We start from the raw sequence: 55227 nt of genomic DNA on the forward strand, positions 1-55227 counted from the left end.
CGCGTCCCATCAGCGTCAGCACGCGCCGGAACGCCGTCTGATCCAGGGCGGTGGTGGCCGTGTTCTCCAGCGGGTGGAAGTTGACTACAGCGGCGTCCCACAGGCGGCGGTCCAGGATGAAGCCGACGCGGCGGTTCGTGTCGTTGATCAGGCCCAGGGCCGTGACCGAGCCGGGGCGCACGCCCAGCGCCTCCCACATCAGTTGTTCATTACCGAACGACAGCCGGTCAGAGCCGATCAGCTTGGGCGCGGCCTTGAGGTCGATCACCGTGTCCTGGCGCGCCGAGATCAGCCACAGGGCGCCCTTCTTGTCCTTGAGGAACAGATTCTTGGTGTGTGCGCCGGGCAGGGCGGCCTTGAGGTCCAGCCCCTCCTCGACGCGGAAGACGGCGGGGTGGTCGTGGGTCACATGGGCCACGCCGTGCTCGGCCAGCCAGGCCATGAGGCCGGCGCGGTCGAAAGCGGGTTGTTGAGGCGAGGCCTCGGGCTGGGCTAGGGAGGTCACCTGCCCTGATTAGCCGCCGGAGCCGCGCCTTGGAACTGGAATGCTACCCGATGTCGTCGCGGCCGCCGGACCTGGTGCCCGGCCGCCAGTCGCGCAACTGGATGGACGCCTTCGCCAGCCGGCATCCCTATCGCTGCCTGCCGCTGAACATGGCCAACACCACCGGCTGGGAGATCCTGTGCCCGTTCGGCTTCCAGGCCGAGTGGAACGGCGGGCCGCGCCAAGAAGACATCGTCATCACGCCGGACCGGCCCAATCACGAGCTGGATCATTTCGTCACCTCGCACTTCTCGCGCGGGGTGCTGACCATGCATCCGCAGTATCTGTTCCGCACGCCGCCGGGCTGGGGGATGATGGCGTCCGGCTCGCCTAATCACGTCAAGGACGGGATCCAGCCGCTGGTCGGCCTGATCGAGACGGACTGGTTGCCGTTCCCCTTCACCATGAACTGGATCTTCACCCGGCCGGGGCGGGTGCGCTTCGACAAGGGCGAGCCCTTCTGCTTCATCAATCTGATCGAGCACAAGAAGGTCGAGCAGTTCGAGCCGGTGATCCGCAGCCTGGCGTCCAACCCCACGATGAAGTGCCAGTTCGAGGCCTGGAACCGCGCGCGCACCGACTTCAACGAACGCCTGGCCAGCCGCGACCCCGACGCGGTCAAGGAGGCGTGGCAACGTTACTATTTCAAGGGTGAAATCCCCGAGGAACTGGGCGCCGCGCCCCAGACCCACGCCAACAAGCGCCGGCTGAAGACCCCGCGGGTGGGACGGTAGGCGAAAAGGGCGGCGTCCGCGTGGACGCCGCCCTTGGTCGTTGTTGCGCCGGGCGCCCTTACATCGGGCGGGCGAGGCGCGGTCCCAGGTTGTTGATCACGTCACGCGCGTCGAAGGCGTTGGGATCGCCGGCGGGCTTGGGTCCGCGGCCCATGATGATCTCGGCGCTGGCCTCGAAGCGATCGACCTGGCGGATGTCGATGTCGCGGCCGAAGCCGGGACGCCCCCAAGGGCCCCACGGATCCCAGCGGCTCCAGTAACCGCGGTGTGAATAGCGCCAGCGCGGACCCCAGAAGGGCGAATACCGATCATAATAGAAGGGGTCGGGGGTCGCGTAGAACCGCGTGTCGCGATCGGTCGCCCGGTCAGCCGTGGCGAACCAGTCGAAGCCGTTTTGGACGGTTAGCTCGGCCGAGCGCAGCAGAAGGCCCATCTCGACCTGATCGCGCGAAGTGACCGAGTTGCCGGAGAAGGCGACACGGAAGCGGTTGGCTTCAAGCCGCTGTTCGGCATAGCCGCCATAGCCGCTGGGGCCGGCGGGTTGATAAGGGGTCGCTGTGGCGCAGGCTCCGAGCGTCAGCGCCGCCGCCGCCGCGATCATCACGGACTTTGCGGGAAATCGGGTCATGATAGGGCTCCTTCGGCGCCATATGACGCTGTTCCTGCTGAACGAGGCATGAACGGCTGCGGTTCCGGCCGACTCAAGTGCCTATAATCGCGCGATAATCAAAATCGCCGCCGCCATCAGCAGGCCGCCGACAATCAGGCCGAAGACTCGCCGGAAACCCGGCCGCGCCATGCGCCGCGACAGGGCCGCGCCAGCCAGACCGTAGGCGCTCATGGACAAGGCGTCCAGGCCGACCACAGCGGCGGCGAACAGGGCCAGCTGCGCCGCCACCGGCCGGTTCACGTCCAGGAACGGCGGCAGAACGGCGGTGAAGAACAGGATGGCCTTGGGGTTGGCGATCTGGACCATGAAGCCGTCGACGATGGCGCTGCGGCCGCGCCGGATGGCGGGCGTCTCGGGCTCCTGCGCCGTCCGGAAGGCGCCGCGCCAAGCCTTGAGACCCAGCCAGGCGACATACAGCGCGCCGCCGATGGCGATGAGGCGAAACGCCTCGGGAAAGCCCTTCACCAGAGCGCCCAGGCCCAGCGCCGCCGCGACGAACCAGACCAGGGTCGCCGCATTCATGCCGACCATGCCCGACAGCGCCGCAGCACGCCCCTTGGCCACGCCCGTCGCCACAGCGAAAAGATTGGCCGGCCCCGGCGTGATCGCCATCACCGCCATCACGCCCAGGAAGGTGAAATACAGGTGCGGATCGACGGGCCAGTGCATGCGGCGCCGTATCGCGAGCCGCGCGCTGACGCCAGCGGGATTTCGCCGCGCCCACGCCCTGATCGGCGCCCTTGCCGCGCGCCGCCATCGGCGCGACAAGCGGCCATGGCCCAGATCGAACGACATGACGTGGTGGTCGCCGGCGCCGGCATGGCGGGCGCGACCTTTGCGCTGGCCGCGGCGAAAGGCGGACTGAAGGTCGCCCTGATCGATCCGCAGCCCTTTCAGGCGCAGCTGGCGCCGACTTTCGACGGGCGTTCGACGGCGGTGGCCTTCTCTACCTTCCGCATGCTGGATGTGCTGGGCTTGGGCGAGGGTTTGCGGCCGCACGCCTGCCGCATGGACCGCATCCTGGTGACCGACGGGCGCCGGCCCGGCGCCGCCAGCCGCGCCGCCTCGCCCGCCTTCCTGCGCTTTGACGCCGACGAGATCGGGGATCGGACGGGCGGCGAGCCCCTGGGCTACATGGTCGAGAACCGCCGCATTCGCGCAGCCCTGGCGCAGGCCGTCGAGGCCTCGGACATCACCGTGCTGGCGCCGGCCGCGGTGGCCGGGGTCGAAGCCGGCGTGGGCGGGGCGATCGTGACGCTGCAGGACAGTCGACACCTCCACGCCGCGCTGGTCGTCGGGGCCGAAGGGCGCGGCTCGACCGTGCGCCAGGCCGCCGGCATCGACACCCTGGGCTGGGGCTACAAGCAATCGGGCGTGGTCGCCACAGTTCGTCTGGGCCGCGACCACGGCAATGTCGCGCACGAATATTTCCTGCCGGCCGGCCCCTTCGCCATCCTGCCTTTGACCGACCAGCGCGCCAGCCTGGTCTGGACCGAGACGACGCGCCGGGCCGAGGCGCTGAAGACCTGCTCGGACGCCGCCTTCCACGCGCATCTGATGCGGCGGTTCGGCGATTTCCTGGACGGCGCTACGGTCGAGGGGCCGCGCTTCATCTATCCGCTGTCGCTGAGCCTGGCCGAGCGGCTGACCGCGCCCCGCACAGCCCTGATCGGCGACGCCGCCCATGCGGTGCACCCGGTCGCGGGCCAGGGGCTGAACATGGGGCTGAAGGACGCCGCCGCCCTGGCCGAGGTGCTGATCGAGGCCGCGCGCATCGGCGAGGACATCGGCTCGGAGATCGTGCTGGACCGCTACGCCCGCTGGCGGCGGTTCGACAATGCGGCGCTGGCCGCCGGCTTCGACGGCTTCGTACGCCTGTTCTCCAACGATCTGGCGCCGGTTCGGCTGGCGCGGGATCTCGGCATGGCGGCGGTCAACCGCATCGCTCCCTTGCGTCGCGCCTTCATGAACGAGGCGGGCGGCGCGACCGGCGACCTGCCGCGTCTGCTGCGCGGCGAGCCCGTCTAGGCCCTATTGGGCGGTCATGCCGCCGTCGATCTTGAACTCCGAGCCGGTCACGAACTTGGACTCGTCGGACGCCAGATAGAGGACGCAATAGGCCACGTCGTCCGGCTCGCCGATCCGCTTCAGCGGAATGCCGCGCGACAGGCGCTCGTGCGCCTTGCCCTCGTCGCCGCCGGCCATGGCCACGAACGGGTCCAGGATGGCGGTCTTGATGAAGACCGGATGCACCGAGTTGCAGCGCACGTTCCACCCCGCCTTGGCCGCCTCGAGCGCCAGGGTCTTGGTGTACATCCAGACGCCCGCCTTGGTGGCGTTGTAGGCGCCCATGCCTGGCGCCGCCGCCAGGCCCGCGATCGACGAGATGTTGATGATGGAGGCCGGGGCCGCCGCGCGCAGGTGGGGCATGGCGTGTTTGGCGCCCAGCATGACCGAGCGCAGGTTGATCTCGTACTGACGCTGCCAGTTCTCGACCGTGTCGTCCTCGACAAAGGCGAGCGGGCCGCCGACGCCGGCGTTGTTCACCAGCACCGACAGACCGCCCAGGTCGGCGACGGCCGAGGCCACCACATCGCGCCATTGATCCTCGCTGGCGACGTCGTGGGCATAGGCGAAGGCGGCGTCGGGATGTTCGCCATTGATCGCCTGGGCCAGGGCCTGGGCGCGCTCGCCGTCGATGTCGCTGAGGGCCAGCCGGGCGCCCTCTCTCGCCATCATCCAGGCCATGGATTCGCCCAGGCCGCCGGCCGCGCCGGTGATCAGGACGGTCTTGCCCGAGACGCGGCCGCTCATTTCGCGCCCGCCTGTTCAGCGGCATGATCGATGAAGCGGGCCAGGGTCGCGTCCTTGTCGGTCACGCCGCCGGCGTCGTGGGTCGTCAGCACGATCTCGACGCGGTCGTAGACATTGAACCACTCGGGATGGTGATCCATGGCGTCGGCCTTGATCGCCACGCGCGTCATGAAGCCGAAGGCGGTGTTGAAATCCGCGAAGCGCACCGTCCGGGCGATGGCCGGGCGATCCCCAGGATGGTCTGACCAGCGGGGCAGATCCTTCAGCACGGTCTGGACGTCGAGGGCGGTCATGGGCGTCTCCTTTATCCACGGACTAACGTACGGTCCCGGCGGCGCCAAGCGGAACGCGGGCCAAGCTTCAGCGTTCATGTCCGGCAAGCGGAGCTGTAAGCCATGGACAATCTCTGGATCGCCTCGCTGAGCGCTGCCGACCGCCGGCGCATCGAGCCGCACCTAAACGAGCGCCCCTTCGAACAGGGCCAGATGCTTTACGACGCTGGCGAGGCCGTGGCGGAGGTCTGGTTCCCGCTGTCGGGCGTGGTCTCGCTTATGACGGTTCTGGATGAAGACCGCATGGTCGAGACCGCCGCGATAGGCCGCGAAGGCCTGGTCGGCGTCACCTGCGGACCGCTGAACGCGCGCGCCGCCAGCCGCGCGATCGCCCAGATCGAGGGCGTCGCGGCCTGCTGTCCCGCTGATGTCTTCGCCGAGGCCCTGGCCAAAAGCGAGCCCATGCGCACGTCTCTCGCCAAGTTCACCGAGGGTCTGTTCGCCCAGGTGCAGCAGGTCGCCGCCTGCAACGCCCAGCATGCCCTGGATCAGCGACTGGCGCGCTGGCTGCTGACGCTGCACGACCGGGCCGAGGGCGACCGGTTCGACCTGACCCAGGCCGACATCGCCCGCATGCTGGGCGTACGTCGCGCGACCGTCAGCGAGGTCGGTTCCGAACTCGAGGGCAAACGGCTGATCCAGCGCGGGCGTGGATGGGTCGAGGTGACCGACCGCAAGGCCTTGGAGGGCGCGGCGTGCGATTGCTACGGCCTGTTGCAAGGCGTGATGAAGGACCTGGGCCTGCCGCGCCCCAATCCGGCGTAAGCGGCGCCGCGGCAGGTGACGACCGGACGGGGAAGGGCTAGAGCACGGCCATGAGCCAGTCCGCCGATCCCCTATCGGGCAAGACCTCCACCTTCGGCTTCCGCGACGTCGATGCGCGCGAGAAGGTGCGCATGGTGCGCGGCGTCTTCGACAGCGTCGCTGGCAAGTACGACCTGATGAACGATCTGATGAGCGCGGGCGTGCATCGGCTCTGGAAGGATGCGGCGGCGGCCAAGCTGAATCCGCGACCGGGCGAGGTCATCCTGGACGTGGCCGGCGGCACCGGCGACATGGCGCGCCGCTATTCCAAGATGGCGCGCGCCGCCCAGCAGCGGCGCGGCGGCGAGGACGCCTCGGTCATCGTGCTGGACTACAACGCCGAGATGATCCTGGCTGGGGTCGAAAAGGGCGGCGAGCCCGAGATGCAGTGGACCGTCGGCGACGCCATGGCCCTGCCCCTGCCCGACGCCTCGGTCGACGCCTATTCTATCAGCTTCGGCATCCGCAACGTGGCCGAAGTGGCCGTCGCACTCAGCGAGGCCCGACGGGTGCTCAAGCCCGGCGGGCGCTTTCTGTGTCTGGAGTTCTCGCGCCCGACCACGGGGCCCGTCCGGGCGGCCTATGACGCCTGGTCGTTCAACGCCATTCCTCGCATCGGCGGCTGGGTCGCGGGCGATCGCGACAGCTATCAGTATCTGGTCGAGAGCATCCGCCGCTTCCCCGACCAGACCACCTTCAAGGCCATGATCGAGGCCGCGGGCTTCAGCCGCGTCTCGGTGACCAATCTGTCGGGCGGCGTGGCCGCCATCCATCACGGGTGGGCGATCTGACCAGCCGGATGGTCATCGGCACGCCGCCGCCCGCGCCCCTGGCCGAACCGGTGCGCGACCCCTGGGGCGCGTCCTGGCGGCTGATCGGCTGGGGCTGGGTTTTGGCGCGGCACGATGCGCTGATCCCGCGCGAGGTTACCCCCCTGCTGCCCGCCTGGGCGCGGCCCATCGCCGGCTTCGTGCAGATGTTCTCGGGCCGCGAGGGCCGGTCCGGTCGGCCCGGCCAGCGGGTCGGGCAGGCTTTCGAACATCTGGGCCCGGTGGCGATCAAGCTGGGTCAGGTGCTGGCCACCCGCGCCGACATTTTCGGCGTCGAGTTCGCCTCGGACCTGGGCCGGCTCAAGGACCGGCTGCCGCCGTTCCCGATCGAGGAGGCGCGCCGCGAGGTCGAGCGCTCGCTGGGCCGCTCGGTCGAAAGCCTGTTCATCGACTTCGGCGAGCCCGTCGCCGCCGCCTCCCTGGCCCAGGCCCATCCGGCCTGGCTGGCCGACGGCCGCAAGGTGGCGGTCAAGATTCTGCGGCCCGGCGTCGAGCGCAAGGTCTCGCGCGGCCTGGACGCCATGCGGCTGGCGGCGCGTGTCGTCTACCGGCTGGTTCCGGCGGCGCGACGCCTCGAGCCCTCGGCCTTCGTCGAGACCATCGCCCGCGCGCTTCAGCTGGAGCTGGACATGCGGCTGGAGGCGGCGGCGGCCTCCGAGCTGGGCGACGTCATGCGCAAGGCGGCCGAGGAGGGCGGCGGCCACATGACGGCTCCGGCGGTCGTCTGGGATGGCGTGGGCCGGCGCGTGCTGACGCTGGAATGGGCCACCGGCCTGCCGATGACGGACCCTGCTGCGGCCGAGCAGCCGGGGCTGGACAGGAACGCCCTGGCCGACAACGTCGTGCGCGCCTTTCTGGTGCAGGCGCTGGACCACGGCGCCTTCCACGCCGATCTGCACGAGGGCAATCTGTTCGCCTCCGCCCCGGCCGAAGTCATGGCGGTGGATTTCGGCATCGTGGGCCGGCTGGGCCCGGCCGAGCGGCGCTATCTGGCCGAAATCTTGTGGGGCTTCCTCAGCCGCGACTACGACCGGATCGCACGGGTCCATTTCGAGGCGGGCTACGTGCCCCCGCAGCATTCGGTCCAGGCCTTCGCTCAGGCCCTGCGCGCCGTCGGCGAGCCCGTGATCGGCAAGCAAGCTTCACAAGTTTCGATGGGCCGGCTTCTGGGCCAGCTGTTTGAGATCACCGCACTGTTCGACATGCACCTGCGGCCGGAACTGATCCTGCTGCAGAAGACCATGGTGTCCGTCGAGGGCGTGGCCCGGCGGCTGAACCCCGACCACGACCTGTGGGCCGCCGCTCGGCCTGTCGTCGAGCGCTGGATCCGGCGCGAACTGGGGCCGCAGGCGCAGATCAAGGAGACGCTGGAAGAGCTGGTCGGCGCCCTGCGCGCCGTGGCCCGCAAGGTTCAGGAAGAGCCTGGCACGCCGACCACCGTGATCGTGGAGCGCGCCCGCGCCCCGGCCTGGATGGTGGCAGCGGTGACGACTGCGGTGCTGGCCTCCGGCGCCGCCTTGCTTCTGTCGCTTTGGCCCGCGATCCTCGGCTGATCGTTTTCGGAGACCGCTGAATGAAGTCGCTCGCCCTGGCCCTGATGCTGGCCGCCGCGCCTGTCGCCGTCCTGGCGCAGACCGTCCCTTCGGCGCAGGGGCGTCCGGTTGCGGCCGCCGGCGCCGCGCCCAACACCTTCGACGATCCCTCCGCCCGCGCTGCTGCGCCGCAAGCCGCCGCCCAGGCGGCTCAGGCTCAGCCCGCAGACCAGGCCCAAGCCCCCGACGTGGCCCGCGCTGAGCGCACCCTGCGCGAGGTGATCGCCGCCGCCCAGAGCGGCGAGTTCGACTATTCGGTGTTCAGCGACAGCCTGGCGGTCCAGATCCGCGCGCAATCGGCCCAGGTCACGCCTCTGGTTCAGGGCTTCGGCGCGCTGCGCAGCGTCACCTACGCCGGCGAGCAACAGGGCGCGGACCTCTTCGAGGTGGTGTTCGCCAATGCGGAAACCCAATGGATCATAGGCTTCGATGAGGACGACAAGGTCGGCGCCCTGCTGTTCCGTCCCAAGCCGGAAGAGTGATCGGCCGAGGTTGATTTCCGTCTCCCCGGCGAAGACCGGGGTCTAGATGATAAAGCGGCGCGCATCTGGTCCTGGGCCCCGGCCTTCGCCGGGGAGTCGGGTTCAGACCGGCCTGCTAGCCCCTAATCCATCGCCGGCTTGCCGCGGCCGCTCTTGATGGCGGCGCGGCCGGACTTGGCCTTCAGCCGCCGCTCCTTCGACGCCTTGGTGGGGCGGGTGGGGACTCGATAGGCGGGCGCACGCCAGGTTTCCTCGACCAGGGCTTCCAGCCGTTCGATGGCGTCGGCGCGGTTCCGCTCCTGGGTGCGAAAGCGGGTGGCGGTGAAGACGATCACCCCGTCCTGGGTCAGCTTTGAGCCGGCCGCCTTCATCAGCCGTGTCCGCGCACCCTCGGTCAGAGAGGGCGAGTTCAGCGCGTCGAAGCGCATCTGGACCGCGGTCGAGACCTTGTTGACGTTCTGCCCGCCCGGGCCGCCGGCGCGGAAGAAGCGGAACTCGAGCTCATCTTCAGGAATGCGGCCCATCAGATGGCCTTTCGCGCCCGCACCACGGCGGCGTCGAGCGCCTGCAGGAAGCGTGAGCGGTCGGCCGCTGAGAACGGCGGGGGACCGGATGTCGCCACGCCCATGGAGCGTAGGTGCTCGCCCACCATGCGGCCGGCCAGGGCCGAACCGATGCTGTCGGGCGTGAAGGGTTGGCCGTTGGACTTGAGCGCCTGAGCCCCGGCCTTCAGGCAGCGGTCGGCCAGAGGAATGTCGGCGGTGATCACCACGTCGCCCGGCCCGGCGCGCTCAGCGATCCAGTCGTCGGCGATGTCAGGCCCGGCGTCGACCACCACCTGCTCGATCAGCGCCTCGCGCGGCGTGTTGATCCAGGCGTTGGACACGACGAAGGTCTTGAGGCCATAGCGTCGTGCGACGCGATAGACCTCTTCCTTCACCGGGCAGGCGTCGGCGTCGATGTAGAGGCTGGTTGGCATCGGGCCATCATGGCCCGATGCGCGTGTCTCGAACAGATCGGATCAGAACACCCGGCCGCCGACGCCGCCGTCCAGAACCATGCTGGCGCCGGCCACGGCCACGCCTTGGGTCTCGACGATTTCCTCGCGGTACTCGGTGTAGGTTTCCTCGCGATACAGGGTCAGCACCTTCAGACCCGCGCCATAGCGGCGCAGCAGCGAGCGCTCGTTGCAGTCACGTTCGGGCTTTTCGGGGCGGCATTCGATGCGGCCGCCGCCGCCATGCCACAGGGCCTCGCGCTTGCGGCACATCAGGGTTTCGCCGCCGTCGAAATCGGCCTGGCCGTTCCAGTCGGCGATGGACATCTGCAGGCGCGAACCGGCGATGCAGCGATACAGTTCGCCCTCATAGTCCTCGCGCACGTCGCGACCGGGACGGACCTGCGAAGCGGGGTGCGGCACGTTGCGGTCGTCGATGCAGACGGCGCGGATCACGACCTGTTTGCGGATCGAGCGGGTGGCGGTGAAGGGCACGCGGATCAGCTGGGCGACGCGGGCGCCTTCGACGTTCAGCCCTTGGATGGCGGTGGGGTAGGGCTGATCGACGTGGACATAGGCCGAGCCGCCGCCGCCGACATAGACGGTCGAACCGGCGCGGGCGTTGATGGCGGCGCGCGCCGAGGCGCTGGCGCTGGCCGCCGCATTGACGTTGACGTTCACATTGACGTTGCCGCCGCCGCAGCAGGGCGTGGGCGGAGGCGGCGGGGTGCAGCAGGGCACGGGCGGCGGCGGCGGCGGCGGCGGCGGCGCGCAGCACGGCGGCGGGGGGGGCTCGCAGCCCGAACCGCATTGCGCGGCGGCCGTGTCGGCCACGGCCATCACGGCGAAGAAACCGAACAGCGCCGGCAGCCAGGTCTTGATCCGCACCCGCATGGGCTGGAACTCCCGAATTGAAACGTCGCGGCCGCGTTGCAAGTCACGGGCCGCCATCCGGGCATTGAAGGGCAAAAGCCTTGCGTTTTCGTTGCGCGCCGCGATTCAGGCGGGTTTCAGACCCGCGGCGTAGCGTTTCCAGTTCTGCACATAGTGTTCCGCCGAGACACGAAGCGCCTCGATCTGGCCCGGCTCCAAGGTCTTCACCACCTTGCCCGGCTGGCCCATGACCAGCGAGCCGTCCGGGATGACCTTGCCTTCGGTGATCAGGGCGTTGGCCCCAATGATGCAGTCCCGGCCGATCACCGCGCGGCCCAGGATCACCGCCCCGATGCCGATCAGGCTGTTGTCGCCGATGGTACAGCTGTGGAGCATGGCCTTGTGGCCCACTGTCACCCCGTCGCCGATGATCAGCGGCTGGCCGGGATCGGAGTGAAGGACGCTGCCGTCCTGAATGTTGGTGTCGCGCCCGATGACGATCGGATCGTTGTCGCCGCGGACCACCGCGCCGAACCAGACGCTGGCGCCAGGCTTCATCGTCACGTCGCCCAGAACGGTCGCGCCGGGCGCAATCCAGTATTCGCCAGCGGCCGGCAGAGTGGGTTTCTTGTCGTCCAGAGCGAAGACCGTCATGAATTCATCACCTTATCTTTTTGACGACAGGGCCTTTCAGCCTTTGGAAACCACGATAGCATCAGTGTGTTGAAGCGATTCGAGGCCTCTCGTTTCTGGCCTCCAATCCGAAGCCGGATCAAGCCCGGTCCGGTCAGGCCCAGGAGAATGCGCGTGGCGTGTTCGGATCGGCGGCTGCGGCCGCTGGAGGCTGGCTCTCCATCCGATCCAGGCGGCGCGCGGCCTTCTGTCGATCCCCTCCCCACCCCCTGTCTCAGGCGGAACCCGATCGGGTCCGCCTTTTTTATTGCCTGGAGGCGTCCATGACCAAACGTGCGGCCCTGAAGCGTCAAATGCGCGAAGGCGTGCTGGATTCACGGCAGTTCACGGAGGAGTCCAAGGTTCGGCGATTGCCGACCCACTCCGGCTGGTCGCCTCACCCCTCCAACGACGACCGCGACCAGGCCTATCTCAAGACGCTGAAGCCCAAGTCCGACGGCCAGGCCGAACTGATGGAGGCGATCGACCACCATAACCTGGTCATGGCCCTGGGCCCGGCCGGCACCGGCAAGACCTATCTGGCGGTGGCCAAGGCGGTCGAGGCGCTGGAAGCCGGCAAGGTCGGGCGCATCGTGCTGAGCCGCCCGGCGGTCGAGGCCGGCGAATCCATCGGATTCCTGCCCGGCGACATGGAGGACAAGCTGGCCCCCTATCTGCGGCCGCTCTACGACGCCCTGTCGGACCGGCTGTCGATGAAGCGGGTCAAGGCGCTGATGGCCGAAGGGCTGATCGAGATCGCCCCGGTCGGCTACATGCGGGGCCGCACGCTGAACAACGCCTTCATCGTCGTCGACGAGGCGCAGAACTGCACCTACGTCCAGCTCAAGATGCTGCTGACGCGCCTGGGCTGGCACTCGACCATGGTGGTGACGGGCGACCCGCAGCAGTCAGATCTGCTGCCCGGCATCTCCGGGCTCTCGGACATCTCCGCGCGGCTGGAGGCGGTGCCGGACATCGCCGTCGTGCGTCTGGCCGAACGGGACATCGTGCGCCACCCCCTGGTGGCCAGCATGATCGGGGTGCTTTGATCTGGCCTATCGCGCTTCGCGCTGCTTGAGGCCTTTGTTCCGGCCTACCGCGCCTCGCGCTGCTTGAGGCTTTTGATCTGGCCTGCCGCGCTTCGCGCGACTTGAGGCCGGTCCAGGTTCGCCGCGTCCAGCGGTAGATCTAGACCGGCTTCGGCTCGGGGCTGGGGCTGGTCGGATCGGGGATGGCCTTGATCTGGTCGGCCGCCAGCTTTTCGGGGGGATCGCCGGGCTTGCGCGGCGGCGCGGGCGGCGCGCCCAGGCGGTCGATCAGCTTGAACACGAACGGATTGACCGAGATCGAGATCAGGGCCGCGGCCAGGATCAGATCGTGAGTCTCGCGGCTCATGGCGCCCAGGCTCATGGAAAGCGCCGCCAGAATGAAGGAGAACTCCCCGATCTGGGCCAGGCTGGCGGCGACGGTCAGTCCGGTCTTGCGGTCCAGGCCGAACTGCTTGGCAATCGCCAGCGCGGCCAGCGACTTGCCGACGATGACAATGGCCACCACGCCGAACACGGCCCAGGGCTGGCGCAGGATGATGTGCCAGTCGAACAGCATGCCCACCGACACGAAGAACAGCACGGCGAAGGCGTCGCGCAGCGGCAGCGACCGCTCCGCCGCATTGTGACCCAGCGGCGAACCGTTCAGCACCAGGCCGGCGACGAAGGCGCCCAGAGCGAACGAAGCGCCGAAGACCTCATAGGCCAGCCAGGCGATGCCCAGGGCGATCGACAGGACGCCCAGGGTGAACAGCTCGCGCGACTTGGTGTGGGCGATGCGCACCAGAAGCCAAGGCAGCACCCGGCCGCCGACCACGAACATCAGGCCCACGAAGGCGGCGACCTTGACCAGGGTCCAGGCGACGTCGCCCGCCAGAGCCGCGGCCTGGATCGGCTGGCCCGCCGGGGTCACCAGCAGGGGCAGCATGACCAGGGCGATGACGATCACCAGATCCTCGACGATCAGCCAGCCGACGGCGATGCGGCCGATCTCGCCCTTCTGCTGCTTGCGCTCCTCCAGCGCCCGGATCAGCACCACCGTCGAGGCGACCGACAGCGAGAAGCCCAGCAGGATGGCCTCGACATCCGAGAGACCGAGCACGAACCGGCCCAGCAGCCAGCCCAGGCCGGTCGCGGCCGCGATCTGAACCACAGCGCCCGGCACGGCGACCTTGCGCACCCGCATCAGGTCTTGCGGCGAGAAGTGCAGGCCAACGCCGAACATCAGCAGAATGACGCCGATCTCGGCCAGCTGGGGCGCCAGCTCCATGTCGGCGACATAGCCGGGCGTATAGGGGCCGACGATCACGCCCGCGACCAGATAGCCGACGAGGGGCGAAAGCTTCAGCCGATTGGCCGCCATCCCGAACACAAAGGCCAGCACGAAGCCGCCGACCAGAGTGAGAATCAGGCTGTCGGCGTGCGGCATCGGCGCTCCTGGCGGCGGATCGGATTTTCGGGCTCAGCTCCGCAACTTGGGCACGAACCGCCCTAACGGCAAGGCTTGGCCGAAGCCGTTTTCGCCGTCAGTCGACGCAGATAGTCGGCTCGGCCTTGCCGTCCTTGATCGTGGTGTAGCAGCCGAAGCGGTCGCTGTCGGCCTGACAGACACCGGCGACCGCCTGGCCCTCGGCCGGTCGGGCGTTGTCGCCCTGAACGCGGCAGTCGCCCTGGCACTGGGCGCCGTCGGTGCACCGCTTGCCGGCGTCGGCGTATTTGACGATGCACTGCCAGCTCTGCATGCGGCCCACCTGGCGCATCTCTCCGCCGCGACGGGCGCAGGCCTGGGCGTCGGCGCTCTGGACCGGAGCGGCGGCTTCGGGGCCGGTCGTCTCGGCCCCGGGCATTGGCGCGCAGGCGGCGAGCAGCAGCCCGAAGGCGGCGGCGATGGCGGAGAGTTTCATTGGACCTGTGCCTTGTCGAAGCCCGACCAGCAGTCATCGTAGTCAAGCTGCATCTGCGGCGACTGCTCCGCCCATTTCGTTACCCGGATCGGCATGCGAGTCTCGAACATGAAGGCCAGGGTGTTCTCGATCTTGTGCGGCTTCAGCTCGGCCCTGGTGGCGCCGGTCCAGCTGGCCTGATCCGGGCCATGGCCGCTCATGCGGTTGTGCAGCGAGGCGCCGCCGGGTGCGAAGCCGCCCTCCTTGGCATCATAGGCGCCGTGAATCAGGCCCATGAACTCGCTCATGACGTTTCTGTGGAACCACGGCGGACGGAAGGTGTCCTCGGCCACCATCCAGCGCGGCGGGAAGATGACGAAGTCGCAGTTGGCCGTGCCCGGCGTGTCCGACGGGCTGGTCAGGACTGTGAAGATCGACGGGTCCGGGTGGTCGAAGCTGACCGTGCCGATGGTGTTGAACCGCGCCGTGTCATAGCGGCAGGGCGCGTAGTTGCCGTGCCAGGCCACCACGTCCAGCGGCGAATGATCGAAGGTCGTGGCCCACAGCCGGCCGCCGTATTTCTGGACGCACTGGGTCGCACGATCCACGTCCTCGAAGGCGGCGACCGGCGTCTCGAAATCGCGCGGATTGGCCAGGCCGTTCGAGCCGATGGGGCCCAGGTCCGGCAGCTGGAAAGCCGCGCCGTAGTTCTCGCAGACATAGCCCCGCGACGGACCGTCCAGCTCGACGCGGAAACGCACGCCGCGCGGGATCAGGACGATGTGGCCCGGTTGAGCCTCGATCACGCCCAGCTCGGTGACGAAACGGTGCGCGCCGTCCTGCGGCACGATCAGCAACTCGCCGTCGGCGTCGTAGAAGACGCGGTCGATCATCGATCGGTTGGCGGCGTACAGGTGGATGCCGACGCCCAGGCCCGCGTCCGCGTCGCCGTTGCCGCCATAGGTGACCAGTCCCTCGACCCAGTCGGTCGGCTGGTCCGGCATGGGCAGCGGGTCCCAGCGCATGCGGTTCGGGTTCGGCGGCGTCTCGTCGAAGGGGGTGGAGCGCACCCGTCCCTGATCAAAGGGGACGTAGGGGCCGTGCTGGGCCGACGGTCGCAGACGATACAGCCAGCTGCGCAGATTGTGGTCGCGCGGCGCGGTGAAGGCCGTGCCCGACAACTGTTCGGCATACAGGCCCATGGCCGGGCGCTGGGGCGAGTTGCGGCCCTGCGGCAGGGCGCCGGGCGCGGCCTCGGTCGCGAAATGATTGGCGAAGCCGGTCATATAGGCGGGCGCGTTGGATCGCGTCGTCATCAGCGTGTCTCCCTTGGCTCCGGTTTAGCCGCGCGGGCCGAACGGGACCACCTTGTTCATGCGGTCGTGGCCGATGTCGGCGGTTCCCAAGTAGGCGATGCCCGAGCGGTCGCACCAGTAGCGCACGATTTCCTCGGCCGTCAGACCGAACTCCGGGTCGTTGGGCGTGACGTCCGACACGCGGCCCAGGCGCAGACCGGCGATGCGCCGCATCGACGCCTGGCCGGTCAGATGGAACATCATCCGGTCGACCCGATACAGCGCCTCCGACACCTCTTCGATCATGACGACATGGCCCGACAGGTCAGGCTCCAGCGCCGTGCCGACCAGCTGGTCCAGGATGGTCAGGTTGAAGGCCACGGCCGGCCGGGGGTCGGCCGCCAGCGACGGCTCCCACTCCAGCGCCTCGCCGCGCGTCAGCCAGGCCAGGGCCCGCTCAGCGGCGGCCGGATCACGCACCGCGTCCGACGCCATCGGCCCGTGCGCCAGGCCGTTGAAGCCGGCCTTGTACATCAGCGCCATCAGACTGCCGGCGTCGGAATAGCCGAGGTAGCGCTTCTTGCGCGCCACGTCGTCCAGGCGCGGCACCACGGCCTCGGCGATGCGGCACGAGCCGTAGCCGCCGCGCGCGAACCAGATCGCGTCCAGGCGCGGGTCGTTGGCGAACTCGATGAAGGCCCGAGCACGCGCGGCGTCGTCGCCGCCGAAATGGCCGTGCTTGGAGTAGAGCGACGGGTGCAGCACCACCGACACCGAGCGGTCGGGAAACCGCTGGGCCATGAACGCCTCGATCGCCTCGCCCCGGCCGGGGTCGAAGCGCGAGCTGGCGTTGACGATGCCGATCTTCATCTAGTCTCTCGTTCTTTCGCTACCGCCATCCGCGCGGCGGATGGCTGCTTGAGCGATGCGGCCTCCATGCTATCGAGGCCGCCGGACATTCCCCGGTTTCGCGGACTGAAATCAAGCCGATGAGCGACGACTACTTCTTCTGCGGGATCGGCGGGTCCGGCATGCTGCCCCTGGCCATGATCGTCCAGGCGCGCGGCGGGCGCATCGCGGGCTCGGACCGGGCGCTGGACCAGGGCCGGACGCCGGACAAGTTCGCCTGGCTGCGTGACCATGGCGTCGCCCTGCACCCCCAGGACGGTTCGGGCGTGCGCGCCGGCCAGATCCTGGTCGCCACCGGCGCGGTCGAAGACACAGTGCCCGACATCGCGGCGGCCCGGCGCGTCGCCGCGACGATCAAGACGCGGCCCGAACTGCTCAGCGAACTGTTCAACGCGGCGCAGACCTCGGTCGGCGTGGCGGGCACCAGCGGCAAGTCCACCATTACCGGCATGATCGCCTGGATCCTGGACCAGGCCGGGCGCAGGCCCACCGTGATGAACGGCGCGGTGATGAAGAACTTCGTCTCGGCCGAAAACCCCTTCGCCTCGGCGGTCGTGGGCGACGCCGTCCTGTTCGCCGCCGAGGTGGACGAGAGCGACGGCTCCATCGCCCGCTACCGACCGACGGTGGCGGTGGTGTCGAACATTTCGCTGGACCACAAGTCGATGGAGGAACTGCGCGACCTGTTCGGCGGCTTCGTGGAGCGGTCAGAGACGGCGGTGCTGAATCTCGACAATCCCGAGACGGCGGCGTTGGCCCAGGAGCGGGCGGCGCGCGGTCCGGTCGTGACCTTTGCGATGGGCGCCGCCGAGGCGGACCTTTCAGCGCACGATCTGGAGCCGCTGGCTGGCGGGATGCGCTTCGTGCTGGACGATCGTGCGGGCGCGCGCCGCATTCCGGTGGAGCTGGCCGCGCCGGGCGCGCACAACGTCGCCAACGCCCTGGCCGCCCTGGGCGCCGTGCAGGCGCTGGGGGTCGATCTGGACCAAGGCGTCGCGGCGTTGAAAACCTTCCAGGGCATCCGACGTCGGCTGGAGGTGGTGGGCGCGGCGAACGGGGTGACCGTCATCGACGACTTCGCCCACAACCCCGACAAGATCGCCGCCACCTTGAAGACCCTGCACGCCTTCGACGGGCGGCTTCTGATCCTGTTCCAGCCGCACGGCTTCGGCCCGCTGAAGCTGATGAAGTCGGAATTCATCGAGGGCTTCGCCGGCCTCATGCGCCCCGACGACGTGCTGCTGATGCCCGAGCCGGTCTATTACGGCGGCACGACGGACCGCAGCGTCGGCAGCGTGGACATCGCCGAGGGCGTGCGCGCGGCGGGCCGTCAGGCGCAGGCGCTGGGCGACCGCGCGGCCTGCGGCGACCGCCTGATCGAACTGGCCCGGCCAGGCGACCGCATCGTCGTCATGGGCGCGCGCGACGACACCCTGTCGGACTTCGCCAGAGGTCTGCTGACTCGACTGTGATGGACTCCCTTGCCGCGCGGTCGCTCCCCGTTAGGAAATGCCCAGCGGCCCGTAGAGCCAGGTCAGCCAGAGTCCGATCGCCAGGAAGACACCGAACGGCAGGCGGTCGTCGCCCCGCACGGTCCGCCTGAGCAACAGCCGCGCCGTCACCAGGCTGAAGGCGGCCGCGCAGGCCCACAGCAGCACGCTGGGCAGGCCCATCCAGCCGACCCAGGCCCCCGCCGCCCCGAACAGGAAGGGGTCGCCGCCGCCCAGCCCGTCGCGCCCGCGCACCCGGCGATAGGCGAAGGCCAAGAGCCACAGCAGGCCGAAGCCCGCGACGACGCCGACGCCGCCCGCAATCAGGCCCTGCGTTCCGCTCAGCAGCCAGGCGGCGACCAGCCCCGTGACCGCCAGCGGCCAGGTCAGGACGTCAGGCAGCCAGAAATGCTCGCCGTCCACCAGGGCGATCAGCAACAGTTGCCAGCCCAGCACGACGGTCGCCGCCACGGTCATCCAGCCTTGGCCGTTCAGCGCCGCCCAGACGCCGATCAGGGCGGCGGCGGTTTCGATCAGCGGATAGCGCCGTGAAACGGCCGCGCCGCACGCCGTGCAGCGTCCGCGCAGGGCCAGCCAGCTGAACACCGGGATCAGGTTCCAGGGCTTGATCGGCGTCTCGCACGACCGGCACCGCGACGGGGCGAAGACAACGTCCTCCTCGGCCGGCAGGCGCACGCTGACGGCGGCGATGAAGCTGCCGAACACCAGGCCGAGCAAAGCCAGGATCAGGACGACGGCGAGGGTTTCGGCCATGGGCGCTCCGACGGGCTCTCGTCGGGTTTAGCCGCCCCCGAGCGCTACGGCCACGCGATAGGTCACGAAGGACGCCAGATAGGCCAGGCCGAACATGTAGCCCACCATGACCCAGGTCCACTTCAGCGAGTTGGTCTCGCGCCGCACCACGCCTAGAGTCGCCACGCACTGGGGCGCAAAGACATACCAGGCCAGGAAGGACAGGGCCGTGGCCAGCGACCAGTGAGCCGCCAAGGTCGAGGCCAGGGCGCTGACGCCCGCACCCTCGGCGTCGGCGATGGCGTATGTGGCGCCCAGCGCCGCCACCGCGACCTCGCGCGCCGCCATGCCGGGGATCAGCGCCACCACCATCTGCCAGTTGAAGCCGATGGGGGCGAAGATCGGCTCCAGCGCCCGGCCGATCATGCCCGCGAAGGAATAGTCGATGGCCGGCAGGGTCGCGCCCTCGGGCGGATAGGGGAAGGTGGCCAGCACCCACAGCAGGATGACCAGCGGCAGGATGATGCGGCCGGCCCGGACCAGGAATATTCGTGCGCGGAGCCAAAGATTGAAGGCCACGCTGCGCAGGTGGGGCGTTTTGTAAGCCGGGAGCTCCATCATGAAGGGCTCCACCGCGCCTCGCCAGAACACCTTGCGGATCAGCCACGACACGGTCAGGGCGCTGACAATGCCCGCAGCGTAAAGACCGAACATCACCAGCCCCTGCAGATTGGCGAAGCCCCAGACCGTCTCACTGGGAATGAAGGCGGCGATGATCAGGGTGTAGACAGGAATCCGCGCCGAACAGGTCATCAGCGGCGCGACCAGGATGGTGGTCAGCCGATCGCGTTTGGAATCGATCACCCGCGCCGCCATGACGCCGGGAATGGCGCAGGCGAAGCTGGACAGGAGCGGGATGAAGGCGCGGCCGTGCAGGCCCGCCCCGCCCATGATCTTGTCCATCAGGAAGGCGGCCCGGGCCATGTAGCCGAAGTCCTCCAGCGCGATGATGAACAGGAACAGGATCAGGATCTGCGGCAGGAAGACCAGCACGCTGCCGACACCGGCGATGATCCCGTCGACCACCAGGCTCTCAAGGAGTCCGTCGGGTAGAATCGCTGCGGCTCCGACGCCGAGCGCGCCGATCCCAGCCTCGATTCCGTCCATCAGCGGCGCGGCCCAGGCGAAGACGGCCTGAAACATGACGAACAGCAGGGTCAGCAGGATCAGCAGGCCGCCGACGGGGTGCAGCAGCACGGCGTCGATCCGGCCTGTCAGGGTGTCGGGCCGTTCGGGCGGACGCACGCAGGCCTTCATGATGCGCTCGGCCTCGCGGTGGGCGCCGCGCAGCTGGGCGGCGTCCGGCGCCTGCCAGAGATTTTCGCCCGGCGCCCGCGCCGTGTTCTCGATCGTGGCGACCAGATCAGCGATTCCGCGCCGGCGCGTCGCCGTGGTCGTGACGACCGGCAGGCCCAGCTCGGCCGACAACCGCTCCAGGTCGATACGCAGGCCCTGGCGTTCGGCGATGTCGTACATGTTCAGGGCCAGCACGGCCGCACGGCCGACCGTCTTGATCTCGAGCGCCAAGCGCAGGGCGAGGCGCATATTGGTGGCGTCGGCGACGCAGACGATCAGGTCGGGTTCGGGCTCGCCCGCCAGCCGACCCAGCACGGCGTCGCGCGTGACCTCTTCGTCAGGACTGCGCGCGCGCAGCGAATAGGTGCCGGGCAGATCCAGCACCGACAGGGTGCGGCCCGAGGGCGCGTGGATGCGCCCCTCCTTCCGCTCGACTGTCACCCCGGCGTAGTTGGCGACTTTCTGGTGGGCGCCGGTCAGGGCGTTGAACAGGGCGGTCTTGCCGCTGTTGGGCGCGCCGACCAGAGCGATGCGGGCGGAGCGGACGACCATATCCATCAGGCGGGGTCTCCGACTCGCACGGTCAGGCTGGCCGCCTCGTGGCGACGCAGGGCCACGCGCATGTCGTCGACCTTGAGCGCCAGGGGATCGCCGCCAAACAGGCCCTGATGCAGCACCTCGACCGTCGCGCCTTCGACAAAGCCCAGCTCCAGCAGGCGGCGCTCAAGCTCCAGCGCATGATCCATATGGTGACAGTGGTCGCCGACCTGGACGATCACGCCGCGGTCGCCGGGTCGGGCCTGGCTGAGTTTGATGGTGTCGCTCATTGGGAGTCCGTCGCATGCGGCGCCTGGCCGCAGTTACTCCGCCGGTGATTATCAGTCGCAACGGGCGCGCGTCCAGCGTTGGAACCGCTTGCGAGGGTTTGCGGGTGGTTTATTCAGGCCGCCACCCGGAGGTTCGCCCATGCGCTCGATCAGACCGTTCGCCCCGCTGCTCGCCGTTGTCGCCCTGGCGGGTTGCGGCCAGGGCGGAGAGCCCGCCGCGCCCAAGGCGCCGGCGCGTCCGGCGCTGACCGACGCCCAGCGCGAGGCCTTGCTGGCCTCCTTGCCGGCTCCGTACAACGCCGGCGACATGGAGAACGGACGGCGCGCCTTCGCGCGATGCCGCTCGTGTCACACGATCACCGACGGCGGCCCCAACATGACCGGGCCCAATCTATGGGGCGTGTTTGGTCGCGGCGCGGGGTCGCACCCCGGCTACAACTATTCGAACGCGCTCAGGGAGGCGGACTTCGCTTGGGACGCCCAGCGTCTGGACGACTGGCTGGCCAATCCGCGCACCTTCCTGCCGGGCAACAAGATGACCTTCCCCGGCCTGCCGGACGCCTCGGACCGCCGCGACGTCATCGCCTGGCTGAAGGTCGAGACGGGCTATGGGCAGGCGGCGCCGACGGCGCACGCCGCCCCCTGACCTATTCCGCCGCCGCCGGCAGCTTGTCGTTGGCGGTGGCTTCCTGGGCTTCCCATTCCTCGATCTTGCGGGCGGTCCATTCCGGCGACTTGGTGAAGCGCGCCAGCACTCCGTAGATCACCGGGACGACAAACAGGGTCAGCATGGTGGCGAAGATGGCGCCCCAGAAGATGACCACGCCGATGGTCTGGCGGCTGCCTGCGCCCGCACCCTGCCACAGCACCAGGGGCAGGGCCCCGAACGAGGTGGCGATTGCGGTCATGACGATGGGCCGCAGGCGCAGCGAGGAAGACTCGATGATCGCCTCGCGGATGCTTCGGCCCTGGTCGCGCAGCTGATTGGCGAACTCCACGATCAGAATGCCGTTCTTGGCCGCCACGCCGATCAGGATGATCAGGCCGATCTGCGAATAGATGTTCAGGCTGGACCCCGCCATGACCAAGCCGAACAGCCCGCCGGCGGCCGCCAGCGGCACGGTCAGCATGATGACCGCTGGCGTGATCCAGCTCTCGAACTGGGCCGCCAGCACCAGGAAGACGAGCAGCAGCGCCAGGGCGAAGGCCCAGGCCACGGCGCTGCCGGCCTCCTGCTGGTCGCGCGCTGCGCCGCCCCATCGGATGGTGGCCACGCCCTGCGGCTGCTGGGCGGCCTGATCCTCGAGGAAGGCCATGGCGTCGGCGATGGTGGTGCCGGGGTTCAGGTCGGCCTGCAGGCTGATCGAACGCTGGCGGTCCAGGCGGCGGCGGTCGGGCGTGTCGCCCGAGGTCTGAGTCGTGACCACAGACGACAGCGGCACCAGCTGGCCCGCACCAGTCGAAACATAGAGCGCCTGCAGGTCCGAGACCTCTCGGCGGTTGTCGCGGTCGGTCTGCAGGATGACGTCGTATTCCTGACCACCCTTGATGTAGGTGGTCGCCCGGCGCGAACCGAACATGGTCTCGAGCGTGCGCCCGATCTGCTGTGACGACACGCCCAGGGCGGCCGCCTGCTGAGGGTCGACGTCGACCAGCAGGCGCGGCGCGTTGGGCTCATAATTCAGACGCGGGCGCGAGAAGCCCGGATTCTCCAGCGAGGCGGCCAGGATCGGCTGCAGCCAGCGATAGATGTCTTCGTACTCGGACCCCGTCGCGATCAGCTCGATCGAGTTGGAGTTGCCGCCGCCGCGCTGGAAGGCGCCCGGGGTCGAGGCGTTGACCTGGGCGTCGGTCTGGGTGCGCAGCTTGCCGTTCAGCTCCTGGGCGATCTCGTCGGCCGAGCGGTCGCGCTCGGACCAGTCCTTGAGCGTCAGGCTGGCGTTGCCCGAATTGAAGCTGCCGCCGCCGAAGCCGGGGGCCGAGACCAGATAGCTGTCGACCTCGCCGTTCTGCGCGTATTCGGCCAGGATCGGCTCCAGGCCCAGCATGATCCTGCGCGTATAGTCGAAGCCCGCGCCCTCGGGCCCCTGGACCCTGATGCCGACGCGGCCCCTGTCTTCGGACGGCACCAGTTCGTTGGGCAGGGTGAAGAACATGCCCGCCGCCCCGGCCATGACCAGAAGCACCATGCCGGCCACGCCGGCGATGGCGATGCGACGGCCCAGGAGAGCGCCCAGCGATCGCTGATACGACGTCTTGACGCTGTCCATGATCCGATCCACCCGACCCGCGAAGCCGCTGGACCCGCGGGCGGGCTTGAGGATCTTGGACGCCAGCATGGGCGACAGGCTGAGCGCCAGGAAGGCGGAGAAGGCCACCGCCGCCGCGATCGCCGCCGCCAGTTCGACGAACAGGCGGCCGACGTAGCCCGGCAGGAACAGCAACGGCGCGAAAACGGCCAGAAGCACGACGGTGGTGGCCACGACGGCGAAGAAGACCTGCCGGGCGCCGCGCTCGGCGGCGACCAGCGGCGGCTCGCCGTGATCCAGGCGGCGCTGGATGTTTTCGGTCACGACGATGGCGTCGTCCACCACCAGGCCGATGGCGAGCACCAGGGCCAGAAGCGTCAGCAGGTTCAGCGAGAAGCCCAGCGGAGCCAAGATGATGAAGGTCGCCAGAAGACAGATGGGCGCCACCACCGACGGGATCAGCGCTGCGCGCCAGCTGCCCAGGAAGACGAAGTTCACCAGGGCCACCAGGGCTAGGGCTATGCCCATGGTGATCCAGACCTCGTCGATGGCGTGCGAGGTGAACACCGAGTTGTCCGAACCCATCACCAGTTCCGTGCCCTCGGGCAGGGTCGGCTGGATTTCCTCCATCAGAGCGCGGACGCCGTCGGAGATGGCCAGGTCATTGGACTGCGCCTGGCGGGTCACCGCCAGGCCGATCTGGTCCAGACCGTTGCCGCGGAACAGGCGACGGTCTTCGGCGGCCGCCTCTTCGACGCGCGCCACGTCGCCGAGGCGCGTGACATAGGTCGGCTGGCCCTGAATGACGCCCGAAGCGCCACTGCCCGGCTGGGACGCTGCGCCGCCCGTGCCGATCGGCAGCTGGGCGAACTCGGCGGCGGTGGCGTAGTTGCGCGCCACACGCACCGTATAGTCCTTGTCGGTCGACTCCAGCGCGCCGGCCGGCAGCTCGACGTTCTGGGTGCTGAGCGCGTTCTCGACGTCGGTGACCGTCAGACCCCGCGCGCCCAGCGCCGCGGCGTCCAACCATATGCGCATGGCGTAGCGCTGCTCGCCGTAGATCTGAACCTGGGCCACGCCGTCCACGGTCGCCAGGCGGTCGACCAGATAGCGGTCAGCGTAGTCAGTCAGCTCCAGCCGGTTCATGGTCTCGGAGCGCAGGAACAGGATGATGATCGGCTGGCTGTCTGAGTCGGCCTTGGCGACAGTCGGCGGGTCCGCCTGCTGCGGCAGGCGGCCCAGAACGCGGCTGACCCGATCGCGCACGTCGTTGGCCGCATCGTCGATGTCGCGGTCCAGGCTGAACTCGATATTGACGTTGGACCGGCCGTCGCGGCTGGTGGAGTTGATGCGCTGGATGCCCTGGATGCCTGCGATCTGCTGTTCGATCGGCTCGGTGATCCGGCTTTCGATGACCTCGGCCGAGGCGCCGGCGTAGCTGGTGCTGATCGAGACGATCGGCGGATCGACGTCGGGCAGTTCGCGCACAGGCAAGAAGAAGAAGGCGGCCGCGCCGATGACGCACAGCACGATGGCGGCGACGGCGGCGAAGACCGGGCGCCGTACCGAAAGGTCGGACAGCATCATGACGCGGGACGCCCGGCGGCTTGGGGTGCAGCGGCGCGCGCTGCGGGCTGGGCGGCCGCCTGACCGTCCTCGACGCGGATGGGCGCGCCGGGCTGGATGCGGTTCAGGCCGGTCCCGACGATCCGTTCGCCGGCGTCCACGCCCGAGGTGATCTCCACAAAGCCGTTCTCGACCGAGCCGGTGACGACCTCGACGCGTTGGGCGGTCGAGCCGCGCTCGCCGCGCGCGATCCGATAGACGAAGGCGCCCTCGCCCTCGTACTGCACTGCCGATTCAGGCGCGGCCGGCGCTGTGCGGCGGCCCTGCTGGACCGAGACTCGCATTAGGGTGCCCGGACGGATGCGGTTGCCGGGATTGGCGAACTCGGCCCGAGCGGTGATGGCGCGCGTCGTCTCGTCCACCCGCGTGTCGAGCAGGGCGATGCGCCCCGAGAAGGTTTCGCCCGGATAGGCGTCGGCGGTCGCGGTGATGGGCGTGCCCGAGGTCAGAGTGCCCGCGAAACGCTCCGGCACGGGGAAGTCGACCCGGATCACCGAAACGTCGTCCAGGGTGGTGATGACGGCGCCCGGATTGATCAGCGTGCCAGCCGTCACCGTGGTCAGGCCCAGGCGGCCCGCGAAGGGGGCGCGGATCACGCGCTCGCCCTGCTGGACCTCGGCCGCCTGCAGGTTGGCGCGGGCGCGCGCCAGGGCGGTTTCGGCCTGTTCGGCCATCATGCGCGGCGCGAAGCCCCGCTCGGCGAGGGTCGAATAGCGTTCGTAGTCGCGCTCCGCCTCGACGACAGCCGCACGCGCCTCGGCGACGCCGGCGGCCTCCTGCTGAGCCCGCAGTTCCACGAGGGGGGTGCCCGCCGCCACGACCTGGCCGTCTCGGAAAAGCACGCGCGTGATCAACTGCGACGTGTTGGAGGTGATGTTCACGGAACGTCGTCCGCGCGCCACACCCAGCACCTGCAGGCTGTCGGAGAACTCGCGCGGCTGCACCGCCACCTGCGACACCAACTGACCGCCGCCTCGCCCGCCTGGCCCGCCAGGACCCCCCGGTCGGCCGCCCGCATCGTCCGCCAGGGCGATGCGGAGAATCGCCGCGAGGGCCATCAGCCCCACCAAGACGGCGGCGGCGATGATGAAGAAATGTCGCTTGATCACGCGGCGGCGGCTCCGAAACTCATGTCGGCTCGCCATACAGGAGGCCCCTCCCACTGGCGAGATTAAGTCTGTGTAACGATTGGGTGTTCGCGTTCCGTCGCCGCGCCCGTCAGAATCTGCGCCACAAGCCGATCACTGGGCCGGCCGACCGGGGCGTCGAGCGGCCGCCCAGCGCCTGACGCCAGCCCAGCTGGAGGCTCCATGCGCCTTGTCGTCTCACCAGCGACGTCTCGAGCGACAGCCAGCGGGAGCCGGGAACCTCGCCCATATCGTCCCCCTGACCTGCGAAGACCTGGTTCAGCATCATCCAGTCTGCATTCAGATGCGCGCCCATGGTGACGTCCAGCCGCGTCTCGTCCGGCAGATCGTCGCGCAGCCGCCGGGCCGCCTGCAGGTCGAGGAAGCTGCCCTGGGCCGGCCCGATCGGCAGTCCCAGAAGGCCGTCGAACGACCATCCTAACGCCGCCCGACCCTCCCAGTCGCGCCGGCCTAGGCCGGGAGGCGCATAACCTGCGTTGCGCCCGTCGCCGGCATCGGCATAGCCCCCATAGAGGCTGAACGCGCCGCGATCGCTCCGCCAGGCCTGCCAGGTCACTCCGATTTCGGCTGGACCGCGACCGGCGTAGTCGAAGACCGCGTCCTCGCCCCACTGCCAATCGCCCTTGAACTGGAGGGTCAGTCGATCGGCGACGCCGTATTCTGCGAAGATGCCGATCAACTGGTCTTGGCGCGCGCCCAGCAGAGCGACTCGCCCGCCGTCGTTGTCGAAGCCGTCTTGAGCTCGCAGACTTTCGATCTTGACGATGATCTGGCCTTCGCCCTTCGGCTGGGTCCACGGCCCGGCGGCGGCAGGACCGGCGGCGATCACTGTCAGCCAGAGCGCCAGCGGCGCACCGGCGACCCTCAGACGTCGTAGCCCGGCGACTTGCGGTCCAGCTGGCGCAGCGCGCCCGGCCAGGCCAGGGACGAGATGAATCCGATGCCCCGGCCTTGTTCCTTGGTCTCGGCCTGCGCCGCCTCCGGCGCTGTCAACACATGATCGCGGCCGCCCGACAGCGCCGCCACCTGCTGTGCGCAGGCCCGCTCCAAGAAAAAGATGCCGATCCACGCCTGCGCCGCCGTCTCCCCCACCGCCAGGGTACCGTGATTTCTCAGCAGCATCAGCGGCTTGTCCCCAAGATCGGCGACCAGACGCTCTCGTTCGTCATGGTTCAGGGCCAACCCTTCGTAACCATGATACGCAACCTGATGCTGTAGTAAACACGCGTTCTGGCTGATCGGCAGCAGCCCGTGCTGCTGGGCGGCCACGCCCACCCCGTTCACCGTGTGCAGATGGATGACGAACTTGGCGTCTTCGCGCGCGGCATGCACTGCGGAGTGGATGGTGAAGCCGGCTGGATTGATGAAGTTCGTCGTCTCCTGGACGATGGCTCCGTCCAGATCGACCTTCACCAGGGACGAAGCTGTGATCTCATCGAAGTAGAAGCCGTAGGGGTTGATCAGAAAGTGGTGCTCCGGCCCCGGCACGCGCGCCGAGATGTGGGTGAAGATCATGTCGTCCCAGCCGTGCAGGGCGACCAGACGGTACAGGGCCGCCAACTCGACGCGGGTCTTCCACTCTTCTTCGGAGACGTGGGAGGCGAGAGAGAGGGGCGCTCCGTCGGCCATGATGTTCGCTCCTTTGCGAGGCGGTTCGAGGCTCAAGGGTCGCCCTTGGACCGGCCGAAGGTCAAGAGCGCGGCTGGGGCCCCTTGAGCAGGTTTTCGTTAGTGACGTTTTCATCGGTGCGGTTCAAACTGACCTCTCGCTCGGAGCTGTTCTTGACCGCCGCCCCGCCCTTCGAAACGCCCGAGATGTCGGATCTGGAGCCGCTTTTGGCGCTGGCGCGCAGCCGCTCCTGCGACGATCGCCGCGCGCTGATCGACGCCGTATCAACCCTGTGCGAGAGTCAGCGCCCGGACAGGCCCATCCACCCGGCGCTCGCCCAGATATTCCTGGCGCTGGCAGGACAGGCCGAACGGGAGATCCGCCGCGCCCTCGCTGAGCGGCTGGCTCATGTCCATTGGGCCCCGCCCAGCCTCATCAACATGCTGGCCCTGGACGAGATCGAGATCGCGCGCCCGGTCATCGCCGCCAGTCCGCTCCTGGGCGACGCGGATTTGCTGCGCATATTGATCGAGGCGTCGCTGGATCATCAGATCGAGGTTGCGCGGCGGCCAGGTCTCGGCGGAGCAGTGGCCGACGCCATCATCGATCAAGGCGATCCGGCTGTGATGATCGCCCTTTCGGGCAACCGCACGGCTGAGATCGGGGCCGAAGGACTTCGTCGACTGGTTGAGCAGTCGCGCCGCGTCGCCGGGCTGCGGGCCCCGCTGGTCCGCCACCCGCGCCTGACCGAAAGCCTGGCGCGTGAGATGCACCGCTGGATCGGCCAGGCCCTCCAGCAGGCCATCAGCGATCGTTTTCGCATCGACCCCGACGCGCTTTCGAGCGAGATCGACGAGGCGGTCAACAAGGTCATGACCGGCTGGAGCGCTGCGCCTATCGCCTCGCGACGACCCGACGAAGCCGAGCAGGACGAGATGGAGCGTCGGCTGGTGGCCAAGCTGAAGGCGGCGGGACAGCTTCGGCCGGGTTTCGTCGTCCGGGCGGCGATGGAGCGGCGTTTGAGCCTGTTCGAGCACGCCTTGGCCGGCTTGGGCGACCTGGGGCTGGGGCCGGTGCGTGCAGCGGTCCGCGCCGCGACCAGTGCGCGGCCGCTTTATCTGGCCTGCGCCGCCGCTGGCGTCGATCGAGCCGTCTTTCCCGATTTGCTGTCGGCGGTGCGACGCATGACGGGCGGTTTTCCGCGCGGTGAAGAGCGCGACTGGGCCGACGCCTTGAGCCGGGAAACGGCCGCAGCGGCGTTCCGTCGCCTGCCCCCGCCGGATGCGGTGGGTTTGACTTCCGCGTCGCGCTCGGCTGACGTGGCCCGGTGAGCGCGCTTCCCGACTCAGTCCGGCTGGCATTCGTCGCCAGCGAACGCCCCGAAGCCCGCGCAGCGCGGGACCGGCTGGCCGACCGCTACGGCGATGCGCCCGAGGATCAGGCGCAGGTCATCGTCGCCTTGGGCGGGGACGGCTTCATGCTGGAGACCCTGCATCGCAATCTTGGCCGGGGCGCGCCCGTGTTCGGCATGAACCGGGGCTCGGTCGGGTTTCTGATGAACGACTACGCCGAGGACGGCCTGATCGAGCGTCTGGCCACGGCCAAGCGCGCCGACATCCATCCGCTGCAGATGGACGCCTGGACCGAGGCCGACGGGCTGGACGCACGGCCCGAAAGCGGCCTGGCCATCAACGAGGTGTCCCTGCTGCGCCAGACCCGCCAAAGCGCCAAGCTGCGGATAAGCGTCGACGATCAGGTGCGTCTCGGCGAACTGGCTTGCGATGGCTGTCTGGTGGCCACGCCCGCCGGATCGACCGCCTACAATCTGTCCGCCCACGGGCCGATCATCCCGCTGGATGCGCGCATTCTGGCGTTGACGCCGATCAGCGCGTTTCGCCCCCGACGTTGGCGCGGCGCGCTCCTGCCCCACCAGGCCCGGGTGACCTTAGAGGTGCTGGAGGCCGACAAGCGCCCAGTCAGCGCCACGGCGGACAGCTTCGAAGTGCGTCGTGTCATCCGCGTTGAGGTGCGCGAGCGGCGCGACATCGCCCTGACCATGCTGTTCGACGCCGGTCGGTCGTTCGAGGAACGCGTGTTGTCGGAACAGTTCGCCGGCTGATCGGTCATCCCTTCTTAAGTCCAGAGGGAGACACTGGCTGAAGTACAGCAGGAGTCCGCCGTGAGCGCCCAGGTCATCCGTCCGCCCAACACCCTTCGCGCCAAGGTCGGCGGAGGCTTCGCGATCAACGCCGACGCCGTGGCCAAGGCAGAGCAGGCGCTCGCCGCCATGTCCGCCCAGTTCGGCCAATGGCTGGACGATGAGATTGAAAAGCTCGACAAAGCCCAGGCGGACATCCGGGCTCAGGGCTATACCGCACAGACGGCCGAGGCCCTCTATTTCCGCGCCCACGACTTGAAGGGGCTGGGGACCACCTATCAGTATCCGCTCGTGACGCGCCTGGCCGGTTCGCTGTGCAAGATGCTGGATGACCCGGCCAAGCGGCTGGATGCCCCGATGGTGATCCTGGACGCCCACATCGACGCCATCCGCGCGGTCGTGCGCGACAAGATCCAGACCGACGACCATCCGGTCGGCAAGGCGCTGGCGGAGACGCTGGAGGCGCGCGTCAGGGAGCATCTTGGCTAGGGCTTCCGATTTCGCCCCAGCCTTGCCTTGATCCGTGTATAGAGCGCAGCCAATCCGCCCGGCCTGAGGTTCGTCCTCGGCCGGGCGCGGCCGTTTCGGCCGCCTCTGTTCGTCCTGTCAGGTTTCGCATGCCCTTCCCCGCCGTCCACCCCGCGCTCGACCGCGCGCTTTCCGCCAAGGGCTATGCCGAGCCGACGCCGGTCCAGGCCGCAGTGCTCCAGGGCGAGCACGGCGAAGCCGATATGCTGGTTTCGGCCCAGACCGGTTCGGGCAAGACGGTGGCGTTCGGCCTGGCCGCCGCCTCGACCCTGCTGGGCGAGGCCGAGAAGTTTCCGACGGCCGACGCGCCGCTGATGCTGGCCATCGCGCCCACGCGCGAACTGGCGCTGCAGGTCTCGGCCGAGCTGGAATGGCTGTACGGCCAGTCGGGAGCCAAGATCACCACCTGCGTGGGCGGCATGGACGCCCGCAAGGAAGCGCGCGCGCTGAACTTCGGCATCCACATCGTGGTCGGCACGCCCGGCCGACTGAAGGACCACATCGATCGCGGCAATCTCGACCTGTCGGCGCTGAAGGTGCTGGTGCTCGACGAGGCCGACGAGATGCTCGACATGGGCTTCCGCGAGGATCTGGAATACATCCTCGAACAGTCGCCGCCCGAGCGCCGCACCCTGCTGTTCTCCGCCACCCTGGCCCGCGACATCGTCACCCTGGCCAAGCGGTATCAGCGCGACGCTGTGCGCATCGACACCACCGACAAGAGCCAGCCGCACGGCGACATCGAATACCGCGCCATGCGCATCGCGCCGAACGAGATCGAGCACGCGGTGGTCAACGTCCTGCGCTTCTTCGAGGCGCCGGGCGCCCTGGTGTTCTGCTCGACGCGCGATTCAGTGCGTCACCTGCAGTCGTCGCTGCTCGAGCGCGGCTTCTCGTCGGTCGCCCTGTCCGGCGAGATGGGCCAGCGCGAGCGGACCGACGCGCTGCAGGCGCTGCGCGACGGTCGCGCCCGGGTCTGCGTCGCCACCGACGTGGCCGCGCGCGGTCTGGACCTGCCCGACCTGGGCCTGGTGATCCACGCCGAGCTGCCGGTGAACCGCGCCGGCCTGCTGCACCGTTCGGGCCGCACCGGCCGCGCGGGCAAGAAGGGCATCTCCGTGATGCTGGTGCCGCACACGCGCCGCCGCAAGGCCGAGATGCTGCTGAACTCCGCCGGGGTCGATGCGACCTGGGCCGGCGCCCCGACCGCCGACGAAATCCGCGCCAAGGACGAACAGCGCCTGATGTCGGGCTCGGTGTTCGACCTGCCGGTGTCCGAAGAGGACCTGGTCATGGCGCGCCGCCTCATCGCCGAGCGCACGCCCGACGAGATCGCCGCCGCCCTGATCCAGCTGATGAAAAAGGATCTGCCGGCGCCCGAGGAGTTGCTGGACCCCGGTCAGATCCACGCCCCGCGTCGCGAGCGTCGCCCCGAGGGCGGCGAAGACTTCGCCGCGACGCCGTGGCCCGGCGAGCGCCTGCAGCCCGACGAGGTCGTCTGGTTCCGCATGGACGTGGGCCGCAACAAGAACGCCGACCCGAAATGGCTGATCCCGCTGATCTGCCGCGTCGGCCACATCACCAAGAAGGAGATCGGCGCGATCCGGACCTTCCCGGAAGAGACGCGATTCGAGATCGCTAAGACGCACGAGGGCCTGTTCCGAGACGCGCTGAAGAACAGCCCGCGCGACGACGTGACCATCACGCCGTCGGAGGCTCCGACCCAGGGTGGCGGCTACAAGGGCGCCAAGAAGCCGTTCAAGCGCGATGACCGCGAAGGCGGCCGCGACGGCCCCCGCGACGCCGCGCGGCCCTACGCCAAGAAGCCCTTCAACCGCGATGAACGCACCGGCGCCGGTGACAAGCCCGCCTTCGCCAAGAAGCCCTGGGCGCCGGACGCCGCGACGGGCGACGCCCGCCCGCCGTTCAAGAAGAAGCCCTATGCGACGCGCGACGGCGAAGCGGCCCCGGCCGGCGGCAAGCCCTTCGCCAAGAAGCCGTTCAAGCCCAAGGCAGGCTTCAAGCCTGGCGGCAAGCCGGGGTTCAAGAAGGGCGGGAAATTCGCCGGCAAGTCCGGCGGTTGAATGTCGCTCGGCTTGCGTAGCTGACAATCCGAGCGCAGGCTGCGGCGCATGACCACACCTGACGTCGAGCCCGCTTCATCGCAGCGCTTCACCTCGTTTGAGGCCTTCTATCCGTATTACATTCACGAGCATTCCAATCGGACATGCCGCCGAATCCACGTCGTCGGCACCGGCTTGGTCATCGCCGCCTTCGTGATGTTTGTCGTGACGCTGAATGCCTGGTGGCTGCTGGCCATGCCGGTCCTCGGCTACGGCTTCGCCTGGGTCGGTCACTTCTTCTTCGAGAAGAACCGGCCGGCGACTTTCAAATATCCGTTGTGGTCGCTGAGAGGCGACTTCCGCCTGTTCTTCGAGACGATCTGGGGTCGGCGGGAGTTTTGATCGCCGGCGGGCGCCGCCCCGGCAGGCGGCCGGCTTGAGGGGACCGCCTTCTGTTCGAAGACGCCGTGCGCGTCAGTTCGAGGCGCTCTCCCAGGCCGGGGGGCAGCCGTCGAAATCGCCGGCGTCATGGATCGTCAGGGTGCGCATGTTCAACCGCATGGCCGGCTGCATGGAGCCCCGGCCGTGGCCGGTGTAAAGGTCGATTTTCTGGCCCTTGATCGCGCCTCCGGTGTCGGACGCGTACCAGTAGCCGTCGTGAAGGCTGCCGTCGGCCATCCGCAGGCCGACCGTTTCACGAATGAAAAGGCGGGTGCGGCGCGGGATCACCTTGGGATCGACCGCTACCGTGCGCATGGCGATCGGGCGGCACCCCAGCGAGTCGTTGCCCGTCGCTCCGCCGCCGCCCGCATGATAGAGCCGCGCCGAGGCGCGCCAGTCGGGCTCGCTCGCCATCATCTCGATCTGTTCCGCAGACAGGTTCGCCTCGCGGGAACCTTCGGCCGTCGCATTCGCTTCAATGGCTGCAGCCTCTGCCGCAAGCACGGCGTCATAGCTGACTGGACCTGGCTGATCGACGCCTGCGGCGTTCGGATCGGACAGGGCCATGGCGAAGGCCATGGCGAAGGCGGCGGCCGTGCCCAACATCAAAACGACTCATGAAGACACCGGTCCCGACACGCTCCGGCGGCGGCTTTTTGGTTTCTGATTTAGGCAAAAAAGCGGCGAATGAGATGACCCTTTAATGGCCCGCAGAATGATCCACAGCCGGGCCAATCGAACGGCAATAGCTCTGCAAGCACAGAGGTTCACCAAAATCAGTATTCGACGTCGATGCTCATTTGCGACTTACAGGGTGCAGCGTCATTTATGCGGTATTCGCAAGGTGTGGCCTGATACACCGGCCAACGGTGGGCCCGGCCGCATTCTGTCGCGATCCACAGGGATGGAGAGGGCGCGCGGGATGCGCTAAGCGCTGTTTCGTCCGTCGCCTGGGAGCCCGTCATGAAGCGCATACTGCTCGCCGTCGCCGCCTTAGCGGTTCTGTCCGCCCCCGCCATCGAGGTGGAGGCTTGGGGCAACACCGGCCACCGGCTGATCGGCGTCGCCGCCATGCGGGCCCTGCCGGACGATCTGCCCGCCTTTTTGCGTACTCCAGCCGCCATCGCTGATGTCGGCGAATTGTCGCGTGAGCCCGACCGCTGGAAAGGCGCTGGCCAACCGCACGGGCGCGAGCGCGACACCGCTCACTTCATCGATTTGACGGAAGAAGGCCGGTCCATGACCGCCGCCGGCCCGTCGATCGACGAACTGCCCCGACTGAAGTCCGAGTTCGACGCCGCCCTGATCGCTGCGGGTCTGAGCGTCAACGACGTCGGTTACCTGCCCTACGCGATGATGGACGCCTGGCAGAACCTCGGCCGCGACTTCGCCTATTGGCGCGTTCTGAACGCCGCCGAGGCGCGCGAGACCGATCCGGGCAAGAAGGCCTGGTATCGCGCCGACCGCGAACGTCGTGAGGCGCTTATCGTGCGCGATATCGGGGTGCTGTCGCATTACATCGGGGACGGGTCGCAGCCGCACCATACGACCATCCACTACAATGGCTGGAGCCGCGACGTTCCAAACCCCGAAGGCTTCACCACCTCGCGCCAGACCCACGCCCTGTTCGAAGGCGCCTTCACCTCGCGCACCGCCCGTCTGGACGCGGTCGAGGCCGCCATGGCCGCGCCCCGTCTGGACGGCTTCGACCTGCGGGGCCGCACCGCCACGTACCTGAAGACCACCCTGGCGACCGTGACGCCCTTCTACAGGCTGGAGAAGGCTGGCGGCTTCCGCGACGCGGACCCGCGCGGGGCCGCTTTCGTGACGGAGCGCCTTGCTGCGGGCGCCGCTGAGCTGCGCGATTGGGTCGTGCTGAGCTGGCGTGAAAGCGCGACCGCCTCGATCGGCTGGCCTGCGGTCAAGGTCAATGAGGTCGAAGCCGGGGTGGTGGACCCCTGGATATCCATGATTGGGGAGGACTGAGTCCTCTTGGACGCGCCCACGCCCCCCGTCGTCATCCTCGACAAGCCGCAGCTGGCCGACAATATCGGCGCGGTCGCCCGCGTCATGGCCAACTTCGGGCTTGAGGAGCTGCGTCTGGTCGCCCCGCGCGACGGCTGGCCTCAGGATCGGGCCTGGGCCGCCGCCTCGGGCGCCGACTGGATTCTGGAGGGCGTGCGCGTCTTCGAGACGGTGGCCCAGGCCATCGCCGACCTGACCACCCTGCACGCCACCACGGCCCGCAACCGCGAGCTTCGCCTGCCCATCCGCACCCCGCGCGAGGCCGCGCGCGTCCTGTTCGACGACAGCGCACAAGGCCTGAAGATCGGCATCCTGTTCGGCGGCGAGCGGGCGGGCCTGGAGACGGCGGACCTGGCCCTGGCCCAAGGGATCACCACCATCCCCATCGATCCGCGTCACCATTCGCTCAACTTGGCGCAGGCCGTGGCGATCAACGCCTATGAGTGGCGCACCCTGATCCTGGACGCCCCGCCGCCGCGCTTCGGCGAGGTCGAGCCACCGGCGTCCAACCAACTGCTGCACGGGCTGTACGGCCATCTGGAAGGCGAGCTCGAAGAGGGCGGCTTCTTCCACCCGCCCGAGAAGAAGCCGACGATGGTGCGCAATCTGCGCGCCATGCTGGGCCGCGCCCGCCTGACCGAGCAGGAGGTCGCCACCTTGCGCGGCGCCGTTCACGCCCTGGCCAAGGGCCGTGGCCGCCGCCTGGCGAAATTGGCGGAAAAGCGTGATTGAAGCGGTCGCAACCCGGCCCCTTGAGACCTAGGTTAGAGCCATGTCGAATCCCTCCGAACTCCGCACTGTCCGCGTCGCCATCATCGGCTCCGGCCCCGCCGGCTGGACCGCCGCCATCTACGCCGCCCGCGCCCTGCTGGAGCCGGTGGTCATCGCTGGCCTGCAACCCGGCGGGCAGCTGACCATCACCACCGATGTCGAGAACTATCCGGGCTTCGCGGACGTCATCCAGGGCCCCTGGCTGATGGAGCAGATGAGGGCCCAGGCCGCTCACGTCGGCACCGAGATCATTGAGGACATCGTGGTCAAGGCCGACCTGAGCCAGCGACCCTTCCGCCTGACGCTGGATTCGGGAGCCGAGATGCTGGCCGAGACGGTGATCATCTCCACCGGCGCCCAGGCCAAGTGGCTGGGGCTGGAGAGCGAGCAGAAATACAAGGGCTTCGGGGTGTCAGCCTGCGCCACCTGCGACGGCTTCTTCTATCGCGGCAAGGAAGTGATCGTGGTCGGCGGCGGCAACACCGCCGTAGAGGAGGCGCTGTTCCTGACCAACTTCGCCTCCAAGGTCACCGTCGTGCACCGCCGCGACGAGTTCCGCTCCGAGAAAATCCTGTCCGAACGCCTGCTGGCCAACCCCAAGGTCGAGGTGGTGTGGGACCACGCCATCGACGAGGTGCTGGGCGAGACCAATGCGTTCGGCGGCGTCAACGTAACGGGCGCGCGCATCAAGAACGTCAAGACCGGCGAGACGCGCGAGATGGCCGCCGACGGCATCTTCATCGCCATCGGCCACGCCCCGTCGTCGGAGCTCTTCGCCGGCCAGTTGGAGACGAAGGCCGGCGGCTATCTGGTGGTGAAGCCTGGCACGGCCGCCACCGCCATCGAGGGCGTCTGGGCCGCCGGCGACGTGACCGACGACGTCTATCGCCAGGCCGTCACCGCGGCCGGCATGGGCTGCATGGCCGCCCTGGAGGCCGTGCGCTTCCTGGCCGAGGAGGACCACGCCCGCGCCCATAACCCGATCCCGCACAAGGAGGCGGAGAAGATCGGGGCGTGGTGAGAATCGCCGTCTGAATGTCCCTCTCATCACCGCGAAGGCGGGGATGAGCGGTCAGTCCTCCGACGCCTCGGTCAGTTCGGCCAGGTCGTCGTCTGACAGCGTCAGCGACGCCGCCTTCAGCGTATCGGCAAGCTGGTCCACCGAGGTCGCGCTGACGATGGGCGCGGTCACGGCCGGACGAGTCAGCAGCCAGGCCAGCGAGACTTGGGCCGGGGTGGCTTCGTTGCGGTCGGCCACCGCCTTGAGCGCAGCCAGGATGCGCAGGCCGCGTTCGTCGAACTTGTCGATCAGCATGCCTTCGCGCGCCGTGCCTGCGACCTGGTCGGCGCTCTGATACTTGCCCGTCAGGAAGCCGGCCTCGAGGCTGAAATAGGTTATGACGCCCAGACCTCGCTCGACGGCCAGGTCCTGCAGCGGACCCTCGAAGGTGTCGCGGCTGTAGAGGTTGTAGTGGGGCTGTAGCGTCGCATAGGCGGCCAGGCCTTCGCGCTCCGATATCGCCAGGGCTTCGGCGGTCTGGGCGGCATCATGGTTGGACACGCCGATCGCGCGCACCTTGCCGGCCTGAACCAGGCGGTCGAAGGCCCGCAGGGTCTCTTGCTGCGGCGTCCGCGGATCAGGCCAGTGAGCCTGATACAGGTCGATGACGTCGGTCTGCAGCCGCCGCAGACTCTCCTCGACGGCGCGTTCGATCCAGGCGGCAGAGAGGTCATTGTGGCCCTGGCCCATGTCGGAGCCGACCTTGGTCAGGATCAGGACGTCGTTGTGTCGCCCGCGCGCCTTCAGCCACTCGCCGATGATTGTCTCGCTCTCGCCGCCGTCGTGGCCTGGGACCCAGCGGGAATAGGCGTCGGCGGTGTCGATGGCGTTGAAGCCCGCGTCGACGAACGCGTCCAAGAGGCGGAAGCTGGTTTCACGGTCGGCCGTCCAGCCAAACACATTTCCGCCGAACACCAGGGGCGCCGTCGAGAGGCCGCTTGGACCGAGGATGCGCTGTTGCATGAGGCGATGTCCTGTCGTTCGGTAGCCTCTGAAATGGGGCCCCCCGGACAGGGCGCAACCGCCCGGTATCAGCCGAACAGTTGGAGCTCGGGCGGAGCATACTCCACCGGCTCGCCTTTGCGCCGGCGCAGGGCGTAGTCGACGGCCGTCTGGACGGCGCGCTCGTCCGTCGGCTTGGACAGGACGCCGATGGTTCCAGCCACACCGTCGCGAACCATGCCCGGATTGGCGGTCATGTAGAGAACGGTCACGCCGATCTCCTGGCCCAACTCGCGCCCTAGTTCCACGCCGGTGGGCCCGTCCGACAAATGAATATCGACCAGAGCCAGGTCGACCTCGGTCTCGCGCACGATGTTCATTGCAGTGCGGGCGTCGCTGGCCACGCCGACCACCTCATGCCCGAGGTCTTCGAGCACGAAGCGCAGCTCCATCGCCACCAGGGCTTCATCCTCGACAATCAGAATACGCGCAGTCATGGCCTCGTTTCGCATCGCTTCGGGCGCTTCAACGCAGAGCGGTGATGCAGGTTTCACGCCAGCCATTCACAGCGCCCTTTCGGCGGCGCGGCGGCGAGACAGCGCGGTGGACGGGAGATCGGCCACGACGCACAAACCCTCGCGGAGCCAGCGTTGTTCCAGCCGTCCGCCCAACTGACCCTCGACCGATACTCGGGCCAGCGACGAGCCGAACCCTGCTCGCGATGGCGCGGCGTCGAGCGGCGGGCCGCCGGTTTCAGTCCATTCAAGCAGGAAGCGATCGCCGACGCGGCGCGTATTCAGGGTCACCCGGCCCGCGTCCAGGCTCAACGCGCCGTACTTGGCCGCATTGGTCGCCAGTTCGTGGAACAGAAGCGCCACCGAGGTGGCGGCTTGGTCGTCAAAGACCGCGTCCTCTCCCCCGATCATAACACGCGGCCTTCCGTCTTCTTCCGCATAGGGACGGAAAAGGTCCTCCAGGAAGGCGTGCAGCGTCATGGTTCCGACAGTCGGGCGCGAGCTTTCGGTGTGGGGCCGCACGAATTCGTGGGCGCGCGCAAGCGCCGTGACCCGGGTGCGCAGGGCCTTGGCGAAGGCGGTCGCCTCGGGGTGCTGGCGCGCGGACAGAGCGATCAGCGCCGATACGACCGCAAAGATGTTCTTGATGCGGTGGCTCAACTCCTGGCTGAGCAGCTCCTTGCCCTGCTCCATCCGCTTCAGATCGTCGATGTCGGTGCAGGTGCCGAACCAGCGGGTGATCTCGCCATCCGCGTTGCGGATGGCCATGGCCCGACCCAGCGTCCAGCGATAGACGCCCGAATGGTGGCGCAGCCGATACTCGATCTCGTACGGCTCGCCGGTGCTCAGCGAATGGCCCCAAAGCGTGCGGGCGCGCTGCTGATCCTCGGGATGGAACATGTCGTTCCAGCCCTCGCCGTCCGTAGACCCTGCCGGCGCGCCGGTGAATTCGTACCAGCGCGCATTGTAGTAGTCGTGGAAGCCGTCGGGGCGCGTCGACCACACCATCTGCGGCATGGAGTCGGCGATGGCCCGGAAGCGCGCCTCGCTTTCTCCCAGGGCCGCCGCGATGTCCGCCAGATCGGCTTCGACCTTCTTCCGGTCTGTGATGTCGATGACGAGGCCCGGAAAGTAGGCGGGCTCGCCGGCTTGATCCCTATAGACTTCGCCTCTCGCCAGGACCCAGCGCATTTGGTCGGGACCGGGGATGACGCGGTATTCGCTGACGAAGTCGCCTGCGCCCGCTACCGCCGAAGCGATCTCGGCGGACACCCGATCCAGGTCTTCTGGATGGATCGCGGCCGTGAACGCTTCCAACGGGGCGCCGACAGCGGCCTGAGCGGCGTCCATGCCGTAGAGGGCGGCGAAGGCGGCGTCCGCGGTTATGCGGTCGCTCTTGATGTCCCACTCCCAGGCGCCGACGGAGTTGACGGCCGCCAGAGCCCGGCGCGCCGCATCGTCGCTATGGCGCTTCGCCGTCAGCGCGCGGCGAAGCTCAAGCTGAGTCATCACCTGACTGGCCAAGGTCTCGAGCGCGGTCTGCTGCAACGCCGTAAGGCCTTGAGGGCGGGGCTGTCTGTCCAGCACGCACAGGGTGCCGATCGGCAGGCCTTCGGCGGTGCGCAACAGAACGCCGGCGTAGAAACGCAGGTTCATGTCGCCGGTGACCAGGGGGTTGCAGACGAACCGCTCGTCCTGCGTCGCATCGGACACGACCAGATTGTCGTTCTGCAGCAAGGCCTTGGCGCAGAACGACACCTCCAGCGGCGTCTCGCTGACCCCCAGGCCCACTTCGGACTTGAACCACTGCCGATGGGCCTCGAGGAAGCTGATCACGGCGATCGGCGCATCGCAGATCTGGGCGATCAGCCGCGTGATGTCGTCAAACGCGGCCTCGGCGTCCGTTTCAACGATGTCATAGGCCCTCAGGGCCGCGAGACGCTGATCCTCGGTCCACTCTGGCGGGGGCGATGTTTCGTTCACGCGCGGCCTCATGCCTCTGGATTGAGGCCTGGCATCAATGCCTTGAAGGCCAAGGTTGTTGCAAGCGGATCAGGCGGCGGGCCGCCCGACCTCCTCGACGGCCATGGCGACCGCGCCTGGCGGGGGAGCGGCGGGAGGCGTCGCTACCGGCTCAGGCGTTGTCTCCAAAGCGCTCAGCCGCTCGTTTATGGCCGCGACCTCTTCACGACTGGGCAGTCGCCGTCCGCCGAGGCTGGCGACGCCGACTACGCGTGTCTGGCCGTCGATCTCAACCTGGCGCAGGCCGGCCGTCTCTGCAACGGCTGCGCCGGCGTCGGATGGGGCGACAGCCTGGATGAGGCGAGGGCGCGCAAACCGGGCCTCGTCGATGACCGGCTCGCGGCCGGCGTAGGCTTGGCGGAAGGCCGCCGTCTCGCCGGCGACGCCCTTCCAGCGATAGAAGATATGCGCCCCGACCTGGGTGATCTTGGCCAGGGTCGGCGCCCACCAGGGATGCACATAGTCGGCGTGATAGTGGGTCGCCGTGCCAACATGGGCCGCCACGTGACCATTCAGGGCGCGCTCGGCGACGATCTGCGCCCGGTCCCAGGCCCATTTCACCGGCGCCTGCGACAGCGAGCCGTCGCAGGTGAAGCTGAACTGACAGCCGGTCGAGCGCTCCGCGCCTTCGAACACGACCCCGCAGACCGAATTGGCGTAATTGGGATCGCGAACGCGGTTCAGCACGACCTGGGCCACGGCCTCCTGACCGGGGCCAGGCTCCAGCGCCGCCTCATAGTAGACGGCCTGGGTGAGACAGCGCAGCGCGCGACGCCGGGCGTCGGCCGAAGCCTTGAGCACGAACGGCGGCGCGGGGCGCAGGGCGCCACGCGCATTCGGCATGGCGGCGTTCATCCGTTGCGCGTCCAGGCCGGTGGCGCCGGGGTCGAGCGACGGCTTGCCGGCCAGACCCAGGCTCTCCCACCCCGGCTTCAAATCCTGCAGGGCGGGCGTTCTCTGGAGCGGGTCGTGCCGGAGCGCCAAGGCGCGTTGAGCCGGGTCCATGCGCGCGGTGATCCGAGCCAGTCCGCGCGGCGTCAGATCGCCTTGCGTCAGCCTGGACACGGCCTCCACCGTGCGATCAATCTCTGGACGGGGTGCGGAGCTCGCAGCCATGGCGACGCCTAGAGCGGCCGCTATCGCGGGGGCCGCTGCAGCGGCCTGGCGGACGCGGACATTCATGCTCTTGCTGGTCCGTCTGACCATCATCGCGCCCGATAGCTGCGCCCTGAGCGGCGCCGCAAGTTGAGTAGATCGCCAATCCGGCGCTTTTCAGACCCCAGATCGGCGATTTGTCAACGGCCGCCCAACGTGGAGCGGAGCATCCAGGCGAACTTCTCGTGCGCCGACAGGCGTTGCGTCATCAAGTCAGCCGTCGCCTCGTCTCCGGCTGCGTCAGCGACTTGGATGCCTGAGCGCGCCGTGGCGATGACCGTCTCATGATCCTTCATGAGTTCGCGCAGCATCTCCTCGGCTTCCTTCTCCGGGTCGCCGTCCTTGATCGCGGTCAGATTGGCGTAAGCCGCGCCGGATTGCGGCGCGAGCACGCCCAGCGCGCGGATGCGTTCGGCGATCTCGTCGAGAGCCGCCCACATTTCGCGATACTGCTGCTCCAACAGATTGTGGAAACTGAAGAAAGAGGGGCCGCGCACGTTCCAATGATAGCCATGGGTCTTGAGGTAGACCGCATAGCTGTCGGCCAGCAGCTTGGTCAGGGCCTCGGCCGCCTCGCCTCGTTCCGTCTTGTCCAGGCCAGTGTCGATCTTGGCGTTCATCGCGCGCCCTCCAGTTAAGGTTCGTTCGGCTTGCAGGTAGGCGCCCGGCTCGGCTTGGCAAGGTCCAGTCTCGCCACCGTCCGCCGTGCGTTGTACAGGTTGGATCGTCGAGGCTGGAACGCGCGACAGGTGCGAGCGTTGCCGTCGCACGCCATGGTAGGGCGCTTTCGAGGGGGCGATGGCGAAATCGGGGGGTCTGGGAATGCTGGAGGCAGCCGACGCCCTCGTCGTGCGTGTCGCGCGCATGCCGCGCCCTTCGATGGCTGGCGCCCTTCTGATCGGGCTGTCGCTGGGCTCGGCCGGTGTCGGCCTGCGCTTCCTGCTCAGCCTGTACTACGCCGAGATCACCGGTTTCATGATCCTGCTGCCGTGGGTCATTCTGGCGGCCCTGGCCGGCGGGCGCCTGGCCGGCGTCGCGGCCGCGATCACGTCGTTGGCCGGAGGCTGGGCGGTGGTGACGCTTCAGGCCGCCGGCCCGACGTCGCGGCTGGGCGAGGTGGCGACCGTCAATTTTATCATCGTCAGCCTGTTCTCCGTCCTGGTCGCAGGCGCTTTGCGCCGAGCCCTGGCGCGCCTTAGCGAAGCCGAGGCGGCGCGGGGCCTTTCCGACCAGCAAGCCCTCCAGACGGCGGCCCAGATGCGCGCCATGTTCGAACAGTCTTCGGCGGGGATCGCGCGGCTGGACCTGGACGGCGTGATCCAGGAGGCCAATCAGTGCTTCGCCGAACTGCTGGGACTGACGCCGGAGTCGATGGTCGGGCTCCGCACTGCAGACGTCAGCCACCCCGACGATGTCGAACCGACGCGCCGGATGCTGCAGGAAGCCTTGAACGGTCGGGGCGGCGACCTGGAAAAGCGGTATATCCGGCCTGACGGCCAGATCGTCTGGGCGCTGACAAGCGTCCGGGCCATGCGAGACGCCGAAGGTCAGCTAACCGGCTATCTGGCCGCCGCGGTGGATATCACATCCGCAAAGGCCAGCGAGGCTGCGCTTCGGGAAAGCGAGACCCGGTTCCGCGACATCGCCGACACGGCGCCCGTCCTTGTGTGGGTTACGGCTGAAGACCGCTCGCGCGCCTTCGTCAACCAGGCCTACGTCGCCTTCGACGGCGGGACGTACGACCACGCGCTGAACCGTGACTGGCGGGAAATTCTGCATCCCGACGACCAGGCTCGCATCCTGGAAGAGTCGCTGGCCGGCGAGGCCTCGCAAACGCCCTTCAGCATGGAAGGGCGGTACCTGCGTCATGACGGGCAGTATCGCTGGCTACGCTCCTTCTCAAGGCCGCGCCTGCGAGACGGCAGGGTGATCGGCTTCGTGGGCGTCGCGTTTGACGTCACCGAGGCGCGATTGGCGCAGGATCGGCTGGCGGAGTCCGAGGCCCGTTTCCGCACCGTCGCCGACAGCGCCCCTGCCTTGATCTGGATGAGCGACGACGCCGCCCAGCTGGTGTTCGCCAACAAGCGGTTTCGCACATTCCTGAACGTGCGGTCCGAGAGGCGGATGTCGGACGCTTGGCGGCGGATGGTTCATCCGGACGACGAAGTCGTATTCGAAGCCGCCTTCATGCGCGCTTTCGAGGCCCGAGACCGGTTTGAAGCCCTGGCCCGCGTCAATCACCCCGTCCTGGGTCTCCGCTGGTTGAGGACCGAGGGCGTGCCGCGCTTCGACTCGGCCGGCGTGTTTCAGGGCTATGTCGGCGCCAGCCTGGACATCACCGAAACCAAGAAGGCCGAGGAAGACCTCAAGCGCATCAACGAACTGTTGGAAGAGCGTGTCAGCGCCGCTCTGGTCGACAAGGCGCAGGCCGAGGCCGATCTGATGCACGCGCAGAAGATGGAGGCCGTGGGGCGTCTCACAGGCGGCGTGGCGCACGACTTCAACAACCTTCTGACCGTGGTGATCGGCGCGCTGGACATCATCCTGCGTTCTGACGACGCAGCCAAGCGACAGAGGCTGGGCGAAGCGGCCTTGTCGGCGGCGCGGCGCGGGGAACGGCTCACGCATCAGCTGCTGGCTTTCTCGCGCCGCCAGGCGTTGAGACCCGAGCCCACCGATCTCAACAGCCTCATCCGGGAAGGCGAGCCGCTGCTGCGCCGCGCTGTCGGCGAGGCGGTCGAGTTTAAACTGAAGCTCAAGCGAGGCGGCGCTCGCGTGAGCGTTGACGCCGCCCAGTTCGAAGCCGCCCTGCTGAACCTTGTCGTCAATGCACGCGACGCCTTGGACGAGCGCGGGGGGAGGGTGTCGGTTCAGACCATGGCCTGCCAGATCCGGGCAGACGAAGTGCGAGAGCTGCCGGCTGGCGATTATGTCTGCGTCACCGTATCCGACGACGGGGCCGGAATGAGCGCCGACATAATCGGCCGGGTCTTTGAGCCGTTTTTCACGACCAAGTCCGTAGGCAAGGGCACGGGCCTGGGGTTGAGCCAGGTCTACGGGTTCGCCCGCCAAAGCGGCGGCGGCGTCCAGATCAGCTCCACCCCCGGGCGCGGGACCGAGATACGCCTCTACCTCCCGCCCCTGACGACGCGGCCCGCGTCGGAGGCCGTGGCCGCGCCCGCAGAAGCGGCGCCGACCCGGACCGGAGGGCGTCTCCTCCTGGTCGAAGATGATCCCGCCGTCGCCTCGGTCGCCGCCGATATCCTGACCTCGGGCGGATGGACGGTGACCGCCGTTGAATCCGCTCAGGCGGCGCTGGACCGTCTGCAGCGGACCCAGTTCGATCTGATGCTGACCGATATCGTCATGCCGGGCGGCATGACAGGGGTCGACCTGGCTCGGAAAGCCTCCGATACCTGGCCGGCCCTGCGTATCGTGCTGACGTCGGGCTATGTTGGAGAAGACGTGGACCGCGCCCTGGCTGACGCGCCCTGGCCCTTCCTCAGCAAACCCTACTCAGCCGAAAACCTTCTGCGCGTGCTCGACCTGGCGCGTCTCTGAAGGTCCACGCGTCCGCTTGACGGCTGCATCCAGCGCCGGGATCAGGTCGGCCAGCAGGTCGTCGACGTGCTCCAGGCCGACCGACAGCCGTATCAGGCCGTCGCCAATGCCCGCCAGGGCGCGCTGTTCGGGCGTCATGGCGGCGTGGGTCATGGTGGCCGGATGGGCGATCAGGCTTTCGACCCCGCCCAGCGATTCCGCCAGGGTGAAGATCTCCAGCGCTTCGACCAGCGTCCGCACGGCGTCCGCGCCGCCGTGCAGATCGAAGCTGAGCATGGCGCCCGGCCCCGATTGCTGGCGCGCCGCCAGCGCGTGGCCGGGGTGGGTCTTCAGGCCCGGATAGTGGACCGCGCGAACTGCCGGGTGGGCCGCCAGAACCTCGGCGACACGACCGGCCGTCGCCTGCTGACGCTCGATGCGGGCGAACAGGGTGCGCACTCCGCGCAGGGTCAGATAGGCGTCGAACGGCGAGCCGGTGACGCCCGTCGCATTGGCCCACCAGGCCAGCTGCTCGTGATCCGCCGGATCGGCCGAGACCACAGCGCCGCCGACCACGTCGGAATGGCCGTTGATGTATTTGGTGGTGGAATGGACCACGAAGTCGGCGCCCAGGCGGATGGGCTGCTGCAGGGCCGGCGACAGGAAGGTGTTGTCGCAGATCACCTTGGCGCCCACGGCGTGCGCACGGCGGCAGATGTCGGCCACGTCGACCACGCGCAGCAGCGGATTGGACGGCGTCTCGACCAGCACCAGCTTGGGCCTCAGCGCCAGGGCCGCCTCCAGCGCTTCGGGATATCCCTGATCGACGAACTTCACGTCGAAATGACCTTTCCGGGCTCGCGCGCACAGCAGGCGACAGGTGCCGCCGTAACAGTCGTGCGGCGCGATCAACAGGTCGCCGGGCTCCAGCAGCGACAGCGGCAGGTCCACCGCCGCCATGCCGGTCGCGGTGATTACGGCGCCGGCGCCGCCCTCTAGCCCCGACAGGGTTTCGGCCAGGACGTCGCGGGTCGGATTGCCGGAGCGACTGTAGTCGTACGCCCGCTTCTGGTCGAAGCCGGCGAACGAATAGTTGGAAGACAGATACAGCGGCGGCATGACCGCGCCGTGGGCCGTGTCCTGATCCACGCCGGTGCGGGCGGCGACGGTGCGGGGGTCCAGAGCTTGGGTCATGCGCAGATTTCCTTCAACGTGGAGCGGAGGATGTCGCCAACGAGGGCGTCCTCCTTCAGGAAGGCGTCGTGGCCGTACAGCGACGGCGCCTCGACGAAGCGGAACAGGGCCGGCAGGCGCGCGGCGAGCTCGCGCATGTCGTCGATCGGCACCAGCCGGTCCGAGGTGAAGCCCACCAGGGTGACGGGCGTGCGGATCGCCTCGGGCGTGACGACGTGACGGTCGATGGAGTCCGACAGGCTGAGCCAGCGCCCGGGCGTGGTCTGGTTGCGATAGGCGCGGCCGCGCGCCTGCAGATAGTCGCAGACAGGATAGGCCTGACCGGCGCGCTCCGGCGCCGAGGCCTCGAAGCGCTCGGCCAGTTCGTCGGGCGTGCGATAGGTCGTCATCGCCAGTTCGCGCGCCAGGGCCACGCCGTCCTCAGGCCGGCCGGCGGCCTGGGCCAACATCAGGATGCGGCGCTGAATGCCGCGCCAGGCCGTGGCCTGGGGGTGGGGGCGATGGGCCGCCGACACCACGACCAGTTCGCCCACCCGCTCGGGAAACAGCTCGGCGAAGGCTAGGGCGATCATTCCGCCGTAGGAGCAGCCGACAAAGGCCTCAACCCGGTCTTCGCCCAGCGCATCGAGCAGTAGGGCCAGCAGGCGCGCCTGATCCTGCGTGGTGATGGTGACCGGCCCTTCGCCCGCAGCTTCAGGCGCATAGTCGAAGGCCAGAACCCGCAGCCGATTGAGATCGATGGGTCCGCGTACGGATACCGCGCCCGACCACCAGCCCAGCCCCTTGGTTTCGGTGCGATGCACGAAACGGTCCGCCGAAATGCCGCCGGCCACTAACACCAGCGGGGCGCCGGCGCGGCCATGCAGGCGACCGACCAGACGCCGCTGAGCCAGCCGCTCGCCGGACGCCAGGCGGAAGTCGGCCGGAATGTCGACGGAAATGTCGCGCGCCTTGCCGTCCGCCACGGCGGCGGAGACGGCGCGCGGCCGACACAGCGGGTCTTCGAGATAGGCTTCGGCAAGGGTCATGGTCGTCGTCCGCGTCTCCGGCTCGACCAAGCCTCAGGCGGTGACAGACCGTGGGCGCGTCGCCTCGTCGACGTCCCACTCATCTCTCGCGGATCCGGCAAAGGACCCCCGCAGGAGTTGGCACCGTTTCGGGCGGAACCCGATGGTTGCCCCGGCGTCAAAGGGCCTAATCCCTCAGCCGGTCTTGATGAGCTGATCTTACGTTGCGGATGCGAGCGGCGCCGGTCAAGCGGAAAATCCAACCCTTTTTGACTCCGTCATCTGGCTGTTGACCGCTCCAATACGGGCTGCGGCCGCCAAGGAAGCAAAATTATTGCGCTCATGGCTTGACGGCGGATCGGGTCTGCGAGCAGTCTCTGGTCGAGTTCCACCCTTGGAGACGACGCGTGATCCGACGCTCGATCCTTTTCTCCGCCGCCTCGACCGTCGCCGTTTCCGGCGCGGCGATGACGCGCGCCGGCCTGGGTATGACCACCACTGCCATGACCACCATGCCCTTCCGGGCGGGGACAGGTTAGCGCGCGGCTCGAAGCCCCGAAGCACAACCCAGACCCCCGCCCGGACCCCCGGACGGGGGTTTTTCTTTTCCGCCGCCCTTCCCGAAATCCATCCCCAAGGACCTCCGTCATGCCCGCCTCCAGCCTCGCCCTTGTCCAGAACGCCCCGCCGCTCGACTCACCCGCTCTCGCCCCGGCTGGCGAGGTGGTCGTGCTCAAGTTCGGCTCTTCGATCCTGCGTGGACCGCAGGACTGTCCCGCCGTGGCCTCGGCCATCTACGCCCATGTGCGCCAGGGCCGGCGGGTCGTGGCCGTGGTCTCGGCCTTCGCCGGCCAGACCGACCGGCTGCTGACGGACGCCCGCGGACTGGGTCTGGCGCACGAGAACGAGCTTCTGCCGGCCTATGTCGCGCTGGGCGAGGAGAAGGCGGCCGCCCTGGTGGCCATCGCCTGCGATCGCATCGGCCTGGACGCCGAGGCCCTGTCGGTGCGCGAGCTGGGCGTCGAGGCGCGGGGCGCGGCCGAACACGCGCATCCCGTGGCTCTGAAAGGCGAGGGCCTGAAACGCGCCCTGGCGCGGCGCCAGGTGGTGATCGCGCCGGGCTTCGGCGCGGTGCGCGCGGACGGGCGTCTGGCCCTTCTCGGCCGCGGCGGGTCTGATCTGACGGCCATCTTCCTAGCCGCCGAGCTGGGTCTTGATCGGGCGCGGCTGATCAAGGACGTCGACGGCTTGTATGATCACGATCCCAACGACGCCTCGGGCGGCGCCCTGCGCTATCGCCGCGCGTCGTGGGATGAGGTGCGCCGCCTCGGCGGCTCACTGGTCCAGCGCGACGCGATAGACCTGGGCCAGCAGCGGGCGGTGGAGATCGAGGTCGGGGCCCTCGATCGCGACGACGGCACGGTCATCGGCGACCGCTCCGCGCCCCCCGGCCCGTCGTCTCCGCCGGCGCCCATCCGCGTGGCCGTCGCCGGGTGCGGCGTGGTCGGCGGCGGCGTGCTGAGCCGTCTGCTGGACGATCCCCGCTATGAGGTGGTGGCCGTGCTGGTCCGCGATCCCGCCAAGCCGCGCGACGTGCCTGTGCCGGCCGCCCTGTTCACCTCAGACGCAGACGCGCTGTTGTCATGCAAACCTGACATAGTTCTGGAGGCCCTGTCCGAGGGCGAGGCCGGCTATGACCTGATCAAACGCGCGCTGAACGCCGGCTGCGACGTGGCCAGCGCCAACAAACAGGCGGTCAGCCGCGACCCCGGCGGGCTGCTCGCCTTGGCCGAAGCGAAGGGCCTGCGGTTGGCCTGGTCGGCCTCGGTCGGGGGCGGGTCGCCAATGATCGAAACCCTGCGCGTCGCACGCGCGGCTGGCCCCGTGGCCGGCTTCGAGGCGGTGCTGAACGGCACGGTCAACTTCATGCTCGAACGCCTGGGCCAAGGCGCGGCCTTCGAAGAGGCGTTGGCCGACGCGCGCGCCGCCGGCTTCGCCGAGGAGGATCCTTCGTCGGATCTCGAGGGCCATGACGCCGCCGCCAAGGTGCGCCTTCTGGCGTTCGAGGCCTTTGGCGGATCGCTCGAAGCCGAGGCGGTGCCGCGCGACGTGCTCTCGGCCGCCAATCCGGCGGTCGGCGCGCGTCAGATCGGCGCCTGCCGCCGCGGCCCCGACGGCGCGCTCAAGGCCTCGGTGGCTCTTGACGCCGCCTGCTCAGACGCGCTGTTTCAATCCCTGTCGGGAGAGGGCAACGCCTTGAAGGTCTATGGCGAGGATGGGCGGGTCTGGACCTGCAAGGGCCGCGGCGCGGGACGCTGGGCCACGACCGAGAGCCTGATGGCCGATCTCAAGGACATCGTGCGCGCCCGCCGCGCCGAAGCCCTGGCGATCTAGATTGGCCGTCTTCACTCCCGTTTCCGATGGCGAGGCGGCCGCCTTCCTGGCCGGCTACGACCTGGGCGGCCTGGTCGCCCTGACGCCCATCGCCGAGGGGGTGGAGAACACCAACTATCGTCTGGAGACCGATCGCGGCCTGTTCGTCCTGACCCTGTTCGAAGGCCGGAGCGAGGCCTCGGCCCTGCCGTTCTGCCTGGGGCTGACAGACCATCTCGCCGCCGCCGGACTTCCAGCCGCGCGGCCCATGGCGGATCGGGGTGGCGGTTGGATCGGACGCCTCAACGCGCGCCCGGCCGCCATCGTCGAATGGCGCTCGGGCGCCTGGCTCAGAGACCCTGACGCCTCCGCCCTAAAACAAGCGGGCGCCCTTTTGGCGCGGATGCATCTGGCGGCGGCCGACTATCCCGCACAGCGTGACAATCCGGTGGGTCCGCTCGCCTGGCGGGGCCTTGCCGACCGCATCGCCGAGGCGGCCTCGGGCGAGGCGGCGCGGCTGCTGGATCGCGTCGAGGCCGAATGGGCGGCGCTGGGCGACCCGTACGACGGGGACCTGCCGCGCGGAGCCATCCACGCCGACTACTTCCCGGACAATCTGCTGTTCGACCACGGCGCGCCGTCGGGCGTGATCGACTTCTACTTCGCCTGCACAGCGCCCTGGGCCTACGACCTGGCGATCGCCCTCAGCGCCTGGGGCTTCGACGCGGACGGGCGGGCGCGTCCCGATGCGCTGGGCGCCTTTCAGAAGGGATACGAGAGCGTGAGGGGTCTGCCGCCATTGGAGCGCGCGGTCCTGCCGCGCCTCGGCCGGGCGGCGGCGCTGCGATTCACGCTGACCCGTCTGCATGACCAGGTGTTCCACGACCCGGCCAAGCTGGTCACGCCCAAGGATCCGGGCGTCTTCCTGAGGCGCCTGGACTACTGGAAAGCGAAGTCAGGATAACCTGACCTATTAGCTCAGCGCCTGTACGGCTTGGCGAGCTTGAACGAGGTCCGCGTCGATGACCGTCAGGCGCTCGGCCTGATCGGTCAGGGCCGCCACGACCGGCGCCGGCTCGGGGTCGAAGCCGACGGCGGCGCGCACGGCGTCGGGGAATTTCGAAGCGTGGGCGGTGGACAGGACCACGACCGGTCCCTGGGGCGCCAGGCGCCGGGCCGCCTCCAGTCCCACGGCGGTATGAGGGCAGACGACCCGACCCCAGCGCGTCCAGGCGCGCGCGATGCTGTCTTGGGTGGCGGCCTCATCGACGGAGATGGCGGCGATCTGGCCTTGGACCGTTCGACGGAGGTTGTCGTCCAGGCGGGCTTCGCCGTCGCGGGCGAAGGTCTCGAACAGGTCGCGCGTGACCTCGGCGTCGCGGCCCGAGGCTTCGAACACCAGACGTTCGAAGTTGGAGGGCGCTTGCACGTCCATGCTGACGCTTGTGGTCTGCACCGCCGGGCGGCGGGCGTAGACGCCGTCGTTGATGGCGCGGGCCAGGGCGTCATTGGCGTTCACCGCCGCGACCAGACCCGCCATAGGCAGACCCATGGCGCGGGCCGCTATCCCGGCGAAGGCGTCGCCCAGATTGCCGGTGGGCACCACGAACGTCACGGGCGCGTCCAGCCGCCGCGTCGCCGCGACATAATAGGGGATCTGCCCCGCCAGCCGCGCCCAGTTGATCGAATTGACCGAGCTGAGCCGGCCCCGCGCGCGCAGTCCCTCATCCGCGAGCAGCTGCTTCACCAGTCGCTGGCAGTCGTCGAAATCGCCTCGGATCGCCAGGTTCAGAACATTGTCGGCCGGGCAGGTGGTCATCTGCCGACGCTGCACCGGCGAGACGCGATCTAAAGGGTGCAGCACCACCAGACGGATGCGTTCGGCGCCCGCAAAGGCGCGCACGGCCGCCGCGCCGGTGTCCCCGCTCGTCGCCACGACCAAGGTGAGCGTCTCGCCCGACGCCTTCAGCGCCTCATCCGCCAGGCTGGCGGCCAGCTGCATGGCCAGATCCTTGAACGCCGCCGTGGGGCCATGGAACAGCTCCAGCAGATGCAGGCCCGGCTCCAGCTCGACCAGCGGCGTCACGTCGGGATGATCGAAGCCGGCGACCAGGCGACTCACCGCGCGGTCCAGCGCGCCGGCGGGCAGGGCGTCGCCGATGAAGGGCGTCATGACCGCGCGCGCGATCTCGGCGTAGTCGGTCCCGCCGGCCGGCAGGGCGGGCCATTCGCGGGGCATGTACAGGCCGCCGTCCGGGGCCATGCCGCGCAGCAGCACCTGGGCGAAATCGGTCTCGGGCGACCCGCCTCGGGTCGAGATGTAGCGCGCGCTCTGCATCACCCGTTATTGCTATCGGGCCTGCGGCGCAGCGTCATCCCCCGTCTTCGCCATTGCGGCGCCGCTGGCTTCCTAAGGCGGGGCGCCCCATGTGTGAGGCGATGAAGCGTCGTTCCTTCCTGATCCGCGCTGTGGCCCTGGCCGGCCTGGGCGGCGCCGCCTGGTGGGCGCGCGACAATGTCCTTTGGCGTGGGCCGCAGATCGCCTTTGCGGCCGGGGGCACCTCGGGCGAGCTGCCGTGGGCCCAGCCGCGCGCGGGCGTCCCCACGGCGACGGTCAGCCTGATGGGGCGCGAGGTCACCGCCCTGATCGACAGCGGCGCCCAGTATTCCGTCATCGATCGCGCCCTGGTCGCTGAACTGGGCATCGACGGCGGCGTCGACATGCCGATGGTGGCCTATGGCGTCAGCGGCGAGCCGCAGGTGGGTCGGGGCGTGACGCTGGAGGTGACGATCGGGGACATGACCCTGTCGGGCCTGCGCGCCGCCATCCTGGACCTGGGACCGCTGGCCTCGCCGCAAGGTCTGGGCGCGCCCCTGATCCTTGGACAGGACGTTCTGGGGGCGGCGGTGCTGGATCTGGACGTGGCCGAGCGGAGGCTGGCGCTGACCCGGCGCGAGGATCATGCGCTGGACCCGGCACTGTCGCCGCTGCCGGTGCGGCGCAGCGGGCGGATGCTGATGCTGGACGTGACGGTCGAGGGGGCGGTGATCCCTGCCGTCGTTGACACCGGCGCCTCGGCTTTGCTGGCGCTGAGCCGCGAATCCGCGACAGCCGCCGGTCTGCTGGACGGTCGGCCGTCGCGGCAGGGGCAGTCCATCGTGCTCGGCGGCGTGGTCGGGGCCGAGGTGGTGCAGGCGCGCACGGTCACGGTGGGGGACACCCTGTTCAGAAACCAGGCGACCGCCATCTATGCCGACGTGCCGCTGCCCGGCTTTCCCGCCGCCCTGCTGGGCATGGAGGCCTTCGCAGGCCAGCGGCTCACGCTCGACGTCGGCGGGGCGCGGCTGTTCGCGTCGCGTCCGCTGGATCTGACGATCAGCTAGAGGCGGCTACAGGCTGGCGCCTACAGGCTGGCGAAGGTGTCGCAGGTCGCCGGGTCGCCGGTCTGATAGCCGCGTTGCAGCCATTCCATCCGCTGGGCCGAAGAGCCGTGGGTGAAGCCCTCCGGCACGACCCGCCCGCCTGAACGGCGTTGCAGCGTATCGTCACCGATGGCCTGGGCGGTGCGCAGACCCTCTTCCAGATCGCCCGGCTCCAGCGCCACCGCGCCGTTCGACACCGCCGAGGCGTTGCGCGCCCAGACGCCGGCGTAGCAGTCGGCCTGCAGCTCCAGCGCGACGGAATAGCGGTTGGCCTCGGCCTGACCCGCCGCGCGCTGCTGCGCTTCGCGGACCTGCTGCGACGCGCCGGTCAGGGTCTGGACGTGGTGGCCGTATTCATGGGCGATGACATAGGCGCGGGCGAAGTCGGCGCCGGACGCGCCGAGCTTGGTCTCCATCTCCTGCCAGAAGCTGAGGTCCAGATAGACGGTGCGGTCCGTCGGGCAGTAGAACGGCCCCATCGCCGCCTGGCCGAAGCCGCAGCCGGTTCCGGTGCCCTGTTCGTAGAGCACCACGTTCGGCGGCTGATAGCCGTCCAGCCTGGTGCGCCAGACGTCGTCCACATTGGTGCCGATGACATCGACGAAGCGCCCGGCCTCGTCCTCGGGAGAGCCGACCACGCCCTGTTCCTGAGCGCCCACGCCGCCCAGCTGGCTGGCGACCTGCTGGGTCGTGGAGGGGTCGATGCCGAAGACGAAATAGCCGATCAGGCCCAGGATCGCGACGCCGATGCCGCCGCCCGCGACAGCGCCGCCGCCCATGCCGCGCCGGTCCTCGATGCCGCCGCCGCGCCGTCCGCCCTGCCACCGCATATCCGCGTCCTTCCCGAATGTCGCTCCAAGCTAGGCCGGAACGCGGTCGAAGCGGAAGGGATGCGTCAGTCGGGCCGCGTTCGATCCAGCCAGGAATCGATCTGTCCCACGCTGTCCCGCACCGCATCCGTTCGGCGGGTCTGGGCCTCGCGCGCCAGACGTTCAGCCTCGGGCGAGCCCAGCGGGCGAGGCGACACAGGTGCTATAGCGGGCTGACGCGCCGCCTCGATGTCGCGCAGGGTCAGGCGCGTGTTCATATCCTGTTGCCGGGCGAAGAGCTCGCGCTGGTCGGCCTGCAACCGCTGCTGCTCGATCGCCAGCCGATGCTGCTCGGCCGCCAGGGCAGGTGAGGGGGCGACGCCCCAGGGCTGGGCCTGGCCGGCGAGCATCAGGGTCAGAACGAGTGCGTGCATGGACCCAAGATGGGCACAGAAGCCCGGCAGCCCAAGCGTGGCCGCAACCCAAGCGACGACTGGTGGTTACTGACCCTCTCCCAGCAACATTCTGGAGGCTCTCTCATGGCCCAATCCCTTTCCGGCAAGACCATCGCCGTCCTCGCCACCGACGGCGTGGAACTGGTCGAACTCGACAAGCCCGTCGAAGCGCTCAAACAGGCCGGCGCGACGGTGGAGATCATTTCGCTCAAGACGGGCGAGTTTCAGGGCTTCGACCACCTGACGCCCGGCCGCAAGGTCAAGGCCGACAAGGCGGTGGCGGACGTGAACGCCGGCGATTACGCCGCCCTGTTGCTGCCCGGCGGCGTCGCCAACCCCGACCAGCTGCGCGCCGACGAGGACGCCGTGGCCTTCACGCGCGCCTTCTTTGAGGCTGGCAAGCCGGTGGCCGCCATCTGCCATGCGCCGTGGCTGCTGATCGAGGCGGGCGTGGTCGAGGGGCGGACCCTGACCGCCTTTGAATCCATCCGCACAGATCTGAAGAACGCCGGCGCCAATGTCGTCAATGAAGAGGTGGTCGTGGACGAGGGCCTGGTCACCAGCCGCTGCCCCGACGACATTCCCGCCTTCAACGCCAAGATGATCGAGGAATTCGCCGAAGGCCGTCACGACGGCCAGCAGGCCGCCTAGCCCAGGCGGATAGCCGACATCATGCGGCCGAAGTCCGGCTCGCGGCGCAGCGTGGCGCGGCGGTTGGAGTAGAAGCGGCCCTCGTCGGCCAGGGTATCGTCGCCGGTCCAGGCCGCGCGGCCGACGCCAGCCTGATCGAGACGCCACAGCACGAAGCCCGGCAGGTCGAACATGGCCTTGCCGGGCTTTTCGCTATTGTGGAAGAAGCGGCCGGCCCCTGCGTCGTGATGCTCGAACCGCTCACGGAAGTCGTCGCCGACCTCATAGGCGTCCGGGCCGATGCAGGGGCCGACGACGGCCGTGATGCGGTCCGGTTGAGCCCCCAGCGCGGTCATGGCCTGAACGGCCGAGTGCACCACACCGCCCAGCGCGCCCTTCCATCCAGCATGGACGGCCGCGACCACGCCGGCCTCGGCGTCGGCCATCAGAACCGGCGCGCAGTCGGCGGTCAGAACGGCGCAGACCACACCCGTCGAGGCAGTCGCCACGGCGTCGCCCTCGGGCCGGTCGCCGCGCCAGGGCCCTTCGGCCACGCGCGTCAGGGCGGAATGGACCTGATAG

Annotated in this window: 54 protein-coding genes, 1 pseudogene and 1 riboswitch (2 of these 56 only partly in view); of the genes and pseudogenes, 23 read left to right on the top strand and 32 right to left on the bottom strand. The window is 68.9% G+C overall.

The window, feature by feature from the left end; all coding sequences use genetic code 11:
- Positions 1-442, bottom strand: the 5' portion of a protein-coding gene (locus E4M01_RS03660) for a prolyl-tRNA synthetase associated domain-containing protein (RefSeq protein WP_135062755.1). The gene continues 38 nt to the left of window position 1, outside the view; only the first 442 of its 480 coding nucleotides appear in the window; its start codon is at positions 440-442; its stop codon lies beyond the left edge, outside the window.
- 92 nt (positions 443-534) lie between these two features.
- Here E4M01_RS03660 and E4M01_RS03665 point away from each other — a divergent pair, with 92 nt between their 5' ends.
- Positions 535-1278, top strand: coding sequence for a DUF6065 family protein (locus tag E4M01_RS03665; protein WP_135062187.1), 744 nt, complete (start codon positions 535-537; stop codon positions 1276-1278).
- Positions 1279-1336: 58 nt separating this feature from the next.
- Here E4M01_RS03665 and E4M01_RS03670 read toward each other — a convergent pair whose 3' ends face one another.
- Positions 1337-1906, bottom strand: a complete 570-nt coding sequence (locus E4M01_RS03670; protein ID WP_135062186.1) for a hypothetical protein — start codon at positions 1904-1906, stop codon at positions 1337-1339.
- An 81-nt stretch (positions 1907-1987) separates the two neighbouring features.
- Complete coding sequence (locus E4M01_RS03675) at positions 1988-2617, bottom strand: LysE family translocator (RefSeq protein ID WP_135062185.1); 630 nt, start codon at positions 2615-2617, stop codon at positions 1988-1990.
- A gap of 105 nt (positions 2618-2722) precedes the next feature.
- On the opposite strand from E4M01_RS03675, the gene E4M01_RS03680 reads away from it, so the two are divergent.
- Entirely contained in the window at positions 2723-3976 is a 1254-nt protein-coding gene (locus E4M01_RS03680; RefSeq protein WP_135062184.1) for a UbiH/UbiF/VisC/COQ6 family ubiquinone biosynthesis hydroxylase, read from the top strand.
- Positions 3977-3979: 3 nt separating this feature from the next.
- On the opposite strand, the gene E4M01_RS03685 is transcribed toward E4M01_RS03680, so the two are convergent.
- Both E4M01_RS03685 and E4M01_RS03690 read right to left on the bottom strand, forming a co-directional pair.
- Positions 3980-4762 carry an SDR family oxidoreductase gene (locus E4M01_RS03685; protein ID WP_135062183.1) on the bottom strand — a complete coding sequence of 261 codons (783 nt, stop codon included), beginning with the start codon at positions 4760-4762 and terminating at the stop codon, positions 3980-3982.
- Positions 4759-5055, bottom strand: a complete 297-nt coding sequence (locus E4M01_RS03690) for a 4a-hydroxytetrahydrobiopterin dehydratase (RefSeq protein ID WP_135062182.1) — start codon at positions 5053-5055, stop codon at positions 4759-4761. Before E4M01_RS03690 ends, E4M01_RS03685 begins: the two co-directional genes overlap by 4 nt.
- Positions 5056-5157: 102 nt before the next feature.
- On the opposite strand from E4M01_RS03690, the gene E4M01_RS03695 reads away from it, so the two are divergent.
- The 4 genes from E4M01_RS03695 to E4M01_RS03710 are packed head-to-tail and all read left to right on the top strand — an operon-like array spanning position 5158 to position 8802.
- Positions 5158-5859, top strand: coding sequence for a Crp/Fnr family transcriptional regulator (locus tag E4M01_RS03695; protein WP_135062181.1), 702 nt, complete (start codon positions 5158-5160; stop codon positions 5857-5859).
- Positions 5860-5909: 50 nt separating this feature from the next.
- Positions 5910-6689 carry a class I SAM-dependent methyltransferase gene (locus E4M01_RS03700; protein ID WP_135062180.1) on the top strand — a complete coding sequence of 260 codons (780 nt, stop codon included), beginning with the start codon at positions 5910-5912 and terminating at the stop codon, positions 6687-6689.
- Positions 6677-8281 (top strand): 2-polyprenylphenol 6-hydroxylase, encoded by a 1605-nt coding sequence (gene ubiB / locus E4M01_RS03705; protein ID WP_135062179.1) that lies wholly within the window; start codon positions 6677-6679, stop codon positions 8279-8281. Before E4M01_RS03700 ends, ubiB begins: the two co-directional genes overlap by 13 nt.
- Positions 8282-8301: 20 nt before the next feature.
- The gene (locus E4M01_RS03710) at positions 8302-8802 is read left to right on the top strand and encodes a hypothetical protein (RefSeq protein WP_135062178.1); all 501 of its coding nucleotides are present in this window, start codon (positions 8302-8304) and stop codon (positions 8800-8802) included.
- A 122-nt stretch (positions 8803-8924) separates the two neighbouring features.
- Here E4M01_RS03710 and arfB read toward each other — a convergent pair whose 3' ends face one another.
- From arfB to E4M01_RS03735, 4 genes and pseudogenes are all read right to left on the bottom strand, one after another.
- Entirely contained in the window at positions 8925-9326 is a 402-nt protein-coding gene (arfB, locus tag E4M01_RS03715; RefSeq protein ID WP_135062177.1) for an alternative ribosome rescue aminoacyl-tRNA hydrolase ArfB, read from the bottom strand.
- Positions 9326-9781 (bottom strand): YaiI/YqxD family protein, encoded by a 456-nt coding sequence (locus E4M01_RS03720; RefSeq protein ID WP_135062176.1) that lies wholly within the window; start codon positions 9779-9781, stop codon positions 9326-9328. Before E4M01_RS03720 ends, arfB begins: the two co-directional genes overlap by 1 nt.
- A gap of 42 nt (positions 9782-9823) precedes the next feature.
- On the bottom strand, positions 9824-10750 hold the full coding sequence (locus E4M01_RS03725) for a hypothetical protein (protein ID WP_245158186.1): 927 nt from the start codon (positions 10748-10750) through the stop codon (positions 9824-9826).
- 216 nt (positions 10751-10966) lie between these two features.
- Positions 10967-11326 (bottom strand): annotated as a pseudogene (locus E4M01_RS03735) (gamma carbonic anhydrase family protein); the annotation flags it as partial.
- 290 nt (positions 11327-11616) lie between these two features.
- On the opposite strand from E4M01_RS03735, the gene E4M01_RS03740 reads away from it, so the two are divergent.
- The gene (locus E4M01_RS03740) at positions 11617-12393 is read left to right on the top strand and encodes a PhoH family protein (RefSeq protein WP_135062753.1); all 777 of its coding nucleotides are present in this window, start codon (positions 11617-11619) and stop codon (positions 12391-12393) included.
- Between the two features lie 139 nt (positions 12394-12532).
- Here the strand turns inward: E4M01_RS03740 and E4M01_RS03745 are convergent, their stop codons facing one another.
- From E4M01_RS03745 to E4M01_RS03760, 4 genes are all read right to left on the bottom strand, one after another.
- Positions 12533-13819: a cation:proton antiporter gene (locus tag E4M01_RS03745; protein ID WP_135062172.1), complete on the bottom strand. Its 1287-nt coding sequence runs from the start codon at positions 13817-13819 to the stop codon at positions 12533-12535.
- A gap of 97 nt (positions 13820-13916) precedes the next feature.
- Positions 13917-14294 carry a hypothetical protein gene (locus E4M01_RS03750; RefSeq protein ID WP_135062171.1) on the bottom strand — a complete coding sequence of 126 codons (378 nt, stop codon included), beginning with the start codon at positions 14292-14294 and terminating at the stop codon, positions 13917-13919.
- Entirely contained in the window at positions 14291-15589 is a 1299-nt protein-coding gene (gene hmgA / locus E4M01_RS03755) for a homogentisate 1,2-dioxygenase (protein ID WP_135062170.1), read from the bottom strand. Before hmgA ends, E4M01_RS03750 begins: the two co-directional genes overlap by 4 nt.
- 24 nt (positions 15590-15613) lie before the next feature.
- Positions 15614-16438 (bottom strand): LD-carboxypeptidase, encoded by an 825-nt coding sequence (locus tag E4M01_RS03760; RefSeq protein ID WP_135062169.1) that lies wholly within the window; start codon positions 16436-16438, stop codon positions 15614-15616.
- A 119-nt stretch (positions 16439-16557) separates the two neighbouring features.
- On the opposite strand from E4M01_RS03760, the gene murC reads away from it, so the two are divergent.
- Positions 16558-17949, top strand: coding sequence for a UDP-N-acetylmuramate--L-alanine ligase (gene murC / locus E4M01_RS03765; RefSeq protein WP_135062168.1), 1392 nt, complete (start codon positions 16558-16560; stop codon positions 17947-17949).
- 30 nt (positions 17950-17979) lie between these two features.
- On the opposite strand, the gene E4M01_RS03770 is transcribed toward murC, so the two are convergent.
- From E4M01_RS03770 to E4M01_RS03780, 3 genes are read right to left on the bottom strand one after another with little or no spacing between them, the layout of a single operon-like run.
- Positions 17980-18741: an A24 family peptidase gene (locus E4M01_RS03770; protein ID WP_135062167.1), complete on the bottom strand. Its 762-nt coding sequence runs from the start codon at positions 18739-18741 to the stop codon at positions 17980-17982.
- A 27-nt stretch (positions 18742-18768) separates the two neighbouring features.
- Positions 18769-20634: a ferrous iron transporter B gene (locus E4M01_RS03775; RefSeq protein ID WP_135062166.1), complete on the bottom strand. Its 1866-nt coding sequence runs from the start codon at positions 20632-20634 to the stop codon at positions 18769-18771.
- Positions 20634-20903 (bottom strand): FeoA family protein, encoded by a 270-nt coding sequence (locus E4M01_RS03780; RefSeq protein WP_135062165.1) that lies wholly within the window; start codon positions 20901-20903, stop codon positions 20634-20636. The genes E4M01_RS03775 and E4M01_RS03780 overlap by 1 nt, the downstream gene beginning before the upstream one ends.
- A 139-nt stretch (positions 20904-21042) precedes the next feature.
- Between E4M01_RS03780 and E4M01_RS03785 the strand changes: the two genes are divergently transcribed.
- Positions 21043-21549 carry a cytochrome c family protein gene (locus E4M01_RS03785; RefSeq protein WP_135062164.1) on the top strand — a complete coding sequence of 169 codons (507 nt, stop codon included), beginning with the start codon at positions 21043-21045 and terminating at the stop codon, positions 21547-21549.
- Position 21550: 1 nt separating this feature from the next.
- Here the strand turns inward: E4M01_RS03785 and E4M01_RS03790 are convergent, their stop codons facing one another.
- The 4 genes from E4M01_RS03790 to E4M01_RS03805 form a co-directional block, all read right to left on the bottom strand.
- Positions 21551-24736, bottom strand: coding sequence for an efflux RND transporter permease subunit (locus E4M01_RS03790; protein ID WP_209316097.1), 3186 nt, complete (start codon positions 24734-24736; stop codon positions 21551-21553).
- Positions 24736-25887 carry an efflux RND transporter periplasmic adaptor subunit gene (locus E4M01_RS03795; protein WP_135062162.1) on the bottom strand — a complete coding sequence of 384 codons (1152 nt, stop codon included), beginning with the start codon at positions 25885-25887 and terminating at the stop codon, positions 24736-24738. The genes E4M01_RS03790 and E4M01_RS03795 overlap by 1 nt, the downstream gene beginning before the upstream one ends.
- Before the next feature lie 109 nt (positions 25888-25996).
- A complete protein-coding gene (locus tag E4M01_RS03800; RefSeq protein ID WP_245158185.1) occupies positions 25997-26755 on the bottom strand; it encodes a hypothetical protein in 759 nt (252 codons plus the stop codon).
- Positions 26756-26790: 35 nt separating this feature from the next.
- Complete coding sequence (locus E4M01_RS03805) at positions 26791-27555, bottom strand: class II aldolase/adducin family protein (protein ID WP_135062161.1); 765 nt, start codon at positions 27553-27555, stop codon at positions 26791-26793.
- Positions 27556-27707: 152 nt separating this feature from the next.
- Here E4M01_RS03805 and E4M01_RS03810 point away from each other — a divergent pair, with 152 nt between their 5' ends.
- The 5 genes from E4M01_RS03810 to E4M01_RS03830 all read left to right on the top strand — a co-directional run bounded on the left by E4M01_RS03810 (position 27708) and on the right by E4M01_RS03830 (position 32685).
- Complete coding sequence (locus tag E4M01_RS03810) at positions 27708-28865, top strand: DUF2336 domain-containing protein (protein ID WP_245158184.1); 1158 nt, start codon at positions 27708-27710, stop codon at positions 28863-28865.
- The gene (locus E4M01_RS03815) at positions 28862-29653 is read left to right on the top strand and encodes an NAD kinase (RefSeq protein WP_209316069.1); all 792 of its coding nucleotides are present in this window, start codon (positions 28862-28864) and stop codon (positions 29651-29653) included. The genes E4M01_RS03810 and E4M01_RS03815 overlap by 4 nt, the downstream gene beginning before the upstream one ends.
- A 60-nt stretch (positions 29654-29713) precedes the next feature.
- A complete protein-coding gene (locus E4M01_RS03820; protein WP_167765277.1) occupies positions 29714-30181 on the top strand; it encodes an Hpt domain-containing protein in 468 nt (155 codons plus the stop codon).
- A 128-nt stretch (positions 30182-30309) separates the two neighbouring features.
- On the top strand, positions 30310-32304 hold the full coding sequence (locus E4M01_RS03825; RefSeq protein WP_135062159.1) for a DEAD/DEAH box helicase: 1995 nt from the start codon (positions 30310-30312) through the stop codon (positions 32302-32304).
- A 48-nt stretch (positions 32305-32352) separates the two neighbouring features.
- Positions 32353-32685, top strand: coding sequence for an Mpo1-like protein (locus tag E4M01_RS03830; protein ID WP_135062158.1), 333 nt, complete (start codon positions 32353-32355; stop codon positions 32683-32685).
- Between the two features lie 72 nt (positions 32686-32757).
- Here E4M01_RS03830 and E4M01_RS03835 read toward each other — a convergent pair whose 3' ends face one another.
- A complete protein-coding gene (locus E4M01_RS03835; protein ID WP_209316070.1) occupies positions 32758-33330 on the bottom strand; it encodes a 3D domain-containing protein in 573 nt (190 codons plus the stop codon).
- A gap of 357 nt (positions 33331-33687) precedes the next feature.
- Here E4M01_RS03835 and E4M01_RS03840 point away from each other — a divergent pair, with 357 nt between their 5' ends.
- From E4M01_RS03840 to trxB, 3 genes are read left to right on the top strand one after another with little or no spacing between them, the layout of a single operon-like run.
- On the top strand, positions 33688-34710 hold the full coding sequence (locus E4M01_RS03840; protein ID WP_135062157.1) for a S1/P1 Nuclease: 1023 nt from the start codon (positions 33688-33690) through the stop codon (positions 34708-34710).
- A gap of 6 nt (positions 34711-34716) precedes the next feature.
- Entirely contained in the window at positions 34717-35481 is a 765-nt protein-coding gene (locus tag E4M01_RS03845; protein WP_135062156.1) for an RNA methyltransferase, read from the top strand.
- A 40-nt stretch (positions 35482-35521) separates the two neighbouring features.
- Positions 35522-36541: a thioredoxin-disulfide reductase gene (gene trxB / locus E4M01_RS03850; RefSeq protein WP_135062155.1), complete on the top strand. Its 1020-nt coding sequence runs from the start codon at positions 35522-35524 to the stop codon at positions 36539-36541.
- A gap of 51 nt (positions 36542-36592) precedes the next feature.
- Here the strand turns inward: trxB and E4M01_RS03855 are convergent, their stop codons facing one another.
- From E4M01_RS03855 to E4M01_RS03875, 5 genes are all read right to left on the bottom strand, one after another.
- Complete coding sequence (locus E4M01_RS03855) at positions 36593-37543, bottom strand: aldo/keto reductase (RefSeq protein WP_135062154.1); 951 nt, start codon at positions 37541-37543, stop codon at positions 36593-36595.
- Between the two features lie 68 nt (positions 37544-37611).
- Positions 37612-38085, bottom strand: coding sequence for a response regulator (locus E4M01_RS03860; protein WP_371682912.1), 474 nt, complete (start codon positions 38083-38085; stop codon positions 37612-37614).
- Entirely contained in the window at positions 38086-40020 is a 1935-nt protein-coding gene (locus E4M01_RS03865) for a PAS domain-containing protein (protein WP_245158183.1), read from the bottom strand. It abuts the gene before it with no gap.
- A gap of 69 nt (positions 40021-40089) precedes the next feature.
- Positions 40090-41175 (bottom strand): cell wall hydrolase, encoded by a 1086-nt coding sequence (locus E4M01_RS03870; protein WP_245158182.1) that lies wholly within the window; start codon positions 41173-41175, stop codon positions 40090-40092.
- A 179-nt stretch (positions 41176-41354) separates the two neighbouring features.
- Positions 41355-41834 (bottom strand): Dps family protein, encoded by a 480-nt coding sequence (locus tag E4M01_RS03875; protein ID WP_135062151.1) that lies wholly within the window; start codon positions 41832-41834, stop codon positions 41355-41357.
- 202 nt (positions 41835-42036) lie between these two features.
- On the opposite strand from E4M01_RS03875, the gene E4M01_RS03880 reads away from it, so the two are divergent.
- Positions 42037-44775 carry a PAS domain S-box protein gene (locus E4M01_RS03880; protein ID WP_245158181.1) on the top strand — a complete coding sequence of 913 codons (2739 nt, stop codon included), beginning with the start codon at positions 42037-42039 and terminating at the stop codon, positions 44773-44775.
- Here E4M01_RS03880 and metB read toward each other — a convergent pair.
- Together metB and E4M01_RS03890 are read right to left on the bottom strand one after the other, a co-directional pair.
- Positions 44731-45948 (bottom strand): cystathionine gamma-synthase, encoded by a 1218-nt coding sequence (gene metB / locus E4M01_RS03885; RefSeq protein WP_135062149.1) that lies wholly within the window; start codon positions 45946-45948, stop codon positions 44731-44733. The two genes, E4M01_RS03880 and metB, sit on opposite strands and share 45 nt — an antisense overlap.
- On the bottom strand, positions 45945-46976 hold the full coding sequence (locus E4M01_RS03890; protein ID WP_135062148.1) for a homoserine O-succinyltransferase: 1032 nt from the start codon (positions 46974-46976) through the stop codon (positions 45945-45947). The genes metB and E4M01_RS03890 overlap by 4 nt, the downstream gene beginning before the upstream one ends.
- A gap of 76 nt (positions 46977-47052) precedes the next feature.
- Positions 47053-47170, bottom strand: a riboswitch (SAM riboswitch).
- 192 nt (positions 47171-47362) lie between these two features.
- On the opposite strand from E4M01_RS03890, the gene E4M01_RS14605 reads away from it, so the two are divergent.
- The 3 genes from E4M01_RS14605 to thrB all read left to right on the top strand — a co-directional run bounded on the left by E4M01_RS14605 (position 47363) and on the right by thrB (position 50292).
- Positions 47363-47494 (top strand): hypothetical protein, encoded by a 132-nt coding sequence (locus E4M01_RS14605; protein WP_256359986.1) that lies wholly within the window; start codon positions 47363-47365, stop codon positions 47492-47494.
- 109 nt (positions 47495-47603) lie between these two features.
- Positions 47604-49349 (top strand): homoserine dehydrogenase, encoded by a 1746-nt coding sequence (locus E4M01_RS03895; RefSeq protein WP_135062147.1) that lies wholly within the window; start codon positions 47604-47606, stop codon positions 49347-49349.
- Position 49350: 1 nt separating this feature from the next.
- The gene (thrB, locus tag E4M01_RS03900; RefSeq protein WP_135062146.1) at positions 49351-50292 is read left to right on the top strand and encodes a homoserine kinase; all 942 of its coding nucleotides are present in this window, start codon (positions 49351-49353) and stop codon (positions 50290-50292) included.
- Positions 50293-50301: 9 nt separating this feature from the next.
- Here the strand turns inward: thrB and thrC are convergent, their stop codons facing one another.
- Positions 50302-51666 carry a threonine synthase gene (thrC, locus tag E4M01_RS03905; RefSeq protein WP_135062145.1) on the bottom strand — a complete coding sequence of 455 codons (1365 nt, stop codon included), beginning with the start codon at positions 51664-51666 and terminating at the stop codon, positions 50302-50304.
- Between the two features lie 101 nt (positions 51667-51767).
- Between thrC and E4M01_RS03910 the strand changes: the two genes are divergently transcribed.
- The gene (locus E4M01_RS03910) at positions 51768-52712 is read left to right on the top strand and encodes an aspartyl protease family protein (RefSeq protein WP_135062144.1); all 945 of its coding nucleotides are present in this window, start codon (positions 51768-51770) and stop codon (positions 52710-52712) included.
- Between the two features lie 20 nt (positions 52713-52732).
- Here E4M01_RS03910 and E4M01_RS03915 read toward each other — a convergent pair whose 3' ends face one another.
- Together E4M01_RS03915 and E4M01_RS03920 are read right to left on the bottom strand one after the other, a co-directional pair.
- Positions 52733-53581, bottom strand: a complete 849-nt coding sequence (locus E4M01_RS03915; protein ID WP_135062143.1) for a neutral zinc metallopeptidase — start codon at positions 53579-53581, stop codon at positions 52733-52735.
- A 65-nt stretch (positions 53582-53646) separates the two neighbouring features.
- On the bottom strand, positions 53647-53994 hold the full coding sequence (locus E4M01_RS03920; protein ID WP_135062142.1) for a hypothetical protein: 348 nt from the start codon (positions 53992-53994) through the stop codon (positions 53647-53649).
- A gap of 105 nt (positions 53995-54099) precedes the next feature.
- Here E4M01_RS03920 and E4M01_RS03925 point away from each other — a divergent pair, with 105 nt between their 5' ends.
- The gene (locus tag E4M01_RS03925; RefSeq protein WP_135062141.1) at positions 54100-54666 is read left to right on the top strand and encodes a type 1 glutamine amidotransferase domain-containing protein; all 567 of its coding nucleotides are present in this window, start codon (positions 54100-54102) and stop codon (positions 54664-54666) included.
- On the opposite strand, the gene pgeF is transcribed toward E4M01_RS03925, so the two are convergent.
- Positions 54663-55227 carry the 3' portion of a peptidoglycan editing factor PgeF gene (gene pgeF, locus E4M01_RS03930; protein ID WP_135062140.1) on the bottom strand. It continues 203 nt past the right edge of the window, so 565 of the gene's 768 nt are visible here — the last part of the coding sequence; its start codon lies beyond the right edge, outside the window; its stop codon occupies positions 54663-54665. The two genes, E4M01_RS03925 and pgeF, sit on opposite strands and share 4 nt — an antisense overlap.

The organism is Brevundimonas sp. MF30-B (assembly GCF_004683885.1).
Classification (GTDB): domain Bacteria; phylum Pseudomonadota; class Alphaproteobacteria; order Caulobacterales; family Caulobacteraceae; genus Brevundimonas.

Bases quoted from the DNA above. Each gene is read 5' to 3' on its own strand.
- E4M01_RS03670 (WP_135062186.1), bottom strand. From the start codon at position 1,906: ATGACCCGATTTCCCGCAAAGTCCGTGATGATCGCGGCGGCGGCGGCG.
- E4M01_RS03675 (WP_135062185.1), bottom strand. From the start codon at position 2,617: ATGCACTGGCCCGTCGATCCGCACCTGTATTTCACCTTCCTGGGCGTG.
- E4M01_RS03680 (WP_135062184.1), top strand. From the start codon at position 2,723: ATGGCCCAGATCGAACGACATGACGTGGTGGTCGCCGGCGCCGGCATG.
- E4M01_RS03685 (WP_135062183.1), bottom strand. From the start codon at position 4,762: ATGAGCGGCCGCGTCTCGGGCAAGACCGTCCTGATCACCGGCGCGGCC.
- E4M01_RS03690 (WP_135062182.1), bottom strand. From the start codon at position 5,055: ATGACCGCCCTCGACGTCCAGACCGTGCTGAAGGATCTGCCCCGCTGG.
- E4M01_RS03695 (WP_135062181.1), top strand. From the start codon at position 5,158: ATGGACAATCTCTGGATCGCCTCGCTGAGCGCTGCCGACCGCCGGCGC.
- E4M01_RS03700 (WP_135062180.1), top strand. From the start codon at position 5,910: ATGAGCCAGTCCGCCGATCCCCTATCGGGCAAGACCTCCACCTTCGGC.
- E4M01_RS03710 (WP_135062178.1), top strand. From the start codon at position 8,302: ATGAAGTCGCTCGCCCTGGCCCTGATGCTGGCCGCCGCGCCTGTCGCC.
- arfB (WP_135062177.1), bottom strand. From the start codon at position 9,326: ATGGGCCGCATTCCTGAAGATGAGCTCGAGTTCCGCTTCTTCCGCGCC.
- E4M01_RS03720 (WP_135062176.1), bottom strand. From the start codon at position 9,781: ATGCCAACCAGCCTCTACATCGACGCCGACGCCTGCCCGGTGAAGGAA.
- E4M01_RS03725 (WP_245158186.1), bottom strand. From the start codon at position 10,750: ATGGCGGCCCGTGACTTGCAACGCGGCCGCGACGTTTCAATTCGGGAG.
- E4M01_RS03745 (WP_135062172.1), bottom strand. From the start codon at position 13,819: ATGCCGCACGCCGACAGCCTGATTCTCACTCTGGTCGGCGGCTTCGTG.
- E4M01_RS03750 (WP_135062171.1), bottom strand. From the start codon at position 14,294: ATGAAACTCTCCGCCATCGCCGCCGCCTTCGGGCTGCTGCTCGCCGCC.
- hmgA (WP_135062170.1), bottom strand. From the start codon at position 15,589: ATGACGACGCGATCCAACGCGCCCGCCTATATGACCGGCTTCGCCAAT.
- E4M01_RS03760 (WP_135062169.1), bottom strand. From the start codon at position 16,438: ATGAAGATCGGCATCGTCAACGCCAGCTCGCGCTTCGACCCCGGCCGG.
- murC (WP_135062168.1), top strand. From the start codon at position 16,558: ATGAGCGACGACTACTTCTTCTGCGGGATCGGCGGGTCCGGCATGCTG.
- E4M01_RS03770 (WP_135062167.1), bottom strand. From the start codon at position 18,741: ATGGCCGAAACCCTCGCCGTCGTCCTGATCCTGGCTTTGCTCGGCCTG.
- E4M01_RS03775 (WP_135062166.1), bottom strand. From the start codon at position 20,634: ATGGATATGGTCGTCCGCTCCGCCCGCATCGCTCTGGTCGGCGCGCCC.
- E4M01_RS03780 (WP_135062165.1), bottom strand. From the start codon at position 20,903: ATGAGCGACACCATCAAACTCAGCCAGGCCCGACCCGGCGACCGCGGC.
- E4M01_RS03785 (WP_135062164.1), top strand. From the start codon at position 21,043: ATGCGCTCGATCAGACCGTTCGCCCCGCTGCTCGCCGTTGTCGCCCTG.
- E4M01_RS03790 (WP_209316097.1), bottom strand. From the start codon at position 24,736: ATGCTGTCCGACCTTTCGGTACGGCGCCCGGTCTTCGCCGCCGTCGCC.
- E4M01_RS03805 (WP_135062161.1), bottom strand. From the start codon at position 27,555: ATGGCCGACGGAGCGCCCCTCTCTCTCGCCTCCCACGTCTCCGAAGAA.
- E4M01_RS03825 (WP_135062159.1), top strand. From the start codon at position 30,310: ATGCCCTTCCCCGCCGTCCACCCCGCGCTCGACCGCGCGCTTTCCGCC.
- E4M01_RS03830 (WP_135062158.1), top strand. From the start codon at position 32,353: ATGACCACACCTGACGTCGAGCCCGCTTCATCGCAGCGCTTCACCTCG.
- E4M01_RS03835 (WP_209316070.1), bottom strand. From the start codon at position 33,330: ATGTTGGGCACGGCCGCCGCCTTCGCCATGGCCTTCGCCATGGCCCTG.
- E4M01_RS03840 (WP_135062157.1), top strand. From the start codon at position 33,688: ATGAAGCGCATACTGCTCGCCGTCGCCGCCTTAGCGGTTCTGTCCGCC.
- trxB (WP_135062155.1), top strand. From the start codon at position 35,522: ATGTCGAATCCCTCCGAACTCCGCACTGTCCGCGTCGCCATCATCGGC.
- E4M01_RS03855 (WP_135062154.1), bottom strand. From the start codon at position 37,543: ATGCAACAGCGCATCCTCGGTCCAAGCGGCCTCTCGACGGCGCCCCTG.
- E4M01_RS03860 (WP_371682912.1), bottom strand. From the start codon at position 38,085: ATGGCTGGCGTGAAACCTGCATCACCGCTCTGCGTTGAAGCGCCCGAA.
- E4M01_RS03870 (WP_245158182.1), bottom strand. From the start codon at position 41,175: ATGGCTGCGAGCTCCGCACCCCGTCCAGAGATTGATCGCACGGTGGAG.
- E4M01_RS03875 (WP_135062151.1), bottom strand. From the start codon at position 41,834: ATGAACGCCAAGATCGACACTGGCCTGGACAAGACGGAACGAGGCGAG.
- E4M01_RS03880 (WP_245158181.1), top strand. From the start codon at position 42,037: ATGCTGGAGGCAGCCGACGCCCTCGTCGTGCGTGTCGCGCGCATGCCG.
- metB (WP_135062149.1), bottom strand. From the start codon at position 45,948: ATGACCCAAGCTCTGGACCCCCGCACCGTCGCCGCCCGCACCGGCGTG.
- E4M01_RS03890 (WP_135062148.1), bottom strand. From the start codon at position 46,976: ATGACCCTTGCCGAAGCCTATCTCGAAGACCCGCTGTGTCGGCCGCGC.
- E4M01_RS03895 (WP_135062147.1), top strand. From the start codon at position 47,604: ATGCCCGCCTCCAGCCTCGCCCTTGTCCAGAACGCCCCGCCGCTCGAC.
- thrC (WP_135062145.1), bottom strand. From the start codon at position 51,666: ATGCAGAGCGCGCGCTACATCTCGACCCGAGGCGGGTCGCCCGAGACC.
- E4M01_RS03910 (WP_135062144.1), top strand. From the start codon at position 51,768: ATGAAGCGTCGTTCCTTCCTGATCCGCGCTGTGGCCCTGGCCGGCCTG.
- E4M01_RS03915 (WP_135062143.1), bottom strand. From the start codon at position 53,581: ATGCGGTGGCAGGGCGGACGGCGCGGCGGCGGCATCGAGGACCGGCGC.
- E4M01_RS03920 (WP_135062142.1), bottom strand. From the start codon at position 53,994: ATGCACGCACTCGTTCTGACCCTGATGCTCGCCGGCCAGGCCCAGCCC.
- E4M01_RS03925 (WP_135062141.1), top strand. From the start codon at position 54,100: ATGGCCCAATCCCTTTCCGGCAAGACCATCGCCGTCCTCGCCACCGAC.